The sequence below is a fragment of the Nocardioides rubriscoriae genome (assembly GCF_008087085.1).
In the GTDB taxonomy this organism is placed as follows: domain Bacteria; phylum Actinomycetota; class Actinomycetes; order Propionibacteriales; family Nocardioidaceae; genus Nocardioides; species Nocardioides rubriscoriae.
In genome coordinates this window covers 1-54577 of record NZ_VIYJ01000017.1, presented here as the reverse complement: position 1 = coordinate 54577, position 54577 = coordinate 1, and the positions used below count along the sequence as shown (strand labels likewise).

The following is a 54577-nucleotide window of genomic DNA, read 5'->3' as shown; positions in this document are numbered from 1 at the left end:
ATCTGCGACAAGGTCGCCGCGATCCAGCAGATCCGCGACCTGCTGGAGTGTGTGTGGCCCGCCGCGCTCCAGAGTGCTGCGCAGCCGTTGAAGTCCCAGACCTGGCTTGCTGCGCTGACGGTGGTGATGTGCCGCGATGGCGGCGACCTGGCCCGGACTCGACGACTCGGCGCCAGGCGGTTCGAAACCGCAGTGCGACGCGAGATCACCAGGCGGGGCTGGGCAAAGCCCTGCCTGCGGATCGTGCGGGCCATGTTCGGCGCACTGACTGACGAGGCCGGTGTGATCGCGCACCGTACCGGTGTGTTCGAGCGGATCGGGTGGCTCATCGAGGACTTCGACACCGCGGTAGCCAAGCTCGCAGTCGTCGAGACCCGGATGGTCGCCACGCTCGACGAACTGCAGCTGACCGACCTGGTCTGCTCCATCGAGGGCCTGTCACCGGTCGGTGCTGCAGCGATCCTCGCCGAGACCGGCGACCTGTCCCGGTTCGCCAGCGCCCGCGCGGTGGTCAAGCACGCAGGACTTGCACCCAGGGAACGAATGTCGGGGACCTTCACCGGCCGCGCACGCCTGGGCGGTGCCGGCCGGCCAGGGCTGCGGGTCGCAGCCTGGCGTGCGGTGTGGGGTGCGCTGCACAACAACGGTGTCTACGCCGAGCGGTACCGACACCTCACCACCCGCGAGGACAACCGGCTCAAGCCCACCCAGGCCCAGACCGTCGTTGCCGCAGCGATCCTGCGCCAGCTCCACGCCGTGGTCACCACCCGCACCGCCTGGGACCCAGACATCGCCCGCTACGGCCTCCTCGCCGCCACCCGCGCGACCGGCGCCACCACCGCGGCCGCCTGACCACCACCTCGTCGCGTCAGGCGCGACGCCCACAAGCAGGGCCGGGGACCAGCCTTCTGCGGCATCGAGAATCAACAGCTCGTCGACCATCACAGGCCTCCCGGCCCGTCGTCACCACAACCCGATCACACGCTGTCGAGCCACCAAGCTCCATTACCGCTATGCAGGGAAACGACGACAACGCTTGACGCAGAACGCCTTACGCTGATGGTCGGGCGCTCAAGTTGCATACTGCTGACGTGCTGACGACGGCTCGGATGCGGATTCGCCCCTTCAGCTGCGATGAGGTGTCCGATGCAACCGACGCCATAGGGCTGCTCGCCGACACCGACGAGCAAAACCGCGAGTGGATTTCCCGCCTCGGCGTTGAGCACCAACGCGTGCACGGGTACGCCTACTGGCAGTGTCGCGATAAGGAGACGGGCCAACTGTTGGGGTTTTGTGGCTGGCGGGAACACGACCTAGGCGCATCGCTCGGCTACGCCTTCGCCGAACCCACTCGGGGCAATGGATACGCGACGGAGGCGGCCTGCGCTGTCGTGCCGTGGGGCGTCGCGAACATCGGCGTGAAACGCCTGTACGCGAGCGTCAGACCACCGAACCCGGCGTCGTGCAAGGTGTTGGAACACGCTGGCATGACCCTCATCCGGGAGTACGAAGACGCGAATGGCCCGCGCTTGATTTACGCACTTCCGGGTCGCTCACCGCTGCCGTAGACCCGCCATGGCTCCGCCCGGACATCGGCATGGTCGCGCGGATGCAAGCCATGATGCGGTCATGCCCTTCGTGACTGGTGGTGTTCTCGGTGAGTGGGGGCCGCCCAAGCAGGCGGTCCAAGTTGTGCAGCGAGAGATACGCGCCTTCAACGGACGCCAGTCTGAGGACGACTTCTGCGTTGACCTGGCGTTCCTGACTTGGCACAACCACCGAGAGCCGGATGAGCCCGTTGGCGTCACACCTGGACCCGTGGGTCCTACGCAACGTCGCTTCGTCGTTTGGCACTCGGTGCCCCAAGGGCTCGCTACTCCAGGGGAAGTTCGAGCATGGCTCGTGGACGCGCTTGTGGAAACCGAGCGACTCGTCCGTGAGTACCTGCCGACCAAGTCGACGTCGTACCCCTCGGAGCAGTTGGCCGACGAGGTGGCGACGCTCAGGAAGCACCTAACTGCCGACGAGTGACCGCCCGACTTTCGGCATGTGCGGGCGCATCGGCCTCGCCCCCGAGCAGCGGGCGCGGGGACGCGACCCACGCTCGAGGAGAGCGACCAGGCCGATCACGCCACCAGCGTCCACACCCCCGGGCGCGTCTCGACGCAGCGCGGCTGACGGGTCGGTGGTGCGCACGAGTCGTAGGTGTGGCCCGTGGGTGTGGTGATCTCGACGGTGTGACGCGGGCCGGGTCGAGGGCGCGCGGTCCAGCCGTGGGCCTGCTTGGCGTGGTTGTGGGCCTCGCAGAGGCCTTGGCCGTTGTGGGCGCAGGTGGCGCCGCCCAGCGCTGCGTCGCAGACGTGGTCGGCGTGGCGGACGGGGGCGTCGCACCAGGGGAACCGGCAGGTGCGGTCGCGCAGGCGGAGGAACAGCTGGAGGCCCGCGGGGAAGAAGCGGGCCACGGAGTCCATGGAGACGAGGGCGCCGGTCGCCGGCTCGGCGTAGAGGCGGCGCAGCCACTCGGCGTGAGCAGCGAGCTCACGAGCCAGGTCGGCGGGCACGGGACCGTAGCCGTCGACGTGGGCCGCCTCGTCACTCTGCCCGGTCAGCACGCTGTCGGGCACCACCAGGTTGACGGTGACGCCCACCCCACCCGCTACGCCGCCCACCCCGTCGCCGGCGGGCTCGCCCTCAGCGGGGTCTGTGCGGCCGGTGATGCGGGCGACGAGCAGGTCGGCCATCAGCTGGCCGCGACTGCGGCCGTCGCCGGCGGCGATCGCGGCGCCGGCCGCGGCACGCAGCGCTGCGTAGACGCCGACGCCGTCCTTGACCGGCAACAGGGCGGACAGCCGGGTCATCACCTCGGGCGCGGGGCGCACCGAGACGTGGCGGTCGGACTCGGCCCGCGCGCGGCGCTCGACGAAGGACTCGAGGTCGAGACGGTAGGCGAGCTTCTTGGCCTCGGCGACGATCTCGCCGTCGCCCAGCGCGGCGAGCGCGTCGGGGTCGCCGGCGAGCAGCAGGTCGACCGCCTGCCGGTGCTCGAGCGACAGGCAGGCGGTCTCGCGGACGAGCAGGGTGGCGCGCCACTCGGAGACGTGGCCTGAGCGGAACGCCGCCGCGGTGTGGGGCATCTCGTCACGCAGCACCTTGGCGAGCCCCAGGTGCTGGGTGCCGAGGTGGACCGACTCGCGCCGCGCCAGGGCGACCTGCGCAGCCACCCCTCGACCGCGGCGCGCGGCGGCGACCCCGCGCTCGGCGTCGGCCATGCGCACCGACGCGTCGAGGTCGGCGGCGATGCGGCCCTGAGCCGCGGCGGCGACGTTCTTGAGGCGCTCGAGCGCGTCGATCAGCTCGATGCGGCCCCGGTCGTCGAGGTCGAGCGGCGACGCGGAGAGGCGCGTGGCCAGCGCCACCACCTGCTCAGCGTCGGTCCCGATCATGTGTTCTATTATAGACGGGGGCACCGACAAGCCGCTTCCATCGACTCGCCGCTCCGCGACCGCTCTGCCCGACTTCCGAGGCCCGACCCACGGGTGAGCAGCACCGCGCCGGCCGGGTCTAAGGTGTGACGGGCACCACACCTCCACCTCTCGGGAGCACCACGTGAAGACTGTTCGCCGTCCCCTCGCCGCGCTGTGCGGCACCGTCGCGCTCACCGCGTCCCTGACCCTGGCCCCCGGCGGGCCCGCGGCCGTCGCCGACCGCAGCGACCCGGTCGCGCCCGCCACAGCGGTGCCCGACGACCAGCCGCTGCCCGGCTACACGATCAGCAACCCGCCCCTCGCGCCGCTGCAGGTCGGCGGGGGCACCACCCGCGTCTTCCAGGGCGTCACCCAGCACGCGGCGTACGACGTGGAGGTGCCGCCGCGCTGGAACGGCGAGCTGGTCATGTGGGCCCACGGCTACCGCGGCACCGGCAAGGTCCTCACGGTCGACGCCCCGGGCTACGGCCTGCGCCAGCGCTTCCTCGACGAGGGCTACGCCTGGGCGGCGTCGAGCTACGCCACCAACGACTACAACGTCGCCACCGGCGTCACCACCACCCGCGGGCTCGTCGACGAGGCGGCCGACCTGCTGGGCCGCCGGCCGAGCCGCACCTACCTGGCCGGCGTCTCCATGGGAGGCCACGTCATCGGCCGGTCGCTGGAGCAGTACCCCTCGACGTACGCAGGCGCCCTGCCGATGTGCGGGGTGCTGGGCGACCAGGAGCTCTTCGACTACTTCCTGAGCTACAACCTGCTCGCCCAGGACCTCGCCGACCGCGAGACCTACCCGCCGCCCGCCGACTACCTGACCGACGACGTCCCCGTCATCCAGCAGCGCCTGGGCCTCACGGGCCTGAAGCCGGGCGGGCCCGACACGACCAACGAGGTCGGCGCCCAGCTGCGCGACCTCACGACCGACCTCACCGGTGGCGAGCGCCCCGGCGCCGACCAGGCCTTCTCGGTCTGGAAGGACTTCCTGTTCACCCTCTACACCCCGGACAACGGCGGGCCGCTGCGCGAGAACGCCGGGCGCCTGGCCCAGAACCTCGACACCGTCTACTCCCCCGCGACCCCCGTCGACGTCAACGCGTCGGTGCGGCGCGTGGCCCCCACCGACAAGCGCTCGCGGCGCACCCACAGCCTCACCGAGGTCCCGCGCATCGAGGGGCGCCCGCAGGTGCCGACCCTGACCCTGCACGGGCTCGGCGACCTGTTCGTCCCGTTCTCGATGGAGCAGGCCTACGCCCGCGAGGTGGGCCGCCACCACCGCTCGGGGCTGCTGGTGCAGCGCGCGATCCGGGCCGCCGGCCACTGCGAGTTCACCCCGACCGAGGTCGGTCGCGCCTGGGACGACCTGACCGCCTGGGTCGAGTCGCGCCGCACGCACGGCCACGGAGCCGTGGCGCGCCCGGCGGGTGACGACGTGCTCGACCCGGCGGTCGTCGCCTCGCCCACGTACGGCTGCACGTTCACCGACCCGACCGGCTACCAGCAGCCCCAGAGCTTCCCGACGCGCCGGCTCTACGCCCCCTGCCCGTCCTGACGCCGGGCGGCGGCGTCGCGGAAGGCGTCGCCGTCCAGCAGGGGCACCACGGGGCTGACGTCGGCCCCCGCGGCGATGCGCACGTCGTCGCCGAAGCCCTTGTCGACGAGCTCCGCCCCACTGGCACAGGCGACCAGCTCCTCATCGAGCCGTGCCCGCACGGCGTCGTGCGCCGCCGCGGCTGACCGCGCCTCCGGCGGCCAGGCCGACATGTCGACAAAGCGACCCAGGTGCGAGAGCACTGCTCCGGCTCCCCAGAGGTCCTCGACCGCGGGCCGCAGCGAGCCGTCGGGCCACCGCTCCCCTGCCGGTACGACGGCCACGAGAGCACCGTTCTCGACCTGCGGTCGGAGCCACTCGGCCACCGCGGCGGCGTTGCGCAGCGACGCTCCGACCACCGCACATCCGAGTCCCGCCAGGGCGAACGCGATCGCCGAGCCGTTGGGCGACGGCAGCACCAGCCGCTCGACGCCGTCGACCGCCGCCATCGCGGCGGGGGACAGCGACACCCCGGCCTGGCCGCGCCGGGCCTCGAGCCGCCCGACCGCGAGCACCGCGTCGCGCTCGGCGGCGTACGCCGCGGCGCCGGAGTCCTTCCAGCGGTAGGGCCACACGGTGATCCCCCGGTCGAGCGCCACCGTCAGCGTCGTGGTGAACGACAGCACGTCGACGACGACCGCGACGTCGCAGCCGGCGGCCACGGCGGCCGCACCGGTGGGACCCCACTCGAGCCGGACGGCGTGGGCCGCCTGGCGGTGGGCGGGGTCGAGCGGGTCACGTGGGTCAGTCGCGGACACGCACCACCGACTTGCCGAGGGTGCGCCGCTCGTCCATGTCGACCAGTGCCTGACCGAACTCCTCGAGCTCGTAGACCTTGCCGACCGGAGGCTTGACGTGACCGGCCTCGATCATCGGCACGAGCCGCGCCCACTGCTCGTGCATGTAGCCCGGGCGCAGCATGGCGTAGGCCCCCCAGCCGACCCCGCGGACGTCGACGTTGTTGAGCAGCAGGCGGTTGACCTTGACCTCGGGGATGCCCGCGCCGGAGGCGAAGCCCAGCACCAGCAGGCGCCCCTGGGTCGCCAACGAGCGCAACGAGTCGGTGAACGCCGGCCCGCCGACGATGTCGGCGACGACGTCGACGCCCTGCCCGCCGGTGAGCTCCTTGACGGCGTCCTTGAACCCGTCGAGCAGCACGACCTCGTCGGCCCCGGCCCCGGTGGCCATGGCCTTCTTGGCCTCGGTGCTGACGACGCCGATCACCCGGGCGCCCATGCCCTTGGCGACCTGGATGGTCGCGGTGCCGAGCCCGCCGGCGGCGCCGTGCACGAGCACGGTCTCGCCGGGCTTGAGCCCGCCGCGCTCGAAGAGGGCGAACTCGGCGGTGAGGTAGTTCATCGGCAGCGCCGCACCCTCGTCGTACGACGTGGAGTCGGGCAGGGCGAAGACCCACCCGGCCGGGATCGCCACCCGCTCCTGCGCCCCGCCCCAGCCACCACAGGCCGCGACGCGCCGGCCGGCTGAGAAGCCCGAGCCCTCGGGGGCCGAGACGACCGTGCCGGCGACGTCGACGCCCAGGGAGAAGGGCATCTCGGGCTTCATCTGGTACTCGCCGCGGCTCAGCAGCAGGTCGGGGAAGCTCACCCCGACCCGGTGCACCTCGATCAGGACGTCGTCGGGTCCGGGCGTCGGCTCGGCGACCTCGGTGACGACGACGTCGAGCGGACCGGTGGGCGTGAGGACCTGGGCTGCGCGCATGGGGGACAAACTAGGCGGTCCGGTATCACCGCGGGTCTCCCGCCTCTCCTCCTGTCACGAGCCCGGCACCCCGTCGGGCCTGACACCAAGGAGACACCCATGTGGGACCCCGACAACTTCCCCGGCGCCGACAGCGTGCCGTGGCAGCTCCTGATCCGCGCACGCTTCACCCATGAGATCGACGCCGTCCTCGCGTCGGTGGTCGTCTCGCGCGTCGGCGCGGTGACCTCGGTCGACGTGGCGCGCAGGCTCGTCGACGTCGCCCGGGTCAAGGCCGGCGGCGAGAAGGCCGAGCCGGGCGTCGTGCTGGCGGCCGTGCGCGGGCTGCTCGAGTTCGACGAGTGGTGCGGCACCGGCTGGCCGCGGCGCTGGCCGCCGCGCCCCAAGGGCCACGACTTCGACGACCTCATGGACCCGGTAGCGGTGCTGGTGATGGAGCGGGCCGCCGAGCTCGTGTCGGTCGCCGGCAGCCCCGACCTGCAGGGCGGCCTCGGCGCCGCTCTCGGCGAGCTCGGCGGCTTCGGGCGCTGAGCCCGCGGCGCGACCGAGCCGAGGCGCCGCTGGTGACGAACACCCCCACGTGCGCCTCTCCGACCGCCTCAGCGCCGTGACGATGCACGCCACGGCGCGGTTCACCGTCCGCTACGGCGACGACCTGCGCTTCGCCGGCCGGGACCTCCCCCGACCGGCGAAGCGCCGCTTCCCCACCCGCCACGGGCGTGTGACGGCCTACGAGTACGGCGAGCCCGGGGCTCCGGCGCTGGTGCACTTCCACGGCGGGGCCTGGCTGATGCGCTACCCGCAGATGGACGACTGGTGGTGCCGCTACGTCGCCGCGACCGCCGGGGTGCGCGTGCTCAACGTCGACTTCCGCACCGGCCCCTACGTCGCCTACCCCGTCGCCCAGCACCAGTGCCACGACGTCGCGGCGGCCGTCGCGGGCGAGGCCGGTGGTACGCCGGTGGCGGTCGGTGGGTTCTCCAGCGGCGGCGGGCTCGCCGCGTCCGTCGCGCTGCAGGCGCGCGACCTCGGCTCGTTCGTCCCGCGGCTGCAGGTGCTCGGCGTACCGGCCCTCGACCTGGCCAGCGACCTGCCCGCCGGTCCCGGCATGATCTCACCGTCGCTGCGGGCGCTGGTGCGCCGCGTCTACTTCCCCGACCCGGCCACGCGGGCGGAGCCCTACGCCTCACCCGTGCTGGCGCCCGACCTCTCGGGCCTCGCGCCGGCCATCGTGCTGACCGCCGAGCGCGACACGCTGCGCCGCGACGGCGACCGCTACGCCGAGCGGCTGCGCGAGGCCGGCGTCGACGTCGTCCACGACGTCACCCCGCGCACCGACCACTACTTCCTCACCGAGGACCCCGGGCGCGCGCGCACGACGATGGCGATGGTCGCCGACCACGTGCGCGCGGCGCTCAGCCCGGCGCCTTGAGCTGCGACAGCTCGAAGTGCATGGGGTCGGTGTAGTTCCAGTCGCCGCCCCAGGCGAAGCCCCAGCGCTTGAAGACCGCGACCACGCCGCGGTCCATCTCGCCGACGGTGCCGCGCTGGTTGCCGGGCACGTTGAGGTCGAGGGCCAGGCCGAAGGAGTGGTTGGACAGGGTGCTCGAGCCGGCGATGTAGCGGGGGTAGTAGCACCCGGCGTACTCGCCGGGGTGGATCTTGTCGGCCAGGCCGAGGCGCACGATCTCGCCGAGCGCGGCCTTGAGCTGGGGCATCAGGTAGCGGTTGCAGGTGATGGTGCCGAGGATCGGCACCGCCTCGGTGACGATGTGGGTGCGCACCCAGGCCGGGTCGGGCGCGATCCGGCCGCCGCCGATGGGGGTGAAGTTGAAGACGCCGACGGCGTCGGCGAAGTCGCCGACCAGGACGGCTGAGTCGAAGGCGCCCGGGTCGAGGCCGTAGCGGGCCACGGCGTCGAGGTTCTGCACGACGGCCTCGTCGCCGACGATCGCGGCGAGCGGCTTGCGTAGCGACTCGGGCGCCGTGCGGCCGGTGCTGATCAGCAGCGCGTTGTCGGGCACCATGCCGAGGGCCTCGCCGCGCTTGCGGTTGACGACCAGGTCGATCTTCTCGGCCTGGGGCGCCCAGGCACCGATGTGGACGACGGCCCCGGGGGCCTCGCCCAGGCGCAACGACCCGTCGTCGCCGACCGGGAGGTCCTGGCGCAGCGTCGAGGACACCGCGGCCTCGCCGGCGGCCACGCGGTCCCACTGCTCCTGCAGGTCGGCGCTCTCGGCGGTGGTGAAGGAGCGGTAGTCACCCGGGTCGACCGCGGCGACGTTGTAGACCTTGTTCTCGAGCGGCACGTTGGCCAGCGAGATGGTCGTGGCGACCTGCACCCCGTCGAGGGCCTCGATCCGCGCCACCAGCTCGGGGCTGAGCGTCTGCTTGCCCGCCACGAGGATGTCGGCCGGTCCGACCGCGCCCGTGCGGCGCCCGGGCCGTTCCACGGCGTACGCCGGGTCGAGGGTGACCGGGGCCGGCGGCGCACCGTCGGCACCAGGAGCGTCCGACGGCGGCGGCGACGCGGCTGCGGGGTCGGTCGCGGCCGGTGCACCGGGGGCGTCTGCGGCGTCGCTGGAGCACCCCGTCAGCAGCAGCACCGTCGCCACCGCGACGGCCGTCGACGCGCGCGACCACCTCATGGACCCTCCTTCGCCTCGAGCGTAGTCGGAGCCGGCAACGCACGGGCCCGGTTCGCCCAGGGTCGGGCCCGGCTCAGCGCAGGACGCGTTGGGCGATCCAGGCGATGTCGTCGGCGGTGGCGTCGGGCGGCCCGCTGGGCTGCATGACGTGGCTGAGCACCAACCGCACGACCATGTCGATCGCGGCGTGCAGCCGGGGCGCGTCGAGGCCCAGCCGGTAGGGCGCGATCCGTTCGGCGATGACGTCCTTGGCGACCACGAGCAGCGACTCGGCGTGGGTGGTCAGCAGCGGCAGCAGCTCGGTGTCGGCCCCGTGGGTCGCCGAGACCACGGCGTGCAGCAGGGGGTTGCCGGTGGCGTGCTCGAGCACGGTGCGCGACGCCACCCGGATCGCCTGGACCAGGTCGTCGGGGTGCTCGTCGAAGGCCAGCGACACCACGCCGAGGAAGCGGTCGAGCTCGCGCAGGATCATGGCCTCGGCGAGACCCGGCTTGGTGCCGATCTCGTTGTAGACCGTCTGACGGCTCACCCCGACCTCGTCGGCGAGCTTGGCCATCGTGACCTGCGACCAGCCGACCTCGCTGGTCAGGCGTACGGCGGCGTCGACGACACGCTCACGTGTCGTCGGCGGCGCCGCTACGTCGGTCATGGCCACCAGCGTAGGCGTGCCCCTTACCCCTCGAGGGTGAGGGCGAGCACCGGGCAGGCCTGGGTGGCGGCGTGCACGTGCGCGCGGTCGGCCTCGGGCACGTCCTGCTGCAGCACGTGCATCTCGTCGTCGCCGTCGGCGGACTCGCGCAGCTCGAAGTAGTCCGAGGCCATCGCCTCGCACATGCCGAGGCCCTCGCACTTGTCGTAGTCGACGTGGATCCGGGCGCCCATCTCAGGCGTCCTGCTTCGCGGTGGGGTCCAGGGCGACGAAGTCGACCTTCTCGCGCACCCCGCAGTCGGGGCAGCACCAGTCGTCGGGGATGTCCTTCCAGGCCGTGCCGGCCGCGAAGCCCTCGAGCTCGTTGCCGACCTCGACCTCGTAGGTGTAGCCGCACCCGGGGCACCGGGCCGCCAGCACCTCCTCGGTCGCGGCCGCAGCAGCGGTCGCCGCGGCGGCGTCCTCACGGGCGATCCGCTCGGCCTCGAGGACCTCGGTGGGGCGGGGGTAGCGGGCGAGGTAGGTGTCGAGCTTGCCCGGCTGCACGTTGGCCAGGGTGACGTCGCCGCCGAAGTGGTCGACGACGCGCTGGTCCATGGCCTTGCGGAACAGCGGCGGCACCAGGGCCAGGACGATCATGCCGGCGTAGCCGGTGGGGAGCACCGGGCTCTCCTCGAAGTCGCGCAGGGTCTGGTAGCGACGCGTGGGGTTGGCGTGGTGGTCGCTGTGGCGCTGCAGGTGGTAAAGCAGCACGTTGGTGGCGATGTTGTTGGAGTTCCAGGAGTGCGACGGGTCGACGCGCTCGTAGCGCTGCTTCGTGCCGGAGCCGACCTTCTGGCGCAGCATGCCGTAGTGCTCCATGAAGTTGACGACCTCGAGCAGCGAGAAGCCGATCACGGCCTGGATGACCAGGAAGGGCAGGATCTCGACGCCGAGCCAGGCGACCAGGCCGCCGAAGAGCACCGCCGACATCAGCCAGGCGTTGAGGACGTCGTTGCCGAGGTGGAAGGGGTGGGTCTGCTTGCGGGCGTAGCGCTTCTTCTCCAGGTGCCAGGCGCTCTTGAGCGAGCCGGCCACGGTGCGCGGCCAGAAGGCGTAGAAGGTCTCACCCAGGCGGGACGACGCGGGGTCCTCGGGGGTGGCCACGCGCACGTGGTGGCCGCGGTTGTGCTCGATGTAGAAGTGGCCGTAGAAGCTCTGGGCCAGGGCGATCTTCGACAGCCAGCGCTCGTTGGCCTCGCGCTTGTGGCCGAGCTCGTGGGCGGTGTTGATGCCGATGCCGCCGATGGTGCCGATGGTGACGGCCAGGCCGATCTTGTCGACCAGGCTCAGCTCACCGAGCCCGAACGGCGCCCCCTGCGCGATCACGTAGAACGCCGCCACGAAGCCGACGTACTGGATGGGCAGGAAGAGGTAGGTGATCCAGCGGTAGTACTTGTCCTTCTCCAGCGCCTCGATCGCGTCCTCGGGCGGGTTGGAGCGGTCGAGGCCGGCGAACAGGTCGATGGCCGGCACGACGCCGAGGACCACGATCGGGCCGATCCAGAACCACACCCCCCAGCCGGTCAGGGCCCACAGGCCACCGGCGGCGAAGGCCAGCGACGGGACCACGAGCCCGATCAGCCAGAGGTAGCGCTTGGAGTCCTTCCAGGTCTCGCTCGACCCGGCGGGCACCGTGCTGTTGCGGATGGTGTCGGTCATGAAAGGCCTCCTGCGTCCTTGCGGGTTTACAGAACCGTAGGGGATGTAAAGCGCTTTGACAAGAGGGTCATTTTTGTAAAGTGGCGGCGTTCTCCGCCCCGCGCCGTCCCGGCCGGTGGTTCAGCGCCGTGCTGTGGCGCGGACCCCGCACAATGAGCCCCATGTCCGACCCGGCCCCCGACCCGGCCCCCGACCCGGCACCGGTGTCGTACGTCGACGACGACCACGACGACGAGGTCGCGGAGCGCCACGTCGTGCTGAGGGTCCTGCGGCGCGCACGGGTGCTGATCGTCCTGCTGCCGCTCGTGGTCGGTCTGCTGGTCGTGGCCGCCGTCGGCGCGTCCAAGCTCTGGGCCGACCTGCCCGACGACGCGGCGCCCGCGCCCGACGTCACCTGCTGGGACGGCGTCGTCGCGCCGCTGGCCGACTGCACGCAGCCCAGCGGCAAGGCGGGGCTGCGCTGGGTCTTCCCGAGCTTCCGGCCCGACGACGCCCGCTGCACCGCCGTCGAGCGCCGCGAGCGCGACCAGGCCCGCCCGGTCGAGTTCCGGTGCGACCTGCGGCTGGACCAGCGTCCGGTCACCGTGACCTACACCGTGCGGACGTCGGTGACCGCGGGCCTGGCGTTCCTGCGCCGCACGTACGGCGCCGACCCGGTCGCCGACGGGGAGCAGCTCGTGTTCAGCTCCGAGAAGCCGCAGGCCGACGGCACCTACCGCGTGACCGTGGCCTACGCCGAGCAGCCCTACTCGGTCACGGTCCAGGCGCCGGAGCCCGGCCTGCGCGACACCGCCCTCGACGAGCTCGTCGAGCTGCGCCCCGCGGCCCGGCTCCTGACCCGCGGCTGAGACCCGCCTGCGGGACCTAGACGCCGCGGATCGCCGCAGCCACGGCCTTCGGCACGTCGGGGTCGAACACGCTGGGGATGATGAAGCTGGGGTTGAGCTCGTCGTCGCGCACGACCAGGGCGATGGCCTCGGCGGCCCGCAGCAGCATGTCGACGGTGATCTCGTGGGCGCGGGCGTCGAGCAGGCCGCGGAAGACCCCGGGGAAGGCGAGCACGTTGTTGATCTGGTTGGGGTAGTCGGAGCGCCCGGACGCCACGACCGCGGCGTAGCGGCCGGCCTCGGCCGGGTCGACCTCGGGGTCGGGGTTGGCCAGGGCGAAGACGACCGCCTTGTCGGCCATGTCGCGGATCCACTCGGGGTCGAGGATGTTGGGCGCGCTGACGCCGATGAAGACGTCGGCGCCGCCGCCTGCGCCCAGGGCGTCGTGGAGGTCACCGGTGACCCGACGCGGGTTGGTGGCACGTGCGAGCTCCTCCTGCGCGGGCGAGAGCCCGGCGAGGTCGGGCACCAGGCAGCCGACCCGGTCGTAGACGACCACGTCGGTGACCCCGGCGGCGAGCAGGAGCGTCACGATCGCCGTACCGGCGGCGCCCGCCCCGGCCACGACCACCCGGGCTGCGGGCAGGGACTTGCCGACCACGCGCATCGCGTTGGTCAGGGCGGCGAGCACGACGATGGCGGTGCCGTGCTGGTCGTCGTGGAAGACCGGGATGTCGAGGCTCGCGCGCAGGCGTCGCTCGATCTCGAAGCACCGCGGGGCCGCGATGTCCTCGAGGTTGATGCCGCCGAAGCCGGGGGCGATCATCTCGACGGCCTTGACGATCTCGTCGGTGTCCTGGGTGGCCAGGCAGATCGGCCACGCGTCGATGTCGGCGAACCGCTTGAACAGCGCGGCCTTGCCCTCCATCACCGGCAGCGCCGCGCCGGGGCCGATGTTGCCGAGCCCGAGCACGGCGGAGCCGTCGGTGACGACCGCGACGGAGTTGCCCTTGACCGTCAGGCGCCAGACGTCGTCGGGGTTCTCGGCGATCGCCATGCTCACCCGGCCCACGCCCGGGGTGTAGGCCATCGACAGGTCGTCGCGGTTGCGCAGCGGCACCTTCGAGGCGACCTCGATCTTGCCGCCGATGTGGAGCAGGAACGTGCGGTCGCTGACCTTGTGGACCTCGACGCCCTCGACCTCGTCGGCCGCCTGCTCCAACAGCTTGGCGTGGTCGGCGTCGCCGGCCGAGCAGGTGACGTCGAGCACGAGCCGGGTGTGGCTCGACTCGGCGACGTCGAGCGCCGTGACGATGCCCCCGGCCGCGGCGATCGCCGTCGCGACCGCGCCCACCACGCTGTGGTCGGGCGCGGTGTGCAGGCGCATGGTGATCGAGTACGACGAGGTGGTGGCGGTCCGGGACACCCGCCCACCATCGACCCCCTGCTCGGTCACGGGCAAGTAGTGGTCGTAGTGGTCGCGGCCGGGCCGTCCGGCGCGCCGATCCCGCCCAGCGCCAGGTCGACGACCGCCTCGAGGACGTCGTCGTCGATCGGCCGGGCGTGCAGCAGCGAGGTGTGCACCACGGCCCCGCACACCATCACGGTGGCGGCCTCCAGCGCGGCGCCGCTGAGGTGGGGCTCCAGGATCGTGCGCATCACCCGCTCGCCGTCGACGACGAAGCGCTCGCGGACGTCGGCCAGCTCGGGCACGGCGGTGGCCAGCTCGACGACCATCGTCATCGCCCGGTCGAGCCGGTGGTCGACCATCGCGGCCCGGAAGGAGCGCAGCTCGCCGAGCAGGTCGGCGCGCAGGTCGCCGGTCGGCACGTGGTGCGGCATCGCACCGAAGTGCACGAAGGCGTCGCGCACGAGGTCGAACCGGGTCGGCCAGTGGGCGTAGAGCGTGGCCTTGGAGTAGCCCGCCACCGCCGCCACGTGCGGGTGGGTCAGCGCGTCCCACCCTTCGTCGACGAACACGCGGATCGCCGCCCCGAGGACGTCGTTGCGGGTGCGTACGACGCGTGGGTTCAGGTCGCCGGGCGCGGGCATGACCTCTCCTTCGGGGTGGTGGGCAGAAATGATCTATCAGTACATTTCTGAACTCGTAGTTCAGAACTGGCCGTCAGCTCCATCGTACGGCCGCCACCCACACGACCCGGAGGACGACCTCATGACCACCCACCAGCCCGCGGCCGGGCCCCGCGCCGGCGACCCGACCGACGATCCGACCGACGATCCGACCGACGACCGGGGGCCGGCCCGCTGGGCGGCGCTGCCGGTCCTGGCCGCCGCGCAGTTCATCGTCATCCTCGACGCCTCGATCGTGAACATCGCGATCCCGACGATCGAGGCCGACCTCGGCTTCGACCCCACCGACCTGCAGTGGATCATCAACGCCTACGTCCTGGCGTTCGGCGGCCTGCTGCTGCTCGGAGGACGGCTGACCGACCTGGTCGACGGCCGCCGGGTCTTCCTCGCCGGGCTCGCGCTGTTCGCGGGTGCCTCGGCCGCCTGTGCCCTGGCCACCGAGCCCGCGGTCCTGCTCGGCGCCCGGGTGGTGCAGGGCGTGGGGGCCGCGATGCTGTCACCGGCGGGTCTGTCGCTGCTGACCTCGGGCTTCCGCGGTCGACGTCGTGCCGTCGCCCTGGGCGCGTGGGGTGCGGTCAGCGGCGTCGCCGGGGCGGCGGGCGTCCTGCTCGGCGGCCTGCTCACCGACGGCCCCGGCTGGCCCTGGATCTTCTGGATCAACGTGCCGGTCTGCGTCGTCGTCGCGGCCGCCACCCTGCGCCTGGTGGCCCCGGCGGGCGGGCAGCGGGCCACGACCCTCGACCTGCCCGGCTCGGTGCTGATCACCGCGACCGTCACCGCGCTGGTCTTCGGCGTGGTCAGCAGCGAGGAGCACGGCTGGACCTCGGGCCTGGTGCTCGGCTCCTTCGCGGCCTCGGTCGTCCTGCTCGCCGCGTTCGTCGTGGTCGAGGGCCGGACCCGCGACCCCCTGGTCCCGCTCGACGTCTTCGGGCTGCGCAACCTCAGCGTGGGCAACGCGACCAACATCCTCTTCGGCGGCGTGCAGCTGTCGACGTTCTTCGTGCTGACGCTCTACCTGCAGCAGGTGCGCGGCGAGACGGCCCAGGACTCCGGCCTGGCCTACCTCCCGCTGGCCGCTGCGGCCTTCCTCGGCAGCGGGCTGGCGTCGGCGCTGCTGCCGCGCCTGGGGGCGCGGGTGCCCTTGGTCGGCGGGATGGTGATGCTGGCGGCCGGGCTGTGGTGGTTCTCGCAGCTGCAGGCCGACGACTCGTACGCCGCGGGCTTCCTGCCGCCGAGCCTGCTGTGGGGCACCGGGCTGGGGATCGCCGCCGTCGCCGTGCTCGCCGCGGCGACCGAGGACCTCGGTGGCGAGGGCGAGTCGGGCCTGGCCTCGGGGCTGTTCAACACCACCCAGCAGGTCGGCGCGGCCGTGGGTCTCGCGGTGCTCAGCACGCTGGCCTTCGACCGGGTCGACGCGCTCGCACGCACCGGCACCGACCCGTCGCAGGCGCTGCTCGAGGGCCTGCACCGCGCCCTCGAGGTCAGTGCCGTGCTGGCGGCGGCCGGTGCGGTCCTCGCGCTCGTCGGCCTGCGCCGGCGACGTGTCGTCGCCGGCGCTCCTCGCACCTCGACCACCGCAGCGACCTAGACGCCCAGGTGCGTCAGGAGGTTCTTGGAGAAGCGGTCGCCCATCTGGTGGATGACCCCGCGCATCGTCGTACGGACCGCGCCGCCGGAGACCTTGGGCAGCGGGAGGTCGACGCAGATCTCCATGCTGGTCTCGAGCAGCACGCCGTCGGGGTGGTCGGCCAGGGCGTACCAGCCGTGGACGCCCGCCCGCTCCTTGGCACCGGCCGGCGGGTCGTGGGTGAACTCGATCCGCGTGCCCTCCTCGAGCGTCATCCGCTCGGTGAAGGTCGCGGAGAAGCCCTTGCCGAGCACCTGGAGCCCCGACATGTGCCAGATCCAGTGGTCGCCGCCGTCGGTGGTGATCCGGGAGATGAACGGCGTGAACGCCGCCACCAGGTCGGGCTGCGTCAACGCCTCCCAGACGCGGGCGCGCTCGACCGGGACGACGGCCTCTGCGGTGGTGGACGAGGTGAAGGTGCTCACGCGGTGATCAGGCCGGATCAGGCCTGGAGGGCCTTCTCGATGTCGCCGGAGATCTTCTCGGGCTTGGTCGTCGGCGCGTAGCGGTCGATGACCTGGCCGTCCTTGCCCACGAGGTACTTGGTGAAGTTCCACTTGATCTTGCCGCCGAGCAGGCCGCCCTTCTCCTTGCGCAGCCACTGGTAGAGCGGGTGGGCGCCGTCGCCGTTGACCTCGATCTTGCTCATCATCGGGAAGGTGACGCCGTAGTTCTTCTGGCAGAACGCACCGATGGCGGCCTCGTCGCCGGGCTCCTGGTGGCCGAACTGGTCGCACGGGAAGCCGAGGATGACGAAGCCCTGCTCGCCGTAGGTCTCCCAGAGCTTCTGGAGGCCTTCGTACTGGGGGGTGAAGCCGCACTGCGAGGCGGTGTTGACGACGAGCACCACCTTGCCGGCGTAGGCCGAGAGGTCGACGGGCTGCCCGTCGAGGGTGGTCGCGCTGAAGTCCTGGAGAGAGGTCATGGCGATGATTCTGGCAGGCGGCACCTCACCTGTGCGGGTTGCTCGTAGCCCACGGGGTTGTCGAACCCGTCGAGCTCGACGCGCACCTGCCGGTCACCGAGGTCGAGCACCACCGCACCGGGCTCGATCACGACCACCTCGCCGGTGACGACGTACTCCGTGGGGGAGAGCCGCTGCAGGCTGTAGGCCGGGCGGGCCCGGCGCACGTCCTCGAGGGCGACCAGCCGCAGCGGTCCGGCGGTGCGCAGCCACAGCAGCACCAGGGCGAGCAGCAGCACCACGTCGGCGAAGACCGTGAGCACCACCAGGACGCCGGCCCCCTGCTCGCCGGACACGCGGTAGTTCTGGGGGGAGCCGGGGACGACCCGGACCTCGATGGTGCCGGCGCTCTCGGCGACGTCGAAGCCGTCCGCGTCGAGTGCGGCGGTCCAGGTCCGCTGGTCGGGGTCGACCCGCGGGTCGAAGCGGAAGTCGACCAGCCCGCCGTCACCCGAGCCGCGGCTGGCGGTCACGGTCGCGGTCGTCTCGACCCCGTTGCGGTCGAGCTGGTGCCCGACCCACGCGCCGTGCACGAAGGGCACGTTGACCAGGGCGAGCAGGAGCAGGACGACCAGGACGCCCTTGTTGCTCAGCCGGCCCACGGCCGCCACCCCACGTCGTACGCGATCTCGCCCAGCGGTCGACGGGTGCGCTCGCGCTGCTCGCGCTCGCGGTCACGCTCGGGCACGGTCGCGGCGTCGCCGCGGGCCCCGATCGCGATGGTCGCCAGCAGCTGCACGTGGTCGGGCACGCCGAGCGCGACGGCCGCTCCCTGCGTGTCGAAGCCGCCGAGCTGGTGGGCGTGCAGCCCCATCGCGCGGGCCTGCAGGGTCACGTGGGCGGCGGCCTGGCCGAGGTCGTAGCGCGCGGTGTCGGCGTCCTTGACGTCGACGACCTCGCAGCCGGCGACCAGCAGCAGCGAGGCGCGTGGCACCCAGCCGGCGTTGCCGCGGCTGAGGTGGGGGACGAACGCGGAGTGCGCGGCGCTGCCGCGCGGAGCCACGACGAAGCGCCACGGCTGGCTGTTGCCGGCGCTCGGCGCCCACCGGGCCGCCGCGAGCAGGGTCTCGACCTCGGCGGTCGCCAGCACGTGGGTGTCGTCGAAGACGCTGGGGCTCCACCGCGACCGCAGCGGCTCGGCGAGGCCCTCGGCGCCGGGCATGGGTGCATGGCTCACGGCGCCATCCTGCCCGTCGTACGGCGAGGTCGGGGTCACCACCCGTCAGGACACTGGCGTCCGGCGGCGGCGCCGGTTAGGCTAGCCTCTACTGGTGTAGGCAAGCCTCACCTTCCGCCGTTCCCCCGGGAGACCCGCAGATGTCCGTCATGTCCTTCACCCTCGGCCAGCGTCGCCCGACGCCGCGCGCCGTCCAGGTGACGACGGGCTCGGCCGCACCCGCGATCCCCGCCACGGCGACCGGCACGCTCGCCGAGCTGGACTGCGGGGCTCGCGCCCGGGTCACCGGTGTGTCCGGCGGGGCCGACCCGGCCACGGCGCGCCGGTTGGTCGACCTCGGGTTCGCCCCCGGCGCCGAGGTCGAGATGGTGCGCAGGGCGCCGATGGCCGACCCGGTCGTGTTCCGGGTCGCGGGCTACGACATCGCGCTGCGCCGCATGCAGGCCCGCTGCATCCAGGTCTCGACCACCTCGTGACCTGCGGGCCCCACGGGCCCGGGTCTGGTTCGGGCAGCGACGCCGGCACCACGGCGACCCTCGACCACACCCACCTCGCGCTGGTCGGCAGCCCCAACTCGGGCAAGACCACGCTCTTCAACGCCCTGACCGGGCTGCGCGCCAAGACCGGCAACTACCCCGGTGTCACGGTCTCCCGCTACGAGGGACGCGTCGAGGTCGACGGGCAGCAGGTGCTGCTCGAGGACCTCCCCGGCACCTACAGCCTCGACGCGATCAGCCCGGACGAGCAGATCGTCAGCGACGTCCTCGACCCCGGCGACCCCACGACCGTGACCCCCGAGGGCCTGCTGGTGACCCTCGACGCGACCACGCTGCGCCGCTCGCTGCGCATGCTGGCCCAGGTGCTCCACACGTCGGTGCCGACGTGCGTGGTGCTGACCTTCACCGACGAGCTCTACCGACGCCAGGGCGCCCTCGACGTCGAGGCCCTGCGTCGTGCCCTCGGCGTGCCCGTCGTCGCGGTCGTCGGCGGCCGCCGACAGCAGCTCGGCGGGCTGCGTGCGCTGATGGTGCGTCCCGACGAGTGGTCGACGCCCGTCGTGCTGCCGCCCACGGACCCGACCGGGGTGACCGGCTGGATCGACTCGGTGCTGACCTCGTCGGGCTACCGGCTCCCCGTCACCGACGCGCGGACCCAGCGCATCGACGCCGTGCTGCTCCACCCGGTGTGGGGCAGCATCGTCTTCGCGCTCACGATGTTCGCCTTCTTCCAGGTGATCTTCGCCGTCGCGGCGCCGCTGCAGGGCTACATCGAGACCTTCTTCGCGTTCCTCGGCGACCAGGTCGATGCGCACGTGTCGATCGACTGGCTGGCGAGCTTCTTGTCCGACGGGATCCTCGGCGGGGTCGGCGGGGTGCTGGTCTTCCTGCCCCAGATCGCCCTGCTCTTCGTGCTCATCTCGCTCATGGAGGGCGTGGGCTACATGGCCCGCGCCGCCTTCCTGATGGACCGGGTGATGGCCGGGGCCGGGCTCGAGGGCCGCGCCTTCGTCGCGCTGCTGTCGTCGCTGGCCTGCGCGATCCCCGGCATCATGGCCACCCGCACCCTGCCCTCGCCGCGCGACCGGATCGCGACCATGATGGGCGCGCCGCTGATGACCTGCTCGGCGCGGCTGCCCGTCTACGTGCTGCTGATCGGGCTGCTCGTCGACCGCGACGCCCGGTTCGGCCCCGTCGGCGCGCAGGGTGTCGTGATGTTCGCCCTCTACCTGGTCGGCGCGCTGTCGGCGATGGCGTCGGCCTGGCTCTTCTCCCGCATCGGGCGCGGCACCGGACCGCTGCTGCCGTTCTACATGGAGATGCCGCCCTACCGCGTGCCGTCGCTGCGCTCGGTCGGCCTGGCCGTCTACGACGCCTGCCGCGGGTTCCTGCGCAAGGTCGCCAAGATCATCCTCGGCACCACCATCGTGCTGTGGTTGCTGCTCAACCTGCCCCACCCCTCGGACGCGCAGCTGCGCGCCGACGGCGTCGAGCCCAGCGACCGGGCCGCGGTGTCGACGTACGTCATCGACCACAGCGCGGGCGCGGCGGTCGGACGGTTCGTCGAGCCGGTCTTCGAGCCGCTCGGCTTCGACTGGCGCATCAACGTCAGCGTGCTGGCCTCGCTGTCGGCGCGCGAGGTGTTCGTGGCCACGCTCGGACAGGTGGCAGCCGCCGAGAACCCCGACCAGCCGGCCGACGCGCTCGAGCAGATGACCGTGGCCGACGGCCCGCGCGCCGGCGAGCCGCTCTTCACGGCACCGGTCCTGGCCGCGCTGCTGGTCTTCTTCCTCTACGCCCTGCAGTGCATGTCGACCGTCGGCGTGCTGCGCCGCGAGTCCGGTTCGTGGAAGTGGCCGGCGATCGCCTTCGGCTACCTCTTCGTCGTCGCCTGGTCGATGGCGGCGCTCACCCGCCTAGTGGTGGGTGCGTTCGTGTGAGCGTGGCCATCCACCCTGAGCCGGTCGCCGGCGACCCGACCGCGGTGCGCTGGGTGATGCCGGCCGGCACGCTGCCCTTCGTGGGCGCGCCCGCGGCCCTGCCCCCGGAGCTGCAGACCCTGGTCGACGACGGCACCGTGACCCGTGTCGAGGTCGAGCCCGACGCCGTGCGCGTCGCGATCGCGGCGGGCCGGTCGTGGCGCGTCGTGGGCGGCCGGGTCCGCTCGGCGCTGGTCGCGGCCCTCGGCGACGCCTCGGCCTGGCGCGGCCCCGGCGGTGCCGACCGCGACGACGTGCTGCGGATGGCCGTCGAGCAGGTGATCGCCGGTGACGTGGGCGACTACGTACGCGGCCACGGCGGGCGGATCAGCCTGCTCGACGTACGCGGCGGACGGGTCGAGGTGGCGCTGGGCGGCGCCTGCGCCCACTGCCCGAGCAGCGACCTGACCTTGACGCAACGCTTCGAGGTCGCCGTGCGCGCCCGGTGCCCCGACGTCACCGAGGTCGTCACCCGCGACGAGCCCGGCGCGTCCGGCGAGACGGGGCGGCGCCGGCTGCTCCCGCTGCGGCCCGTCCGCAGGTCTGCCGCCGGCTAGGGCCAGACCGTCCCGGTCGCCGCTGCCACGTAGTCGACGAACGCGCGCCGCGCGGCGAGGTCGGGTCGCCGCTGCACGGGGTACGTCGTGGGGCGCGGCGCCCGGTCGTGCCAGAAGTGGTGGGTGCCGGTGGAGTCGGGGCGGTTCGCGACGAGCCAGACGGCCGTGTCGGCGCCGCAGGCGGCGTCACGGAACAGGCGCCCCATCACCTTCTCGAAGCCCGGCAGGCTGTCGGAGACCCCCGGCGTCGCGGCCCAGCCCGGGTGGCAGCTCTCGATGCGGACCTCGCCGCCGCGCAGCCGGTCGTTCCAGGCGTCGACGATCTCGACCTGCATCCGCTTGGTGCGGGCGTAGCCGCGCACCCCGTCGTAGGTGCCGTCGCGGTACTCGATCTCGTCGGGGGTGCTGCGCAGGCCGGCGCTGTACATGCCGCCCGACGACATCCACACCACGCTGCCGGCGCCGCCGGGGCGGTCGGCGGCGGCACCCAGCAGCGGCAGCAGCCGCTCGGTCATGAGGTGGGGTCCGAGCACGTGGACCGCCAGCGTCATCTCGTGGCCCTGCGGCGACTCGGTGCGCTCGGCGGGCAGGGTCCCGGCGTTGTGGACCAGGCCGCGCAGGCTGTCGACGCGACCGGAGAAGTCGTCGCACCAGGCCCGGACGGCGTCGAGGTCACCGACGTCGCAGACCTCCTCGACCAGCGTCGCCGACGGCAGCGCCCGGCGTACGTCGGCCACGACGGTGGCGACCTTGGCGGGGTTGCGGCCCAGCACGTGCACGGTCGCGCCGAGGGCGGCGAACAGGGTGACCATCGCCTCGCCGATGCCGGAGGTGGCGCCGGTGACGACCACGCGCTGGCCGTCGAGGCACCCGGGCTGGGGGTCGGCCGGCCACCAGTGGCGCCGCAGGGAGGGACCGATCTTGGTGTAGCCGAGGACCAGCGAGCGGTCGAGGAAGCCGTCGGCGAGGGCGGTGAGAGCGCTCATGGCTGCAGGGTACGGAGAGCGACGAGGACGTCGGAGGAGCGGGGACCCTCGAGAGGCCACATGGGGTGAACCGCCCCCCGCTCTCCCCCCACGGTCGAGCGGGGGGCGGCGCCTCAGGCTAGCCGAGCGCACCGGCCGGGGACGACACCCCGAACCCCAACGTTTGCGCAAGAACGACGGGGAGGAAGCGTCGGTCAGCGGCGCCCGGCCGCGGCGAGCACGCGGGACAGGTCGTCGATCTCCGCGTGGAACGCGGCGAGGATCCGGTCGGGGTCCGCGATGACGGCGGTGTCGGTCTTGAAGCCGACCCGCACCGTGCCGGCGTAGGTGAAGATGCACGTCCCGAGCGTCTGGTGGGCCGACCCGGGCACCCAGCCCAGCAGGCTGGTGATCCGGGTCCCCGCGAGGAAGCGTGGCTCTCTCGGGCCGGGGACGTTGGTGGTGACACCGCACGCCTTGCCGCCGAAGAAGGCCACGAGGGCGCTGCTGAGCCGCCGCCCGAGGCGGCCGATCGTCTGGATCAGCGCGAACGTCATGACCGGTTCGGGGGACCCCTTGATCCGATCCATCCGACGCTTGGTCTCGGCGAGGCGCTCGGCCGCGGAGCTGAGCCCGGAGGGCAGCACCAGCAGGACGAGCGCGAAGCGGTTGCCGAGCTCGCGGGGAAGAGGCAGGTGCATCGGACGCAGGTTGACCGGGACCACCGTCGGGATGTCGACCGCGCGCGCACCCCGCTCGACCTGGTAGCGCTGGAGGGCACCGGCCAGCGCCGAGACCAGGACGTCGTTGACGGTCGCCTGCGAGGTGGCGGCGATGTCCTTGATCAGCTGCAGGTCGATCGGGTCGGACCAGACCGCTCGCTTGTGCGGGCCCGCCGAACCGACCAGCGCCGACCTCGGGTTGCGGGTCAGGACCAGCTTGCCGAGCACACCCGCTCCGCTGAGCACGCCCCGGATCACTGCGAGGGTCGACGCCCGGACCCGAGCCGGTCGCAGCGCCCCCGTCACCTCCGGCGCGGCGCGACGGGCCACGGCGACGAGGTCACCGACACCGTGGTGTCGCGCACCGGTGCCGTGCCCTCCGCTCACGTCGGCATCAGGCGTCACGTCCGTCAGCGACAGCAGGACCTGCGTGAGCGCGATGCCGTCGGCCAGGGCGTGGTGCAGTCGCACGTAGATCGCCGAGCCCTCGTCGAGCCCGTCGATGAGGTGGATGTCCCACAGGGGGCGGTCGCGCGGCAGCGGCGTCGAGAGGAAGCCACCGACGTAGGCCTGCAGCGAGGCAGCGTCCCCCGGCGCCGGGAGCCTCACCTCGCGCACGTGCTCGGTGAAGTCGAAGCCGGGGACGTCGCGCCAGCGCGCCTTCGACCGGCGGCGGGACCCGACGACGGGGCGACGCGAGAAGACGGGGTAGGCGTCGATCAGCCGTCGCTGCACCACGCGGTCGAACCTCGCCCGGTCGAGCGGCCCGTCGAGGAACAGGACGCACTCGATGACCATCAGGTTGTGAGCCCGGTCCATGTTGAGCCAGATGGCGTCGACCGGGTTGACGCGGTGGTCCCTCACCTCATGAGTCTGTCATCACACTCCAACCCGGCGCGGCCGGGAAGTCAGGCGCGCGGGTCGGACCCGGGTGTCGTGTGCGAGCGGCGATCCGGCTACCAGCCCAGACGTACCGGTGGGTAGCCACCGCCCGCGGCGTGGGTCACCGCACGCTCGAGCGCGGCGCGGGTGCTCGCCATCCGGCGTGGACCGACCAGCTCGGCCCACTCGCGCTCGATCCGGTCCTGGATGTCGACCGAGACCTGGACCGCCTCGTGGCCTCGAGCCGTGAGCACCAGGGGCTTGCGCCGGGCGTCCGCGCCGCCGGCCTCGTCGATCGCCAGGTAGTCCTCGTCGATCAACGCCTGGACGAGCTTGGCCGCGCCCTGCTTGGTCATCCCGAGCAGCGGGGCCATCTCGGAGACGGTGTCGCGACCGTTGAGGACGGCGTTGAGCGCGTAGCCGTGGGCCGGGCGCAGCGTGCCGTGACCTCGCTCGTGCAGCTCGGTGTGGAGCTCCTCGAGGGCCACCGTGACGGCCATCGAGAGCAGGCGGACCAGCGGCACGTCGGACACTCCTTCACGGTAACGACGAGGACGGGCGACGGACAACCGAGATGACGGTCGGGGTGGGCGCTCCACGCCCGGACGTGGAGCCCCGGTCACCCGGCCAGCGACCTCGACCGCTCCCTCACCGCGAGCAGGGCGCCCGCGGCGACGGCGACGACCGCCAGCAGGCCGGCCACCACGGCGAACCCGGTGCCGGTGTCCGGGTGGTGCGTGGCGGCCGAGCCGCTGGTGCTGAGGCTCACGATCGCCGCGACTCCGACCGCCCCGCCGAGCTGCTGCATGGTCGACGTCAGCCCGGAGACGACGCCGGCCTCCTGCGGTGCGGCGCCCATGATGCAGGTGACGGTGACCGGGACGAACACGAGGCCGAACCCGACGCCCTCGACCGCGAGGGCCGGCAGCATCAGGCTGGTGTAGCCCTGCCCGGCGTCGAGGGCCGACATCGCCGCGGCCGCGCCCGCGGCCAGCGCGGCCCCGGTCCCGATGAGCCGCCAGGGACCAATACGGGCCAGGATCCGGGCCGCGACCTGCGAGGTGACGACCATCGCCGCACTGAAGGGGATGAAGCCGAGTCCGGCCTGCAGCGGCCGGAACCCGAGGTCGAGCTGCATGAACTGCGTGGCGAGGAACAGGGTCGACAGCATGCCCGCGCCCAGGAACAGGGTGGACGCCCACGCCACCTGCTTGTCCCGGATCCGCAGCTGCTCCCGCGGCAGCAGCGGCGTCGTGCTGCGGGTCTCGACGACCGCGAAGACGACCGCGAGGAGGACGGCCGCCACGACCCAGCCGAGGCTGCCTCCGTCGTCCCAGCCGACCACCGGGGTGCGCGAGACGCCGTAGACGAGCGACGCGACGGCGGTGGTGGCCAGGATCGTCGACGCGACCGGCAGGCTCCCGCGCCGGGTCGGCGGCTCGGGGAGCGCCCGCGGCGCCAGGGCGAGGATCGCCACGGCGAAGGGGACGGCCAGGAGGAAGACCCAGCGCCACGAGACCCACTCGGTGAGGACCCCGCCGACGACGAGGCCGGTGGCCGCACCGATGCCCGACATGGCGGCGTAGACGCCCATCGCCCGGGCCCGGGCGGCGGGCTCGGGGAAGGTGGCCGGGATCAGGGCGAGCGCCGTGGGGGACGCGATGGCGGCTCCGATCCCCTGGGTGATGCGGGCGCCGAGCAGCACCTCCTCGGCGCCGGCCAGGCCGGCGACGAGGCTGGCGACGGCGAAGACGGCGATGCCGACCATCAGCATGCGACGGCGTCCGAGGACGTCGCCCAGGCGGCCGCCGAGGAGCAGCAGGCCACCGAAGGAGAGGGCGTAGCCGGTGACCGTCCACTCGACCTGCGCGAGGCTCAGCCCGAGGTCGGACTGGATGGTCGGCAGGGCGATGCTGACGATGGTGACGTCGAGGACCATGAGGAGCTGGACGGTCGTGATGACGAGCAGGGCCAGGCCGGGCCGGCTCGTGCCGGGCGCCATCGGCGACGCCTGACCGAGCCGGCCGACAGGCGTCGGGGTCCGGGCGGGGGAGGACATCTCGGCTCCTCAGCTCGCCCAGGGGACGCGGACCGGGTCGGCGTCCCCCGCCCGTGCGGTGCTGCCCGGCTGCGCGGCGGTCAGGGTGACGACACCCTGAGGGCCGGCGACCAGCTGCCGCTCGGCGTCTCGAGGGAGCAGGACGCAGTCACCCGCGCCCGCCTCCACCGTGGCGCCGTCGACCGTTGCGCGCAGGGATCCCTCGAGGACGACCACGACGTGGTCGGTGTCGATGACGTGGACCGGTCCTGAGGTGTCGGGCTTCATCTCGGTGCGCCACACGCTGACGTCGGCGGTGCTGTCGGCAGAGGGGCTGGCGTAGGTGCGCATGGCGGCGGCCGGCGTCTCGGTGACGCGAGCTCCGGCCAGGGTGGTCAACAGGTTCATGGGACTTCCTTCGATGTAGACAACTTGGTTGTCTTAATATGGCATATGGCCAACTTGGTTGTCTATGCGGACCCGGCTCCCATCCCAGGGCGCGATGACGGTGGGGGCGGCCCGCGAGGCCGGGTTCGTCGCCGCCGTCGCACGCTGCTCCCAGGACGACGGTGCCCCGCCGCTGTGGCCGTGGCACCGCCTCCTCGAGGCCCTCGGACTCGACGTCGACGACGTGCTCGCGCCACAGGACGCCGGGCCCTACGCGCCCGACGACGGCCCCCTGGCCGCCTTCGCCGTGCAGGAGGCGCTGCTGCGGACGGTCCGGGACCGGGCCGCCCGGCATCCGGTGCTCCTGGTCGTCGAGGACCTGCACTGGGCCGACACCCGGACCCTGCGGGCGCTGGGCCACCTCGTCGCGGGGGTCGAGCCGGGCGACCGGGTCGCGGTCCTGCTGACCCGCCGCACGCACCCCGAGCCGGCCGGGGCCCTGCTCGACCTCGGCGCCACCCTGGCCCGTCAGGGGGCCCGCGTCCTCGAGCTCACCGGCCTGGGGGTCGAGCACGCCCGCACCCTCGTCGCCGCCGTCGCCGGGACCACGTCGGTGCCGGCCCCGGTCGACACCTGGTGCGCCCACACCGGCGGCAACCCGTTCTTCCTCGTCGAGCTCACCCGCCTCGGGCTGTCCGGCGGTGGGTGGCACGACGTGGTGCCCGAGTCGGTCAGGACCGTGGTCGCCGGACGTCTCGAGGAGCTGCCCGAGGAGACGCGCGAGGTCCTCGTCGTCGCGGCGGCGCTGGGGGGCGAGCACTCACCCCTGCTCCTGGCGACCGTCGCCGACCGGACGCCGGCGGAGGTCTTCGAGCTGCTCTGGCCGGCGCAGCGCACCGGAGCGGTCGACGTCCGACCCGACGGGCGGGTCGCTTTCGCGCACGCGCTGACCCGCGACGCCGTGGTGGCCGCCGCGCCCACCGGCCAGCTCACGCGCGTGCACGCCCGGATCGCGCGGGCCCTGGAGTCGTCGCCGTGGGTCGGGCTGCGCGAGGCGGAGCGGACCTTCGAGCTCGCACGGCACTGGCGGGCCGCCGGCCCGGCGCACGCAGCGTCGGCCTGGCGGGCGGCCGTGTCCGCCGCCGCGCAGGCCCGTCGGGTCTGGGCCAACGTCGAGGCGACCGACCTCTACACCTCGGCACTCGCGAGCCACGCGCTCGACCCGGCCGCGACCCGCGCAGAGCGCTACGACCTGCTGCTCGGCTTCGCCGAGGTCGCGGCGCGGGCCGCTCGGTGGCGCGCCGTCGTCGAGGCCGTCGCCGAGGCCGTCCGGCTCGCGAGCGCCGACGGCGACCCCGACCGTGTCGCGCTCGCGGTGGCCGGGCTCACGCGCTACAACATCTGGTTGCCGCAGTCCTATGACGAGGTCTCCGAGGACCTCGTCGACGACCTGCGCGAGGCGCTCGCCGTGGCGGGTCCGCGCGACTCGCCCACCCGGTGCCGGCTGATGCTCGCCCTCGCCGTCCAGCTCTACTACGCGCCCGGCTACGAGCCCGAGGTCGAGGCGCTGGTCGAGGAGGGTCTCGCGCTGGGTCGACGTCTGGGCGACGCCGAGCTGAGGGGGTGGGCGGCCCGCACCGGCTGGCTCGCGTTGTGGCGCCCCCGCTACCTCGCGCGTCGCCTCGAGCTGGCCCGCGAGGAGGTCGAGGCGGCCCGTGAGTGCCGTGACGAGGCGGCCGAGGCCGTGGGCCGCGCGGCCCTGGCCGGAGCGGCCGTCGAGGCGGCCGACCTGGCGGTCTGGGAGGCCGAGTCCGAGGCGGCCGAGGCCATCGCCCGGCGTCGTCGCCTGCCCTACGTCGAGTTCGCCCTCGGCTTCGTCCGGCTCAGCCTGACCCTGATGGCGGGGCGGCTCGCCGAGGCCGAGGCCATCGAGGAGCGGTTGCGCGGGATGCGCAGCGAGGTGACCACCCCGGCCGACGAGTCGCTCGACTTCGCCCTGTCCTTCACGGCCGCCACCTGGCGCCCCGAGCTCACCCCCGCGGTCGCCGAGGCGTACCGCGAGGTCATGCGGGCCGCCCCGGACCCGTTCCTCGCCGTCGGAGCCGTGTTCCAGTCGACCCGGGCCGGTCAGCTCACCGAGGCCCGGGCCGAGATCGCGCGTCGCCCGGTCCCGCCGGTCCCCGACCTGTGGCACGCCACCATGGAGGCCGCGGAGCGCGCCGACATCGCCGCCTGCCTGGGCGACCCGGCGCTCGCACGGCAGGCCGTCGACGTGCTGCGGCAGGCCAGCAGCCGGATGGTGGTCGCCGGCGTCTCGGTCGGCTTCGGCCCGGTCGACGGCTACCTCGCGCTCGCCCTCGCGCTGCTCGGCGACGTCGACCAGGCCCGCGCCGCCGCGGCGCGCGCCGAGGCGCTGGCCACCACCTGGCGGCTCCCGGCCTACCTCGGGTGGCTGGCCGAGCGCCGCTCGTCGCTGGGGTTCTGAGCCGGTCAGACCTGCGGGTCGGCGTAGCGGAACGTGGCGAGCTCGCGCCGGGCGAAGCGGCGACGCACCACCCGGTGCAGCACGGCGTACGCCGGCCCGGCGAGCCCGACCATCCGGTCGCGGGCCGGCTCGGGCAGGCGCCACAGGGCCCAGGCCACGATGAAGGGCGCCTCCTTCGGCGGGTAGTGCTTCTGGACGCCCTTCTCGGCCGCCTCGAACTCCTCGGTGGTCCACAGCCGCTGGAGCATCGGCAGCACGACGGTCTCCTCGTGGTGCAGGTGCTCGAGCAGCAGCTCGCGCAGGCCCGTCACCCGGATGTCGAGGGCGTTGCGGTGCGCGTCGCACGGGTGCTCCAGGACACGCACGAAGGCCTCCCGGCAGGCGTCGAGCTCGGGGTCGATCCCCGCGTGCTCCTCGGTCATGGCGGCCACCTCGTCCTGGTCCCCGGCACTGCCCCGCTCGGCCGCGGCCGCGGCCAGCAGCGGCCAGTACGCGTCGTCCTCGGCCTCGTGGTGGTGGTGCAGGACCTCGGCGAAGCGGCTCCACCGCGCCGCGAGGGCCCGCCACGTCCCTGCGTCGCCCAGCGGGGTCTGCCGCACGGCGCTGGAGAATGCCGCGAGGTCGCGCCGGAAGGCGAAGTGCATGACGTACATGCCGGTCTGGTCGTGCGGACCCTCGGCCACGTGGGTCTGGCCGGGCAGGTCGAGCTGGGGCGGGTGGGTTCGCGCGGCGGGATCGGGTCGCATGGGTGCTCCTGGGGTCGGTCGGCCGCCGGGTCGCGGGCCGTCTGACGCCCACCGTCACGCGGGGCCCTTGGCTGCCACTTGGGCCCGACCCCGCTCGGCAGGGACGGTCGGCCCACCCGTTCCCAAGCCGGCCCCAAGAGCCTCCCGGCACGGTCGTGCACCGACACCAGATCCCGGCCGGGACACCTCCCGGCCCGCTGACCACAGGAGACCCGCATGAGCCCCACCACCTCGTCCGACATCCTCGTCCTCGGAGGCACCGGCCTCATGGGGCGCGAGGTGCTCGCCGCCCTGCGCCGTCGCGGCGCGCCGGCTCGCGTGCTCGTCCGTGACCCCGCACGACTCGCGAGCACCGACGGCCTCGACGTCAGGGTCGGGGACCTGCGCGACCCGGCCGCGCTCCGCGACGCCCTGGAGGGCATCCGCGTCGTGTTCCACATCTCCCCGCACGAGACCGACGAGGTCGCGCTCACCGCGTCGGTCGTCGAGGCCTGCGAGGCGACGGGCGCGAGGCTGGTGTTCGCGGGGGTGGCGGTCGCCGCCGCCAACCCCGTCGTGGCCTGGCTGATGCGCCGGTACTTCGCGCACGTGCTCCCCCGCTACCGCGGCAAGATCTCGATCGCGCGGATGGTCCAGTCCTCCCGCACCCGGCCCGTGGTCCTGGCACCGACGAACTTCATGCAGAACGACGAGGTGCTCCTCGACGTCATCCGCGCGGGTGACTTCGTCCACCCGATGCACCCCAAGGGCCTCAACCGCGTGGACCTCCGGGACCTCGGCGACATCGCGGCCACCGCGCTGCTGGACCCCGACTTCCCCGCGGGCAGCTACCCCGTGGTCGGCCCGCGCTCGCTGACCGGCGAGGAGTGCGCCCGGACCTGGGCCGACGTGCTCGGGGTGCCGGTCCGCTACGCCGGGGACGACGACACGGCGCTCGAGACCGCCCTGCGCGCCCACCTGGAGGGTCACCGGCTCGACGACTGGCTGGCGTCCTTCCGGCTGCTGCGGCGCTTCGCGGTGCCGACGTCGGCCAAGGAGCTCGCCGTGACCGAACGGCTGCTCGGCCGACCGGCCACGTCCTTCGCGGCCTTCGCCGAGCGGGTCGCGACCGAGCACGGCGTACGCGCGGGCGCCTCCGGCTGACGCCCGGCCACCGGATGCGTGAGGAGCCCCTCGCTCGACGTGCGGAGGTCGCTGCGCTGCGCGGGTGCGGACTGGCCGAGAACGACCGAGGGCCCGGCCTCAGCCGGACCCTCGGTCTCGAGTGGCCGGTTCATAGTTGCGGCTCATGGACAGTTCTTGTCTATGACCTCCTGTGATCCGACTCGTTGATCTCCTGCGCTTCATTTCCGCAGGTCAGCGGCTTGTGATGGGCGGCTGGCAGGCCCACACCTGTCGTCTGTCGTGCGTTGGCTGTCGTGTCGAAGTGACGACTGAACTGAATAGGAGTGCTTTGGTTTCGGCAACTTGGACTTGGTCGAAGTTTGGGCCGCACTATCTCCTGCGATTCGCATGGACCGTTGTACGCGAAGAACCGCCTCCATAGGAGGCGGTTCTGGTGGCTGGTCCGGTTGACCTGGGTTGGGAGGCGGCGCCAAGGCTTGGGGGCGGGACCTAGTTTCGGTCGGCAGTCAGGTAGTTCATTGCCACAGTGAAAGCCTCGTTCAGTCCCTGGAGGAAGTGTTCCGAGTCGGGCCCCTCGGCCTGTGGAACGAATGGTCCGGCGAGTCGGTCTGCCTGAGCGATGATGTGTTTCGCCAGGTCGTGCCGTTCGTTGATTTCGAGCTGTCTTCCGATGACCATGGCGACCCCCCAGATTCGTCCCCGCTCAAGGTCCATCCGCTGGCTACGGTCGTTCTTGGGCAGCGCCTCGGGCCACGGGGCCATGACTTCAGCGATGTAGTCGGTGGTCAGTGACGTCCAGTCAGTGTCCGCCTGCGCGAACTGGGTCAGTTCGTGAATGTTCATGAGTCGTGATCCTTGGAGTTGGGGGCTTGGTGATTAGTTTGGGGCCGGTTGTGGACAGGTCACCTCTTGAACACTTGGACGGCTAGTCGCCGAGCGTGACACCAGATAACGGGCTCGGTCGCCTTTGTATGTAGGAAGGCAGGGTTGGCGTATGGGAGCAGTCCGGTTCGTAGCGGTCGCCTAGAGTTGGGCGGCTCAGGTGTCTCAGGTGTCTCAGGTGTCTCAGGTGGTCTCGGGTGGTCTCGGGTGGTCTGGGGTGTCGGGTCGCCGTGGGTTCCTTCATGAAGGTTCCGACGAGTGGTCCTGACTGGTATCGGCAGCCGAGTACCTCATCGGGGGTCTGGTTCGAACTATCGCGGTTACTTTGGCCGCCCGCGTGCCCCGTGGATGGCTTCGGTAGACACGCGCACCGTGAGGCGGCCGCCTGGTTCGCTGTGTCGACCAGGCGCGTTCCGACAGCCCCACGTAGTTCTCGGCCCACGGCGAGGCGGGGAGAATAGGTCGGTCGGCACGGCCGGGTTGCGGGTTCGGATTGGCAGCAACCGGGTGTCACGCTGCGGTTCCCGCATGGTTAGCAGGGCAACTTGCCGGGAAGTCGCCGAGTTGTCACTCATAGCCCGACCGGGTCGCGGTGGGCGCGGACGGTTCGGCGGCGGTCCGGAATCAGCTCGGTGAGGAGCGCAAGGAGGGCATCGTGGACGCCCTCCAGGACTTGGTTCAGGTCGTCGGCGTTCATTTTGTCGAAGGGTCGGGTCACTCGCGTGAGCTCCTGTAGGCGGTGTTCGTAGAGGACGGCGTCGTCGTGGTCTTCGACGAGGTCGCGCATCACTGCGACGTAGGCCTCGCCGCGCTGCGCCGGATGTGTGTGGGCGTGGGGGTTGCGGGTGCGAGCCCGGTTGCGCGGGTCGACGCAGTACGAGTCGTCGTCATGCGGGTCCTTGCGGTTTTTGTGGCCGTGGCGGGCTACTTGCTGTTTGGTCATGAGCGGTCCTCGGGTGGTGGATGGATTTGGGGTAGGGGGTTGGTGGCGGGGATTCGTTGTCGTCAACGTTCGGTGGGCTTGTGAGCGATGACCTTGGCGCGACGTGCTCGGACGGCTTTGGCTGGAGGTTCGGGGATGCGGCCTCCGTTGCGGAGGACACGGTTGTCCCAGCCTTCGAGGCTGCGGCGGTTGGCGGCGATCACTCCAATGGCAGTGAGGAACGACCAGAGACCGGCGCGGCGAGCAGGGACGGCGCCGAGGGTCATGTGGGGGCCGACGCGGCTCTTGAGGACCGAGTTCCAGCGCTCGTTAGCGGCGCGGGGGCCGGTGTACCAGTCGGTCCAGGCGAACGTGCCGGGCATGTGTTGCTGCCAGGTCGCGAAGCCGTCGAGGGGGATCTTGACCCTCATCTGGCCGGAGGCGTTGGTGCAGACGGCGGGTCGTTGACTGTCTGGGAGGTCCTCGGGTGACCCGATAAGCGGGTGGAGGTGCGCGAACTCGGGCTGATAGAACTCGGCGAACAGGTGGCAGCGGCCCACGAGGCGGGCCATGGGGCAGTCGACAGTGACGCGAGCGACCTCGGCCAGTGGTTTGAGAGGGTCCTTGACCTGACCGCCTCTGGGCCGGTCGGGACCGATGACCGGCCGTCCGTCGGTTGGCATGGAAGCGGTCATGAGGCGGGCGTCGATCACGGCGTGCTCGCGGATCGCTTGTTCGTCGTCTTCTCTGGGGGTCATGCGGATGTGATCGATGCTGCGGAGCCAGTCGATACCGGCACCCGGGCTGACCGGGCGCCCGTGAAAGAGGACGACTCCCTGGGTCAGGGTGCTGTCATGATTCTTACTGCGACCGATCTGATGGAACAGGTTGCGGTCCTTGGCCGGTTTGACGACACGTCCGTAGTCGAGTTCGAGGAGCGTCCGCAGGAGACCGACAGAGTCGTGATACCCACCGTCACCGATGAACACCTGAGTCTCGTTGGATCGCACTGGTGGGCGCAGCCCATTGGCCGCGGCATGGCGTAGGCAGTTGACGATCGCGGGACCATAACCACCGGTGGCGTGGTTGAGGTCGAACGCGAGGGCGACGGTGGGGATGTCACGAATGTCGTCTGGGCCGGCGACAGCGGTGAGCGCGGTGAGGCCCACCAGCGCTGGCGCACCTTTGTAGCGGCGGTTGTAGGCCATCTTCGTGGACATGAAGTTGCCCGGTGCCGTCTTGACGGCGATGTCTCGTGCCAATGATGTGGCGATGTGGGTCTCATCGCCTGCGATATGACCTTTGAAGTCGGCGAGGATGCCGTCGAGGACGCTGTCGTGGCCGTGGCGTTTGCGATTCTCGACCCGAAGCCCGGCGGCGACCATCTGGTTGAGGAATTCCATCTTGCGTTGGCGGATTCTCACGATCCGGGGTGTCTTGCGGGCCTTGGCGATGTCGGCGACGGTCGGGCGGTTCTGTGCGGCGTGGTTTGCCAGCACCGGGGTGTCGTCGACGGGTGCGAGCGACCGGTGGATGAACGCCTGCAGGTTTTGGTACGCGGCCCGGTAGGCGTTAGAGGTTTTCTGCTTGTCGCCTAAGGGCGTGAGGCTCTGCGGGCCGTGCAGCGCGGCGGCCGATCGGATCCTGGCCACGCGGTCTGTTGCGCGGTAGTCCGAGAGACCGATCATGGCCATCTGGTCGTCGGTGTAGTCGAACAGCAAGGCGTCGAGGGCTGCCTTCATGGTCGGCTCCTGACCTGAGAGGAACAGCTCGTAGAACGTCGCACCAATGGCGGCCATGTGGAGGCGGTCCGTGGGGAGCTTGTCGTCTTCGGTGGCCGACGGGTCGTTGATTGGTTCGCTGATTGGTTCGCTGATTGGTTCGCTAGTGGGCAGCCCGCCCGGGTCCGGCAACGTGTCTGGTTGCGAGCCGACCTGTGCCGGCTGACCGGGTGCACCCACGGACTCGGTCGGCGCGTCACCGTCATCTGTCAGACCCGCCAGGACCCTCAGGGAGCGGTCAATCCGGATGTCCTGCATCAGCTCGAACCCCTCGCGGAGATAGACCGAGGTGGCGTTTCTGGTGGAGTGGGTGAGGGGGCCGGTCAGCGGCATGACTACTTCCTTGTCTGGTGTTTGATCGGGTCTAGCGAGGCTGGTGCCGGGCATTCCACGCAGAGCGGAACAAAGGCATGAGGGCCGGCGGGCCTTGCCCGTCGGGGCGCGACTACCCACTTGGCGAACCAAGCCCAGCCGCTCGATGACGGTGGCGGTGCCTGACGGGTGTCGATGTGGGTCCCGCTTCGGTCGGTCCCGTGACCTCACCCGCTCTCGTTCAGGCCCCGACCACTGGTGAGCGTCCGGGGTCCGCAGCGACCCGGACCGATGCTCGCGGGCCACATCCGGGCGGACTGGCCTACCCTGCTTGGCTCGTGAGCGGGGCCTGCCTTCGGATGAAGCCGGCCGTGGGGTTCAGCCGGTCGGTCCTGGCTGAACGAGCATGAACCGGTCAATCAGGCCGACCGCTGCGCTTGAGGTCAACGTGGGCATGTGGGGCAGCAGATCGGTCGGGCGCTTCGTACCGGGCCTGATGCCCGCGATCTCACAGACGGCGTGGAAGGGGCATCCCCCGGTAAGTAGGTCGATGAGGAAGCGGTACCTGGCCCGCTCCATGGTGAACCCATCGAAGACCGGATAGTCGTGTTTCAGCTGCTCAGTGAAGCTGGACACCGCGTCAGTGCGCTTGGCGTAATCAGGCCGGAACAGCCACGCGTCAGGGGGCAACGCCGCCGCACGTTCACGAAGGTGGTTACCTAGGGCGCCGTAGACGGGGACGTCGCGCACCCATCCCTGTCGGGCGACCTGCACCAACGCGCCCTGCGGGCGTGAGACGACGCTGTCAGCACGCAGGTAGTTGATCTCGCCGCGTATCGTGCCGGCACCGAACCCGACCGCAAGCATGGTCATGGCGTCGACGCCACGCCCATGACGACGCGGCACGTTGACGTAGTCGTCCTCCATGCCCGCAGCGGCGGCCCAGAGCCTTGTCCGTTGCTGATGCGTGTACGGGGTGCTGGCGTTTCGTTGGAACGCCGCTTTGCGGTTGCGGCCCGGGCTTCCACCAAGAATCCGAAGAGCCGACACATACGTGGCCTTGGTGCTGTCCCCGAAACCGTTGGCTGGATCCTGCACAAACCGTTCGATCACGTCGTTCGACAGATCGCGCGCCGAGATGTACCTGCCGTCAGGGCTGTTGGCCAGGCACCACACCGCATGACGCATACCTCGATAGAACAGATAACGGTCGCGCTCCTTCGCCTTGAACTTCAGTTCAACCACCAGCGCCGTCACCTCAGCGCGAACTGCGCCGACCTGCTCGGGAGAACCCACCGGGCGGCGTCCGTCAAGGAACCGGTACCGCTCGTCGTCGCCAACGAGCGGTTCGCGCATGATCCAGACCGAGGAAATCGCGCTATTTCCCGCGCCGGCCTCGACATCGTCGTCCGAAGGATGACCTGCCACATCAGAAACTGACCGCCTACCCCTGCGGATGGGTTCAACGGTCCGAGAACCGACCGCCAGGCTCGTGCTCTCAGAGGCGACCCCACGTCCCAGCCCACCGACACCGGATGAGGCAGGTTTCGCATCCTTCGCGCCAAGTGACTCCACCTCCGGCTCGGTCGCGCTGAACCGCGACCAGTCACCACCCGACGAGGGTGCGGGCGGAGGACCATCAGCCTGGCCGACAGCCGTTAAGTCTACGACCTCGCCCCATGCCAATGGCGCACGGTCCGATTCAGGCCGGTAGGCGGAGGTGAGGTTCTCACGACGCTGGCGCATCTGTTCCGGAGTCAACCGATTCAGCCGCCTCTTCGGAGGCTTGGATGCAACGGCCGCCCCGAGATCCCCGATGCCGGTTTCGGCGGCGGCTTGTCCTGCCGACTGCGGCGGCGATGTGTCCTCTCGACCCTCGTGGCACTCCCCTCGTGCGTTCATGCCGACGACACGCTCGTGGCTCGGCGGTGGCCTCGGCCATCGACGCCGACCGGCTGCGCCCTGAACCGTCCGGAATCCGAGGGGCTCGGGGGCTGGAGCTTGTCGGCGGGGGCAGGCATGCTTGTGCCTGCAAGGGTTGTACACATCGAATCGTCCTTCGTGCAGATGGGGTTCGGTGGTTCTCCGGTCCTGTGAAGACCGGGGGTGCAACCTCGGAGCGACTTCGCTTCGAGGGGAGTGGCCGCACGCCAATGCGGTGCACTCCTCTTTGCAGCGCCATCAGGCGCTGTGTGTAACTAATAACGCACACCTGTTGGTCCTGGGGCAACCCCCAAGCCATAACAACGCAGGTGTCATTCGCCATCTCCGACCAGGCGGCTGCCAGATCAGTACCTGGTGGCCTGCCGTCTCGCCGGTGTAGCAAGAACCGTGCTGGTCGACGTCCACACGCACCAACGACCTGCGACAACACAGGTGCCAGTTAGGCCCCCCGGGCTCCCGCGAGCTCTCGCATCGTGTGCCCTACGCAGCGCGACGAGGCCTCGACATCAGAACCGAACAACCTGCACGTCAACTGTCGCGAGTTGCGAACGACCCGTCACGAAACGTGTCAGTCCGACCCGGACGCCGTCCAAGCGCGAACCCGGTCGGCCTGCATCCTCCGTCCAAACCGGACGGTAACCGTGAAACCACAACCTACGACAAAACATGTTCAGGTTCCGACAAGCACCGGGTTCACTTCGCCGCGTCGACCGACGGCGGATCGAGGCATTCAACAAACGACGCTTCTAACTAGTCTCGTGACCTCGCAGCCGGCATGCCGCAACAGAGGCACCAGCGGCTACCGATCCCACGGTCAGGTATCAGCCACACGACCGTCTGCAACAGATACATTCAGGCAAGTGACGGCGCGTTTGAAACTCGACCCGACGAACCCAAAGCGGCGATACCCGCCCGTCGGGCCCCACAAAAATCTGCGGGTGCTCCCACCCGAGGACCGACCCGACATCAGCTACGACGTCGTCGAACTACTTAGTTACGCCCGCCCGGACATGTACGTCAATGGCGAATTCATCGATCGATGCCGCTTCAGTACAGACCGCTACGTCCGCTGGTGCGTCGCCTGCAACAGCGTCCTAAAACAGAAGGGACGCACAGAGCTCTGCGACACCCACCACCTGAAGTACAAAGCCCTCAAGCGACAACGCGAGCGCTGGTCTAACAAGAACTCCGTAGCAGTGAGCAGGCGAAGCCTCGTCACCCTGTTCGAGATGGCCAGAGAACTCGACCGACGAATCGGGGCACTGTCACGCGCCTACAACTACGGTACAGAAGACCTGGCCACACATTTAGACCGAGCAATGCTCGCCACCAAGGAACTCCTGCATCACATCAACCGCAAGATCGACGACCCGACCATCCCTGGCCTCGACAACCAACCTCTCTGAGGTCCCCCGGTTCCCAAAGACCGCTGAGGCTGGGTGGCGAACCACCCCGGCTGTAGCGGAAGCTCCCAATCTTTGATTAATGAGAGTTATGGCTGCACCCAAAACTTACCCCGACGAGCTGCATAAGGTAGCGACCCGGAAGGCGGTCGAGCTCGGGCGGACACGGGGCACCCGCGGCCGGTGCGGTCCTGGTGTCGAGACCTCGTAGATCGTCAATTGCTAGGATCAAGCTCGTGCGCCACGCTCACGACGCTGAGTCGTACTGCAAGCAGGTGTAGGACCTTACGTCTGATCTCTGCCCAATAGCCCTACAGTTCCATCTGCTCAGGCACCAGAATCTAGAAACACAGACATCGAAGAACCCGGGACATACCGGAGCCTCCACCAGACCCGGGGCAATTCAGCGGTCTAGATGAAACTGGTTTATGCTGGTCTGGTGTGTCTGGTGATGCGCCCGCCCCCCTTTCAGCTTGAGCGCTCCACAAGTCGCCGCGCAGTCCGAGGAACCACCCGGAATCGACCGACCACCTCTAACGCAGTCGCGTCTCAGCAAATGGCACCTGGGGCTTGGGGGGCTGAGACACTGTCGGCGATGCTTTCATACCCGCGTGCCAATTGATGATGAAGCGTCGCCGGACCCATCTGAGTTAGCCGTGGACGGAATCGAGTTCAGCGTCGTCTACGACACGAGACGACCGGGCACATAACACTACACCCACGGACACCGCCAGCCTACGGTTATGGGTTTTGGAAGCCACGACTCATTTCACGACCGGGTCTCATTGTCTCGTCACGTTAGCTCGATCCGCGACTTCTTATCACAGGTTGAACCGATGACAGGCCTCATCGAAGACTAAGACGACTTACATTCCATTAGGCCAGGTGTCGGCACAACCGACTTAGGTTGCCAGAGCCCGTAACAGTCCAAAAAATGCCGGAGTCTGAACAACCTCTGGCGAATCAGTCTCGCCAACAAAGTCGACATCAATCTCGCTCCACCGCTTTCGAAACACTTCGGGCCTCACCGCACTGTCGCAGGCGCGCAAGGCGGTAGCGCGCATGCCTCGGCCGCCCCCGGTTCAACGATCGTCCGGCCCGGTGGCAACCCTGACCCATAATCCAGCGACCTGCATTCGCAGGGCAATTGTCGCTTCGGCGAGTTTTTGCTACCGCTATAAAAAAGCCGCCACCCGTGCGCCCGGGCTGGCTGGACGGCGGAGCCGCGGGGCTCGGGATTTAGCATCTTCGAGATTAAGGGGGATCGCGTTATAGTCGACCAGCACCGCCGTGGTTCCTTTCAGCTTGCGATCGACCTCCGCGGCGGCGAAAAACGCTGAAGCCGTCCGCAGGATCGTCAGCCGCCGCAGCTCACGCACCGGTTCCGCGATCCGCTGCGCCTCACCCGAGGGCCACCCCTGGGCCGGTGACCGTATCCATCTCGGCCTGACCGTCCCAGTTGCGTAGCGTCTGTGGGTTGATGCCTAACTGCGCATCCACCCAATTCAACGCACCCGACCCTGGTCGCTAGATCACGCGGCAGATCGACCGCCATCCAAGTAGCACGCTCTCGAAACTCTTCCTAGGTGCTGCCATGGCACTCATCCTTCCGTGGGTTAAGAGCCTCATCAGGCCCGGCACGCGACGTGTCCTACCCGCTTAGGTCGAACCGAATCGGGCCGCGAGTCGGTACTCGATGCCACCACCATGCGTCCGAACGGGGCTGTTCCGCTGCCAGGAAGGCATGGAGGAGCGCGTGATGGTCCCTTTCGGTGTGATCAACGAATCGCTGATCTAAAGCTGCAACCTCAGCGAAGGCCGCAGCGAACGGCGACCCATGAAGCGCCTTCAGCCCGCGCTCAACCGCGTCTCGTAGGTGAAGCGCCGCGATGAAGTCGTAAATGCCCCAGACCGTTTGATCGTTCTGCTTTGCGTCGAGTTCGGCGATGATTCGTCTTATGTGAGAATCCCAACCAGCGACCAGTTCGCCCATCGAGAGGGAGACGTCCGGGTTGAGTGCGACAACTGCAGCTCGCCATTCGTCGGATCGAGCCACGTTAATCAACTCCCGGGTAAAAAGCGGTGCTTCGCCACGGACGGTCCTCGTTGATGTACACCCGAAGACCGCGATAGTTAATCATCTGCGCGATGCTACCGTCCCCCTGCTTAACCGCCTCTGGCGTCCCTCGTGTCAACGCCTCTTGGATCTGCGCAAACCCCGGTCGCCCTGGCAGTTCGCCTCCACCGATGTGCTGATAGATTGCCTGTGCGACCTCGTCGATATCAGACTCAGCAAACCCGCCTGCCGGGGTATAACCGCAACTGTTGTGCACGAGGACCGGCGTGTTGCCAGCGTAATACGTGTGGATATGCGTGATTTGGAGGTTGTAGGCCGTCAAGTCGGAGACATATCGCCTCAGGCGCGCGATCGCGATTAGGCGCCCGCCAGCTGTCATTATCTTATCACCAACGCGAAGCTTGCTTGCGACGGTGAATTGGCTGGTTGTGTCGTCCCAGATCGGGTGTCCACCAGTCGAGTCCAAGACGGACCCATCCGTAAGGGAAATCTGGACCATCTGATGCTGACCCGAGTGCCTGATCAATTGCACGACCGGCTCGGCCTTGGTCTCCCCAGTCTCCGGATCGGTCGCCATGACCCTATCGCCAACCTTAACCTGCGAGATCGGCTTAGCTGAGCCGTCAGCCATGGCCACCGGCGTATCAGCGGTAAAAGAGTTCAGGCAGTTCTTGGCTGCGTTAGCGACGAGGGACTCGGTTTCTGCGGCGGGGATTCTTACCCCGAGGTCAGACATGCCTATGGCATAGGCAGCCAGCAAAGCAACTTCATCGATGCTCAACTCGTGGTTTGGGACTGGGATGACCGGCAGATTCATTGAATAGCGCTGCAGTTGGAGCAAACAGATCGAGTCGTTGCAGTTCTGATCCTGAACGCGGTCGTAAACGCAGTCCGCGGTTTCGCATGCGCCTGGAGGCGCGACTCCAGCAAAAAATATCTCTCTTTGCTGATCGTCGGTCAAAGGCGGGAGTGAGGCACTGCCCTCATTGGATCGGCCCGCGCCTACCTGGACGACAGGTGTATAATTCTGGGCACAATAACTGTCGCTTCCATGGCCACACACGAGCCCCGTTGGATCAGAATTAGCGATGGGGTTGTTCCGAGCATAGGCGTAGGGATTGCTACTGAGTGGGTCGGTTGTCACCAAGACCGGATCAGGCGTCGTGAATAAACTGAACGTACTCGTGATGTTGCGGTGGTCGAGGCGGAGGTCGCCGGTGGGGTCGTGGGGTTTGTTGAGGTAGCCGCGGTTGCCGGGTGCGGTGATGGGGTTGGGGGTGGGTGGGGTGTTGAGGGTGGGGGTGGGTTGTCCGTGGGGGGTGTAGTTGGTGCGTGTGGTGGTGCCGGTTGGGTCGCGGGTGAGGCGGATGGATTGTTGGTTGTCGGCGAGGTGCCAGCTCCAGCCGTCTGAGGTTCTGGTCGCTACCGGCCCGGTGGGTGCGTTGAGGTAGCGGGTGGTGCGGGGGCCGGTGAGGCCATCGGGGGTGCAGGTCGCGGTGCAGGTCTGTTCGGTGCCGTCGCTGCGGTAGATGGTGGTGGTGAGGCCACCTGCGGTGTCGGTGGAGCGTTGTGCGATGCGGATGCCGTCGGGGCTGTAGGCGGCTTCGGTGCGTGCGAGGAGTTGGGTGGGGTTCGTGAGGCTGGCGTCGGCTGTTGTGATGAGGGTGGGGTTGCCGGAGTGGTCGTACTGGTAGGTGCTGGTACGGCTGGCCGCCCCTGTGGTGGGTGTGCCAGCGGGTAGGGCGGTGGGGTTGTCGGCAAGTGTGAGGGGAACGGGGAGGGCTTGGGTGATGCGGCCCTGGTTGTCGTAGCTGAGCCCGGCCAGCGGCGGGAGTCCGGTTCCGACAGGGTTGGTGATGGCGGGGGTTCCAGTCAGGGTGATGCTGGTGGCTTGGTGGGGGCCGGTGGCGCCGACGGTGTCGGTTCCGATGAGACCACCGGTGGCACCGGTGCCGGTGATGGTTTCGTTGTAGGTGTAGGTCGCGGTGGGTCCACCGGTCTGGGTGACGGTGGTGAGGCGGTCGTCGGTGTAGCCGTAGGTCAGCTGGTATGGCGCTCCGGTGAGTTGGGTGGAGTCGGTGGTGTCACCAGTCGCGGCGCACGAGCCGCTGATGGTTTGGGCGGTGCGGGCGGTCTTGAGGCGTTGCAGTCCGTCGTAGGCGTAGCACCAGGCCCCGTTGACGGTGGTGGCACCGGTGGTCGTGCCGGCTAGCCCGGGGCGTCCGGCCGAGCCGAGGATCTTGGTGGGGTTGCCGACGAGGTCGTAGGTGTAGCCGAGGGTGAGCCCCAGGTAGGCGCTGGACGGCAGTGTCCCGCCGGTGGTGCCGGTGGCGTTGGCACTGAGGGGGTTGATCTGGCCTGAGCTGAGTGCGGAGATCCGTCCGGTGGCGGCTTCGAAGGAGTACTGGCGGTTCAGGGTGGTCTCAGTACCGATGCTCGAGGTAAGGGTGTTGAGCTCGCCGATGTTGTTGTAGGTGGCCTTGGCGATGGTGATGAGGGTCCCTGATGCAGGGCCGGTGACCTCGCCGATGACGCTGGGTGAGGCGACGGTGCTCATGGTGTCGAGCAGGCCACCGGTCTTGTAGGTGGTGGTGACCTTCATCGCGCCTTGTTGGCCACCTTCGGGGTAGGTGGTGGTGCGGGTCTGGTTGGCCTGGTTGTAGGTCTGGGTGTCGGTGTAGGTGAGCCGGTTCTTCAGGTCGGTGACGGGCCCGGACTGGGTGGCGCCCGCGGGGATGGTGACGCCGGCGAGCCAGGCGGGGTAAGCGTCCCCGGAACCCAGGGGGTTGCCGCGTTCGTCGTAGGCGGTGACGTAGGTCGACCAATACGCGTCGGTGGTCGCGGTAAGCACCGTGGCGTCGGGGACGGGGGTGGACTGTCCGGGGACCCTGACGGTGGGGACCTCGGGGAGGCTGGCGGTGGTGGTGTCGAGGTCGGGGTGGGCGGGGTCGGTGATCCCGATGATGCGTTGGTCGACCTGGCTGAGGCGTAGGCGGCCGTTGGTGCGGTCGTCGTAGTACCAGCGGGTCTGGTCGAACGGCTGGGAGGTGTTGGTGTTGTCGACTCGGACGGTGGGGCGGTCCAGGGTGTCGTAGGTGGTGGTGAAGGAGCTGTCGACGTCGCGGGCCGTGACCTGCCATGGCCGAACCCCGGTGCCGCCTTCGGGGTTGAGTCCGGCGGCCCGGGTCTCGGTGGTCGGGTTGTCGTCGGGGTCGTAGCGGGTCAGGGTGGCACCGGTGTCGGGGTCGTCGGAGAACAGTTGGCGCCCGGTGAGGTCATAGCCCCACCGCCACGTCCGCAGGGTGTTGTCGACGGTCTTGGTCAGGGTGGTGAGCTGGTCGGCGGCGTCGTGGGTGTAGGTGACGGCGTCGAGGGCGCCGTTGGTGTTGGCGGGGTTGGTTTCGCGGGCCTCGTAGAGCGCGACGCTGGTGGGTCGGCCTTGGACGTCGGTGCGGGTCACGGTGTCGCCGCCGACGGCGGGGGTCATCACGGTGCGGTCGCCGGGGTAGGCGGTGCGGGTCGTGGCCCGCAGGGTGGTGTTGGTGTACTCGCCGATGCTGGTGGGGCGTTGGGCGGCGTCGTAGCTGGTGATGGTGTAACGGGCGACGTCGGCGGGTCGGGGGTTGACCACGGTGGGGTTGGTCAGGTTCCCGGTCGCGGGGACCACGGGCATCTGGTACCGGGCCAGGCCTTGGTTGTCGTACCCGGTGACCGTGACCACGCGAGCGGTGGTCGGGTTCTCCGGCTGGGCGACCTGGGACTCGACGGCGCGGCCCCATCCGTCGTAGAACACCGCGGTGACGTCGGTGGTGCCGTCGTCCTCGCGCAGCATGGTGGTCTTGACCCGGGTGGGGCTCTGGGTGCTCAGCGCGTACTCCACGCGCATGTTCGGGGTGCTGGTCGGGTTGCCCGGGTAGGTCACGGTCGTCAGGCGCCCGAGCGGGTCGTAGGTGACCTGGGTGGTGTTGTCGTTCGCGTCGGTGACCGAGACCGGTTGCTGGCGTCGCGGTTCGGTGACGGTGGTGTTGATGTTGCCTTGGGCGTCGGTGACCACGGTGCGGGTCACGATGTTGCCGGTCAGGTTCGTCGGGCCCGAGGGGGTCTGGTAATCGATGCTGGTCTTGTTGCCGCGGGCGTTGAAGACCGCGGTGGTCCGCCCATAGGTGTCGTACTGGGTTCGGGTGACCAGGGCCGTGTCGTCGGGGCCAGCGGTGGTTGCGGTGGTGACGGTGGCGGTCCGGGTGACCTGGGTCGGCAGCCCCCGGGTGATGGTGCCCTGGGTCTGGTTGGGACCGGTGGCGTCGTAGACGGTGCGAGTGCGGCGCACCAGGTTGGCTCCGGTCAGGGCCGCGGTGGTGCCGCAGCTCGCGGCGTGCAGGGTCGTCGCGGTGAGCACCCGCAGGTACGGGGCCGACGGCGGAGGACCCGAACCCGGGGCGGGGTCAGGCGCAGGTACGGCCTTGGCCCAGGTGTTGGTGGTGCAGCGGTCATCACTGGCGGTGGCGGGGTCACCGAGGTCGCTGACCGACTTCACGGTGCCGGCCAGGATGTCGGGTTCGGTGGTGGGGTCTTCGCTGCGCTGGACCTCGTAGATCATTTTGCGGGTCCGGTCGGCGGCACCGGCGACGGCGGTGGTGGTGATGCTCGCGGCCTCGTACCGGGTGCGGGCCAGGCGTTTGCCTTCCTGGGCGGTGGTGAAGGCCGCCCAGTCGTGGAAGGTCCGTTCGATCAGCGCACCGGTACCGGTCAGCGTGGACTCCTCGGCGGTGACGCCGCCGAAGAACTTGTTGTCCGAGGGTTGGGTCTGACCCTGGAACTGCTGCAGGTTCAGCCGGGTCTCATCAGCGGTGTAGAGGGCTCCGGCGATGGTCTTGCGGGTGCCGGTCATGCCGCGGTACACGCTCACCGTCCGCAACGCGGTGTCGCCGGTGGCGGGGCCGTTGTTGGTGGCGTTGATGTTGCGGGTGTGGATCGAGACCTTCTCGTATCCGCGCCAGTCCGACCAGGTCGTCTTGTCCTTGGTGTCGTCGGCGGTGTTGCTGTAGGCGTTGCGGTTGTCGACGTAACGCCAGGCCGGGGCCCCGGTGTACTCGTAGTCGTAGTAACGCAGCGAGCCCAGCACCGTCGCAGTGGTCGTGGGGGTGTTGAACCGGTACCCCAGGCTGTCGTCAGCGACCGCGACCACGATGACGACGTACTTGTGGAACCACTCCCAGCGTTGGGGTCCGCCGGCTGGTGGGGTCCACAGCTCAGCCCAGCATTCCCGCGTCGAGCTGTCACGGCTTCTGCCCGTGACGTACGACGGGCTACAGGTGGTGGCACTCGAGGCGTGGCCGTAGCCGACGTCGATCCGCCCGCCGGTCTCGTTGCGGATAGAGGCCAGGCGCAGCTTGTTGTACTCCCGGCCACCGGCCTCGGTGACGTTGACGCGGCTGGGTCGGGCGGTGCCGTCGAAGGTGATCGGTGGGTCCGACAGGATCACGGCCCCGTCGACCCCGGTGTGGGTGACCTTGCTCAGCCACAGGTCCGCGGTGTCCGGGCCGGAACCGTCGGGATCGGGCAGGGTGTGCTCCAGGGTCCACCGGTCGACGGTGGAGACCACCGCACCAGCGTTGGTCTGCAGGTTGGTGGAGGTGACGATCTGCTTGTACATGCGGGTGGTGAAGAACGACGGGGAGTACACCCCGCACACCTCGGCCGCGTTGCCGCTGCAGATCAGGTCGGTCGGCACGTCGGGCCACAACAGCTTGCTCGCGTCGTTGCCGGGGGTGCCGCAACCGCCGGTCGGGGTCGGACCCATCTCGCTGGTGCAGCGACCGACCTGGGTGAACCCGACGAACTGGTGGGCCTGGCCGGTGGAGTCGAACCCGTACTCGATGCGCACCAACGCACCACCACGGTCATACGAGGTGCGGTTCAGCGTCGAGCCGTACCGGTTGTAGTAGTTCTGCTCGGCGTCGTAGAAGTACCGGGTCTGGTTACCGGAGGCGTCCTGGACCCGGTCCAGGTTCCACCGCCACGCCTGCTGGCACCACGCCTCAGAGGCCGTGGCGTTGTAGCACGGCTCACCGATGTTGTTGCCGTACACCGGGGCCGTCCACACCGAGTCGGTGCTCGTGGCCCCGGCCCGCCCGAAACCGAACCAGTACACGGTGCCGTCGGGGGTGCTGACCTTGAACGCCTCGTTGTTGTTGTCCGCGTTGTCCGCCTCGGCCGCCGACGGTGACGCGCTCACGCTCAGCTCGACACGCCAACCCGGGTCATCGCGCAACCGGTACCTCAACGACGGAACCGCCGTGCCCTGCTGGGCGCCACCGACCTGCACCAACGGTGAAGCCACCCCGTTGAGGACCAGGGTGTACTCATTGACCAGACCCTGGCCATCGGTCTTCCAACACAGGTCGCCGATGTTGCGTCCATCATCGACACACGGGGTGTAAGACCGGGTCACATAGCCCGAGCTGACGTCGGACCAACCGATCCCGACCGCCGACGCCTGACCGTTCTCGGCCATCGTCATCCCGTCGACACTGGCCGAGGAATAGTCCAACCCCACCTCAGGGGCCTGACCCACCGACGGAGTCGGAGCCGACACCGGCACCCGGTAGGTGAAGTCACCAGCACCGTTTCCGGCCTGCCACTCCGAAGCCGGCGACAACGGCGACGCCGCATACGTCCCCGCACCCGCCGAGACCGAATACACCGTTCCCACCGGCGGCGGCGTCGCCGCCGCGCTCACCCCGGTAGGCACCGAAGCCGGCACTGAACTACCCGCACCGAACGACAACCCACCCAAGTCCGGTGTCAGCGACTCCGAGGCATTGTCTTGCCACGGCACCGCGGTCGTCGTGAACGTCAACGTGTCTGCGGCCGTGTTGTTGACCGCATCGACCTTCACCGACTCTGCACACCCAACAGCCTCAGGAGTCACCGCGAAACACGCCGGGTGAGCGACCACGATCAACCGTTGTGCCCAGTCACCGCCAAAGGACTCCAGAAAATCGGTGTACGCGAACCGGACACCCACACCCACCGCATCCACACCACCTCCGGGACCCGAGTCAGCATCTGAGCCAGGACCCGCAGCGGGAGACGGAGCGCTAGACGGAGACGGAGTCGCTGAGGGGTCAGTGCTGGGCGGCACAACCTCAGCAGAATCCGAAGCCGCGTCACCCTGCAGCACCTGCAGCAACGCCACGCCCAGCGCACCGTCCTCAGGCTGCGTCAGGGACACCTCCACCAACGACCCCGATTCGGCCGGCGCCGGCTGCTGCGCCGGGGAATCAGACGACCCGGGCACGGGGTCTACGGGGTCAGCGGGGTCTGCGGGGTCTGCGGGGTCGACTGCGCGGACTTCCACCGGCAGACCCGGCACGTCAGCCCACGTGGCACTCAGGTCAGTCGAAGCCGATCCCTCAACGGGATCGGACGCAACACTCGGGAGCGGATCAACCCGGTCCGCCACATCACCGACAGCCCCCGACCCTGCAATGGGGTGCGCCGGCACCACCGGAACATCCTGCGAATCGACCACCACCACCGGACCCACACCGGGGTCGACCTCAGCCTCGCTCACAGCGGGAACACCCACCGCCAGCACACCCGAAGCCACCACCGCGGCACACATCGAGGACACAAACCGAGACAAACGCACGACGTCACCACTCCCCGTCGCCCGATCTGGCCGACCCCGCAGGGAGACAAACACGACCCACAGGTGGAATGCCACATGCCAACCGAAAGATGACCCAAATTAACTACGCATCTGACCCTGATGGGCCCCTCAGACGCGACACCTCCTTTGCCCGATCAGGAGCCGATGGCGATGCCCAATTCCGTGAACAAACGACGTCGTCGTTCCATCTGCGCTGAACAGGGACGCTTCAGCAACGTCGGTAAGAAGCTCAGGGCCGGGGTGCCCCGATGTATCGCGGCGGACTCCGTTCGACAGGTCTCTGCTGGACGAGCCCAATGACGCCAGTGCCCCGGGCCCACGCTTCTACGCAGGGCGATGCACAGGCGCCCTCGCGCAGGTAGGAAGGTCCTAGCGACGCCCAACGAACCGCAGGCCGCTTCATAATCGGACCATGGCTTCATAGAGCTTCATAGTTCGGGTTGACCGCGGCCAAGTTGAGAACCGATGCCGGCACGATCCAGCGAGTCGCTAAGCAGCTGGGGTACGGGTGTAGGCGTCTCGTTCGGGCAGGTCGATGGCGGATCTCCGCATCGGTCAGGCTCAGCGGCTGAACAGTGGGACGGAGGTGGCGCGAATTTCGTCAATGCCGGCACCGGCGCGGGGGTCGTCGGAAACGATGTCGACGTTGTGGCCGAAGAGCGCTTCTAGGGCCTCGGTCAGGTCGATGAGGTTGAAGAGGTTGAACGCGGGTGGGAACTTCGCAACGAGGTCAAGGTCGCTGCCCGGTTGCGAGGTGCCTTCGGCGACGGACCCGAAGATCGCCACGTCAGTGGCACCGACCGCGTCGAACAGTGCTTGAGCCTGGGCGCGAAGGTTGTCGGTGAGGACATCTGCCGGGTTCACCAAGGGTTCCGTCTGTAGCGCAGCCACCGCCTGCGCCATCCCAGGTCGAGCGAGCAGTTCCTTGAGCCGGTCGTCGCCGTGAACGAACCCACGACCCTTAGCAGCCGACCCAGTGGGCGGGCCCTCAGGGGCGGTATCAGTAGTTTCCTCGTGTCCGGGTGGTTCCTGTTCGGGGCCCGGGGACGTCATAGCTTCAGTTACACACCGACCCCCGACAGGTCCGCCTAACGGGGGTCTTCTGCACGGATAGGTAACATCGAATCTTCGTCGAGACGTCCCGGCCTGCCCCCTTGATCCGCACCAGAAGACCTCCAGATGCCCTCCGTGCCATCCGGGAGCCGGGGCAGGTGGTCGGACCTCTCGTCGATGATGTCGGGCCGAGAGGGCCCCAGCGGTCCCAGGGTGGAGACGTGGTCACTGTTGAGGAGCTCGAGGCGCTGCTGGCGGGTGGAGCTGAGTTGCGCCGCCTGGAGCTGACGGGCGCCTGGCTGGTGCTGTGCAACACGTTCTTCGTGGCCAAGGTCGCCAGGTCGGTGATGGCGATGGGCAACCTGCGCGACGGCTGCCTCCTAGTGGTCAGAATCGACGACGACCAAATAGCGGCCATGTAGCCAGGTCTCAGCGACGACGAGTTCGCCAAGTGGTCCGACTTCGACCTGGTCGCTTGCGCCCAGAACGGCCACAGCGACCCGCCCGCAATCCCTGCGCTACGCCGGTTCACCTTGTCCAACCGCCTCCGGGTCGCGGTCTTCGACGTGAACGAGTTCGAGCACTACGTATACATCTGCAGGAAGGATGCACAAGGGGTACTCCAGGGCGCGCAGACCTACGTGCGGCCGCGAGGCAAGCCGAATCGGTGGCCGTACCGTCGTCAGCCGCCGCCCGAACTGCACAACCTCGCCGTCTCCAGGGACATCCGCGAATTCGTGCGGATGACGGATAAGGCACTCCAGTTCGCTCTAGAGGACGGGTGGCCATCCGCCTGCGACGAGCCACCGAGATCCTGCGGACGGCGTCAGCGTCTTCCGCCGCAACAACGCTCGACTGCAGGCTGCGGCGAGCACCGCGAAAGGTTCGGGGTCAAGTCGGCCTCCCGCAGTCCCGCGCAGCAGCCCGAGCGCTCACCAATATGGGGCTCGGTTACGGGCCAAACGGTTCCTAGCGACGCGGACCAAGGACGCGCAGCAACGTGAATCTCATGAGCCACATCAGCAGTTCGGGAGGACGAGCACGACTCATTGAGTGGTGTTCGCCCGTGAGCGCAAACTCCGACTCCTCCAGGATCTGCGTTTCGGTCCTGAGGAGTCGTGCGCCCAGCCGGGAGTCGGCGCAGGCAACGTCCTTCAACATAACGTCAAGGAACTGCAAAGCGCGCTCAGGGCGTAGCTAGAAGCACACCTAGTCCTGACCCAACAGTTGTCGGTCCACCTCGACTGATAGCTCGGCGGACTGTGACCGACGCTGCCGAGGATCGACGATCAGAACCCGTCCCTGGTCGGCCCTGTCGCGGGTCTCGGCGACGTTGGCTTGAGCTGGTTTGTGAACGAGCTCCGTTGTGCTTGCTCGTTGTGGGCGTCAATCACCCGAGCGAGGTGGTGTGGCGCGGCTTGACCGGAACGTCCGGGTGGCGCCACTTGGTCTGAAGTGTCGATAGCGGGCGGTCGTAAGGTGGCGGCACCGCTCATAGGCCCCGTACGCGTTGGACCGGTGCGCTCAGGTCGGGGCGGCATCCGGGGGTAAGCGGACCCGGCGCGGGCCATCTGCACGAGCCATCTGGTGATGCTCAGGCTCGTTGAGCGAGATCGTGCGACGACACGACCTGAGCCTGCAAAGGGGTGAAGGCCCCCTTCCGCTTCTTTGGCCAAGCCGAGAACCTCGAAGGGACTCGCGATGTCCGTATCCCGAGCCTAAGCGTTCCAAGATTCGTGCGACATGTTGGTCCACTCAGGGGTCGGGTCGGCCGGTCCGCGGCAAGTCGGTGGCCCTGCTGGCACACGACCTGACAGACGACTCGACCCGGGCAGCCGTGCCGCTGGCACCTGGCCGCCTTGGAAGTCCCTGGTGTGACACCACGACCAGGGCGAGGTCACAAAGGACGCTACTCCCACCATTTCTGCGAATTGTGGTTGTACAGCCGGATCGAGCACCGCTTCTTCGAGCCGTGCGGACCCAACTGAGCGGGGGGACCCGGCGCACGCCGCAGAATCGCGACGGTATCGCTGAACTCTTCGGGTGGGCGTGTAGAACTGAATTACTCGTCGAACCGGCCTGGCACGTTGGCCTTCCGAAGGATGTCCCCCACGTGGGAGGTCACACCGACTGGCCGGGTTACAAGTACACCCGCGCCTTCGCGGCCGGCTCGGGCAACGAGTCGCCTTAGGTCGTCGAGTCCGTCGGCTGGGTCGTACGGCAACCAGATGGTTGCTTCACCGTGCGATAGGGAGTTTTGTCCCGGTGCGCCCGCGTGATGGAGTTGAACTATCCACACCCGTTGTCCGTCCCAGACCCACTCGACGCGGACGCGGCCAAGGGCGTCCTCGAGGCGTTCGATTTCGTCGGTTACGGCTTTGGTGATGTCGGCGGGAATTGGTTGTGCGCTTTGTCGTCCGAGCATGAAGTCATCGCCAAAGCCTGGCACGCCCTCGAGTAGGGAACCGGTGAGGCCGGTGTTTGGTGCGGATGCGCCGGACCAGACGGCGTCGACGCTTTCTTGCGACAGCACCGACGCGATGAGACGACCTGGGTCTTCCTTTGCAAGCAGTTCGAACGGGTCACGCCAACCGCGGTCGGTGGTGAAGAGTCCGGGCTGTGCTTCAGTGGGTGCGGTACGGATCCACCATTCGTTTGTGCCGGTCGGTGTGCCGAACTCGAATGGCGCGACCCTGCGGTTGATGACTTTGGTGTGAGGGACTGCTGCACCGCAGAGGTGGGCGATGATGAGACCGAATGTCTTGTCGCCGATGTGACGGCTGAAGTCGTTTGGCCAGCGCGGTGGGTGGGCTGGGAGGGCTGATTGGTCGGGTCCGGCTTCCCAGGTAAGTGTTGACGAGCGCATGGGTCCTACCCGGTGAGGATGGCAACTGAATTCCACGCGTTGCCCGGGGGCGGCGGGCACCGTCGTGGCCGCCCCGTAGACGATCTTTAGGATCTTGTTGGCCATGTCGATGGAGGTCCGGCAGGCGCCTGTTCGTTCGACGCTTCGCGGCGTCGCGTCGGGCGCGAACTCCACTACGCTGTTAAGGCTTACCCCCGAGACACCGCCGTCGTGTTGGTCGACAGTTTCGTTCACAATTGCGAAGTAGCCGTCCTCGATGACTTGCTTGACTAATTGTTCGATATCGTTGGGGTCGGTAAGACCGTAGTGGAATGGGTTGCCTTGGGGTGAGTCGAGTCGGAAGGTCCGCACGTTTACGGACGAGTTGGCGCTAAGGTTGAGCAAGTCGTTGATGAGGTCGCTGAACGGTTGGCGACGTCGATCGCGGGTGCCAGGGAGATTCGAGTAGCGAAGCCAGCCTGTGTGCGCTGCGAAACTCGCGAAATAGGCGGTATTGGAGGTTCGGGCGGTTGCGGCTAGCTGCCGGTCTTTGGGCCGATGCTGGGCGAAGGTCTTGGTCCAGGTCTCGGCCTCTGCGAGGGGGGTTATCGCGTTGGACTGGAGGCGTGTCGCGTGGGTCTGACTGAGGAGGTCCGCGGCTGCGGTTTCGGTGAGGACGCTTCCGGTCGTGGTGAATGTGGGGGTCGTTGAGAGCAACGCTGAGGCGTACTCGAGCACACATTCGGGGTCTGTCGCCCATCCGTCCGCGAACATCACGGCGTCTGCGCGACGTGCGAGCACTTCGAGCCAAGGACGCAGCGACGCGCCATGTTGGCGGGTGTCGGAGAGCGCGGGTCCGACTAAAGCACTGTGCGGGAAGGCGTCAGTCAGCGCGGTCGGGAGCTCGATGTCCCCGCCATCAGCGGCCCGATCGGTCCTGTGGTCGATGCGAGGTCGACTGAGGTAGACGAGGTTGGCGCCGGGGTGGAGGGACTCGAGGCACTCGAGGAGTGGATTTGCGACGGACGGGTCAGTCCACGCGAGGACTACCTCCGTCGCCAACTCTGACCTCTCAGTGCGTGACTCAGTCACGATGCCGCTCCTCCCATCTGGTCCAGTTTGCCATGCTGCTCGGGGGATCGCGCAATGATCGGTCGAGTCCCCCCGCCAAAAGGATCGGCAGGTTAGGGGTCCAGTGGGTGGGCGTCCGGTTGGCGTCGGCAGGTGACCGAGTCAGCCGGGGTCTTGAGCGGAGTGGTCGAGGGCTTGGCCGGGCAGCCGAGCGGGACACGGCTCCCTCGCGTGGGTGTGGCTAGTGGTGAGGTGGCTGCCGCGCGTCCGACGTCCTTCCGGGCGGCGCGCCCCGAGGCCGACGAACGGTCGAACCTCCTCGGTGGGCCGTGCTTGATGCTGTTGCCTCGGGTGGCGTCGGGGCGATGGGTCAGTTCGGATGCGGCTGGCACAGATGATCCAATGGGGCCTGTGCCTCCTTATGACTTAAAGAACCGACTGGTCATTGGCGTAGCCTCCAGCGCGCTCTTCGACTTGACTGATTCGGACGCCTACTTCTTGGAGACGAACGAGGAGGCGTACCGGGTATATCAGATGGACCGCGTTGACGATCCATTGCATCAGGGCGCCGCTTTCCCCTTCGTCCAGCGGTTGTTGGGACTGAACGACCTGCGCCCGGAGAACCCCCCGGTCGAGGTCATCATCCTTTCGAAGAATGACCCAGTAACCGGCTTGCGGGTGATGAATTCAGTTCGGCATCACGACTTGCCGATCACACGAGCGGTCTTTAGCCGGGGGCGGCAGACGCACCAGTACATGCCGGCGCTTGGCATGTCCTTGTTCCTAAGCGAAAGTGCGAAGGATGTTCAGGCGGCGATCGAGGCGGGGCATCCGGCTGGGCGGGTGTTGTCTCGTGCAGCCGCGGACGACCCACAAGATCCTGAGCTGCGGGTGGCGTTCGACTTTGACGGGGTCCTTGGTGACGACTCTGCTGAGACGGTCTATAAGACTGCAGGCGGGCTTGGACCGTATAAGGAGCACGAACTCGCTAACCGAGATGTTCCGATCCCTGAGGGGCCGCTTAAAAACCTGTTGGCCGACCTGAACCTAATTCAGGATCTAGAAACGGCAAGGACCAAGCAAGATCCTTCCTACGAACCGAGACTTCGGATTGCGCTCGTAACCGCACGAGACGCCCCGGCGCACGAGCGGGCAGTGACTTCCCTTCGCGACTGGGGCGTGACCGTCGATGAAGCGTTCTTCTTGGGCGGCGTCGAAAAGTTGGCTGTTCTTAGCGTTTTAAAGCCGCACATCTTCTTCGACGATCAAACTATTCATTTAGACGGAGCGGAAAACCTGTACGCAGGAGTGCACGTTCCGTATGGGATCGCCAACGCAGCCACGCCTTCACCAGACGCGTGACCAGGTCCGCGGGCTGCTTGGCCGACGTTTCGGCGGTGGCTTGTCTGTCGCAGCATGAGGTCGTTCCGCGACGGTAGGGAGGCGGGCCAGCTGCGGCGGAGCGGCCCGGTCACTCCGCGGTCTTGAAGGCAAGGCTCCTTTGAGACCCGTCGCTGCTGCGGAGGAGGTGTTCGACGACCTGTTTGCTGTCGTCAGACCGCAGGACGGCCCCAACAAAGTTCTCTGCAACAGCGAGTTGTCGTAACAGCTGAATCGCCCTGGGTTCTGGGCTCTTCACAGTTGAAGGTGTAGGTGCCGGTCAGGAGTTCGCGGCGCGTCGGTGACCGGAGATGGGTCGAGGTCTTCCGAGGATGGAAGTTCCTACACAGCCATCGGGAAGACCTCGACATGGACG

General features: G+C 69.4%; 44 protein-coding genes. 16 read left to right on the top strand and 28 right to left on the bottom strand.

Annotated features, from left to right (window positions below; translation table 11 throughout):
• The 3 genes from FZC61_RS22300 to FZC61_RS22290 form a co-directional block, all read left to right on the top strand.
• Positions 1 to 852, top strand: an 852-nt coding sequence (locus tag FZC61_RS22300) for a transposase (protein ID WP_211357400.1), incomplete at its 5' end; no start/stop codon positions are given.
• 239 nt (positions 853 to 1091) lie between these two features.
• The gene (locus tag FZC61_RS22295) at positions 1092 to 1568 is read left to right on the top strand and encodes a GNAT family N-acetyltransferase (RefSeq protein ID WP_148616468.1); all 477 of its coding nucleotides are present in this window, start codon (positions 1092 to 1094) and stop codon (positions 1566 to 1568) included.
• A gap of 61 nt (positions 1569 to 1629) precedes the next feature.
• Positions 1630 to 2031 (top strand): hypothetical protein, encoded by a 402-nt coding sequence (locus FZC61_RS22290; RefSeq protein ID WP_148616467.1) that lies wholly within the window; start codon positions 1630 to 1632, stop codon positions 2029 to 2031.
• Between the two features lie 95 nt (positions 2032 to 2126).
• On the opposite strand, the gene FZC61_RS22285 is transcribed toward FZC61_RS22290, so the two are convergent.
• Positions 2127 to 3443, bottom strand: coding sequence for a DUF222 domain-containing protein (locus tag FZC61_RS22285; RefSeq protein ID WP_148616466.1), 1317 nt, complete (start codon positions 3441 to 3443; stop codon positions 2127 to 2129).
• Positions 3444 to 3606: 163 nt separating this feature from the next.
• Here FZC61_RS22285 and FZC61_RS22280 point away from each other — a divergent pair, with 163 nt between their 5' ends.
• Complete coding sequence (locus tag FZC61_RS22280) at positions 3607 to 5031, top strand: hypothetical protein (RefSeq protein WP_211357399.1); 1425 nt, start codon at positions 3607 to 3609, stop codon at positions 5029 to 5031.
• On the opposite strand, the gene FZC61_RS22275 is transcribed toward FZC61_RS22280, so the two are convergent.
• Both FZC61_RS22275 and FZC61_RS22270 read right to left on the bottom strand, forming a co-directional pair.
• Positions 5010 to 5828, bottom strand: coding sequence for a 2-phosphosulfolactate phosphatase (locus tag FZC61_RS22275; protein ID WP_148616465.1), 819 nt, complete (start codon positions 5826 to 5828; stop codon positions 5010 to 5012). The genes FZC61_RS22280 and FZC61_RS22275 overlap by 22 nt on opposite strands.
• A complete protein-coding gene (locus tag FZC61_RS22270) occupies positions 5815 to 6789 on the bottom strand; it encodes an NADPH:quinone oxidoreductase family protein (RefSeq protein ID WP_148616464.1) in 975 nt (324 codons plus the stop codon). Before FZC61_RS22270 ends, FZC61_RS22275 begins: the two co-directional genes overlap by 14 nt.
• Before the next feature lie 99 nt (positions 6790 to 6888).
• On the opposite strand from FZC61_RS22270, the gene FZC61_RS22265 reads away from it, so the two are divergent.
• Together FZC61_RS22265 and FZC61_RS22260 are read left to right on the top strand one after the other, a co-directional pair.
• Positions 6889 to 7320, top strand: a complete 432-nt coding sequence (locus FZC61_RS22265) for a hypothetical protein (protein WP_148616463.1) — start codon at positions 6889 to 6891, stop codon at positions 7318 to 7320.
• A 49-nt stretch (positions 7321 to 7369) separates the two neighbouring features.
• Complete coding sequence (locus FZC61_RS22260) at positions 7370 to 8221, top strand: alpha/beta hydrolase (RefSeq protein WP_211357398.1); 852 nt, start codon at positions 7370 to 7372, stop codon at positions 8219 to 8221.
• Here FZC61_RS22260 and FZC61_RS22255 read toward each other — a convergent pair.
• The 4 genes from FZC61_RS22255 to FZC61_RS22240 form a co-directional block, all read right to left on the bottom strand.
• On the bottom strand, positions 8205 to 9437 hold the full coding sequence (locus FZC61_RS22255; RefSeq protein ID WP_148616462.1) for a M15 family metallopeptidase: 1233 nt from the start codon (positions 9435 to 9437) through the stop codon (positions 8205 to 8207). The genes FZC61_RS22260 and FZC61_RS22255 overlap by 17 nt on opposite strands.
• A 73-nt stretch (positions 9438 to 9510) precedes the next feature.
• Entirely contained in the window at positions 9511 to 10086 is a 576-nt protein-coding gene (locus FZC61_RS22250; protein WP_148616461.1) for a TetR/AcrR family transcriptional regulator, read from the bottom strand.
• A gap of 23 nt (positions 10087 to 10109) precedes the next feature.
• Positions 10110 to 10319, bottom strand: a complete 210-nt coding sequence (locus tag FZC61_RS22245) for a ferredoxin (RefSeq protein ID WP_148616460.1) — start codon at positions 10317 to 10319, stop codon at positions 10110 to 10112.
• A 1-nt stretch (position 10320) separates the two neighbouring features.
• The gene (locus FZC61_RS22240; RefSeq protein WP_148616459.1) at positions 10321 to 11787 is read right to left on the bottom strand and encodes a fatty acid desaturase; all 1467 of its coding nucleotides are present in this window, start codon (positions 11785 to 11787) and stop codon (positions 10321 to 10323) included.
• A 161-nt stretch (positions 11788 to 11948) separates the two neighbouring features.
• On the opposite strand from FZC61_RS22240, the gene FZC61_RS22235 reads away from it, so the two are divergent.
• Positions 11949 to 12635 (top strand): hypothetical protein, encoded by a 687-nt coding sequence (locus tag FZC61_RS22235; protein WP_148616458.1) that lies wholly within the window; start codon positions 11949 to 11951, stop codon positions 12633 to 12635.
• A 16-nt stretch (positions 12636 to 12651) separates the two neighbouring features.
• Here the strand turns inward: FZC61_RS22235 and FZC61_RS22230 are convergent, their stop codons facing one another.
• Entirely contained in the window at positions 12652 to 14001 is a 1350-nt protein-coding gene (locus tag FZC61_RS22230) for an NAD-dependent malic enzyme (RefSeq protein ID WP_148616472.1), read from the bottom strand.
• Positions 14002 to 14066: 65 nt separating this feature from the next.
• Positions 14067 to 14666: a TetR/AcrR family transcriptional regulator gene (locus FZC61_RS22225; protein WP_148616457.1), complete on the bottom strand. Its 600-nt coding sequence runs from the start codon at positions 14664 to 14666 to the stop codon at positions 14067 to 14069.
• Positions 14667 to 14787: 121 nt separating this feature from the next.
• Here FZC61_RS22225 and FZC61_RS22220 point away from each other — a divergent pair, with 121 nt between their 5' ends.
• Positions 14788 to 16293 carry an MFS transporter gene (locus FZC61_RS22220; protein ID WP_170286233.1) on the top strand — a complete coding sequence of 502 codons (1506 nt, stop codon included), beginning with the start codon at positions 14788 to 14790 and terminating at the stop codon, positions 16291 to 16293.
• Here the strand turns inward: FZC61_RS22220 and FZC61_RS22215 are convergent.
• The 4 genes from FZC61_RS22215 to FZC61_RS22200 are packed head-to-tail and all read right to left on the bottom strand — an operon-like array spanning position 16290 to position 18473.
• Positions 16290 to 16757 carry an SRPBCC family protein gene (locus tag FZC61_RS22215; RefSeq protein WP_170286232.1) on the bottom strand — a complete coding sequence of 156 codons (468 nt, stop codon included), beginning with the start codon at positions 16755 to 16757 and terminating at the stop codon, positions 16290 to 16292. The two genes, FZC61_RS22220 and FZC61_RS22215, sit on opposite strands and share 4 nt — an antisense overlap.
• A gap of 17 nt (positions 16758 to 16774) precedes the next feature.
• Complete coding sequence (locus FZC61_RS22210) at positions 16775 to 17257, bottom strand: glutathione peroxidase (RefSeq protein ID WP_148616454.1); 483 nt, start codon at positions 17255 to 17257, stop codon at positions 16775 to 16777.
• Complete coding sequence (locus FZC61_RS22205; protein ID WP_148616453.1) at positions 17254 to 17898, bottom strand: hypothetical protein; 645 nt, start codon at positions 17896 to 17898, stop codon at positions 17254 to 17256. Before FZC61_RS22205 ends, FZC61_RS22210 begins: the two co-directional genes overlap by 4 nt.
• Positions 17886 to 18473 (bottom strand): nitroreductase family protein, encoded by a 588-nt coding sequence (locus tag FZC61_RS22200; protein ID WP_246142851.1) that lies wholly within the window; start codon positions 18471 to 18473, stop codon positions 17886 to 17888. Before FZC61_RS22200 ends, FZC61_RS22205 begins: the two co-directional genes overlap by 13 nt.
• Positions 18474 to 18622: 149 nt before the next feature.
• Here FZC61_RS22200 and FZC61_RS22195 point away from each other — a divergent pair, with 149 nt between their 5' ends.
• From FZC61_RS22195 to FZC61_RS22185, 3 genes are all read left to right on the top strand, one after another.
• Complete coding sequence (locus FZC61_RS22195; RefSeq protein WP_148616452.1) at positions 18623 to 18949, top strand: FeoA family protein; 327 nt, start codon at positions 18623 to 18625, stop codon at positions 18947 to 18949.
• Between the two features lie 80 nt (positions 18950 to 19029).
• The gene (gene feoB, locus FZC61_RS22190; protein ID WP_211357401.1) at positions 19030 to 20910 is read left to right on the top strand and encodes a ferrous iron transporter B; all 1881 of its coding nucleotides are present in this window, start codon (positions 19030 to 19032) and stop codon (positions 20908 to 20910) included.
• Between the two features lie 2 nt (positions 20911 to 20912).
• Positions 20913 to 21506 carry a NifU family protein gene (locus FZC61_RS22185; RefSeq protein WP_148616450.1) on the top strand — a complete coding sequence of 198 codons (594 nt, stop codon included), beginning with the start codon at positions 20913 to 20915 and terminating at the stop codon, positions 21504 to 21506.
• On the opposite strand, the gene FZC61_RS22180 is transcribed toward FZC61_RS22185, so the two are convergent.
• The 5 genes from FZC61_RS22180 to FZC61_RS22160 form a co-directional block, all read right to left on the bottom strand.
• A complete protein-coding gene (locus tag FZC61_RS22180) occupies positions 21503 to 22492 on the bottom strand; it encodes an SDR family NAD(P)-dependent oxidoreductase (protein WP_148616449.1) in 990 nt (329 codons plus the stop codon). The genes FZC61_RS22185 and FZC61_RS22180 overlap by 4 nt on opposite strands.
• Positions 22493 to 22686: 194 nt before the next feature.
• The gene (locus tag FZC61_RS22175; RefSeq protein WP_148616448.1) at positions 22687 to 24057 is read right to left on the bottom strand and encodes a wax ester/triacylglycerol synthase family O-acyltransferase; all 1371 of its coding nucleotides are present in this window, start codon (positions 24055 to 24057) and stop codon (positions 22687 to 22689) included.
• A 92-nt stretch (positions 24058 to 24149) separates the two neighbouring features.
• Positions 24150 to 24608: a MarR family winged helix-turn-helix transcriptional regulator gene (locus FZC61_RS23265; RefSeq protein ID WP_170286231.1), complete on the bottom strand. Its 459-nt coding sequence runs from the start codon at positions 24606 to 24608 to the stop codon at positions 24150 to 24152.
• A gap of 86 nt (positions 24609 to 24694) precedes the next feature.
• A complete protein-coding gene (locus tag FZC61_RS22165) occupies positions 24695 to 26134 on the bottom strand; it encodes an MFS transporter (RefSeq protein ID WP_148616447.1) in 1440 nt (479 codons plus the stop codon).
• A 9-nt stretch (positions 26135 to 26143) separates the two neighbouring features.
• Positions 26144 to 26521: a cupin domain-containing protein gene (locus tag FZC61_RS22160; RefSeq protein WP_148616446.1), complete on the bottom strand. Its 378-nt coding sequence runs from the start codon at positions 26519 to 26521 to the stop codon at positions 26144 to 26146.
• Positions 26522 to 26585: 64 nt separating this feature from the next.
• Between FZC61_RS22160 and FZC61_RS22155 the strand changes: the two genes are divergently transcribed.
• Positions 26586 to 28985, top strand: a complete 2400-nt coding sequence (locus FZC61_RS22155) for an AAA family ATPase (protein ID WP_148616445.1) — start codon at positions 26586 to 26588, stop codon at positions 28983 to 28985.
• A gap of 5 nt (positions 28986 to 28990) precedes the next feature.
• Here the strand turns inward: FZC61_RS22155 and FZC61_RS22150 are convergent, their stop codons facing one another.
• Complete coding sequence (locus FZC61_RS22150; protein WP_148616444.1) at positions 28991 to 29731, bottom strand: hemerythrin domain-containing protein; 741 nt, start codon at positions 29729 to 29731, stop codon at positions 28991 to 28993.
• A 216-nt stretch (positions 29732 to 29947) separates the two neighbouring features.
• On the opposite strand from FZC61_RS22150, the gene FZC61_RS22145 reads away from it, so the two are divergent.
• Positions 29948 to 30874, top strand: a complete 927-nt coding sequence (locus tag FZC61_RS22145) for an SDR family oxidoreductase (protein WP_148616443.1) — start codon at positions 29948 to 29950, stop codon at positions 30872 to 30874.
• Between the two features lie 471 nt (positions 30875 to 31345).
• On the opposite strand, the gene FZC61_RS22140 is transcribed toward FZC61_RS22145, so the two are convergent.
• From FZC61_RS22140 to FZC61_RS22125, 4 genes are all read right to left on the bottom strand, one after another.
• A complete protein-coding gene (locus tag FZC61_RS22140; protein WP_148616442.1) occupies positions 31346 to 31699 on the bottom strand; it encodes a hypothetical protein in 354 nt (117 codons plus the stop codon).
• Positions 31700 to 32309: 610 nt separating this feature from the next.
• The gene (locus FZC61_RS22135; RefSeq protein ID WP_148616441.1) at positions 32310 to 32681 is read right to left on the bottom strand and encodes a hypothetical protein; all 372 of its coding nucleotides are present in this window, start codon (positions 32679 to 32681) and stop codon (positions 32310 to 32312) included.
• 62 nt (positions 32682 to 32743) lie between these two features.
• Positions 32744 to 34774, bottom strand: coding sequence for a hypothetical protein (locus FZC61_RS22130; protein WP_148616440.1), 2031 nt, complete (start codon positions 34772 to 34774; stop codon positions 32744 to 32746).
• Positions 34775 to 35131: 357 nt separating this feature from the next.
• Entirely contained in the window at positions 35132 to 36181 is a 1050-nt protein-coding gene (locus tag FZC61_RS22125; protein ID WP_148616439.1) for a hypothetical protein, read from the bottom strand.
• A 1454-nt stretch (positions 36182 to 37635) separates the two neighbouring features.
• Here FZC61_RS22125 and FZC61_RS22120 point away from each other — a divergent pair.
• On the top strand, positions 37636 to 38103 hold the full coding sequence (locus FZC61_RS22120) for a hypothetical protein (protein ID WP_148616438.1): 468 nt from the start codon (positions 37636 to 37638) through the stop codon (positions 38101 to 38103).
• Between the two features lie 1172 nt (positions 38104 to 39275).
• On the opposite strand, the gene FZC61_RS22115 is transcribed toward FZC61_RS22120, so the two are convergent.
• From FZC61_RS22115 to FZC61_RS23260, 4 genes are all read right to left on the bottom strand, one after another.
• A complete protein-coding gene (locus tag FZC61_RS22115) occupies positions 39276 to 39479 on the bottom strand; it encodes a hypothetical protein (protein ID WP_148616437.1) in 204 nt (67 codons plus the stop codon).
• 272 nt (positions 39480 to 39751) lie between these two features.
• Positions 39752 to 40156, bottom strand: a complete 405-nt coding sequence (locus FZC61_RS22110; RefSeq protein ID WP_148616436.1) for a hypothetical protein — start codon at positions 40154 to 40156, stop codon at positions 39752 to 39754.
• Between the two features lies 1 nt (position 40157).
• A complete protein-coding gene (locus FZC61_RS24025; RefSeq protein WP_148616435.1) occupies positions 40158 to 47204 on the bottom strand; it encodes a polymorphic toxin-type HINT domain-containing protein in 7047 nt (2348 codons plus the stop codon).
• Positions 47205 to 48413: 1209 nt separating this feature from the next.
• Positions 48414 to 48716: a nucleotidyltransferase family protein gene (locus FZC61_RS23260; protein ID WP_170286230.1), complete on the bottom strand. Its 303-nt coding sequence runs from the start codon at positions 48714 to 48716 to the stop codon at positions 48414 to 48416.
• A 410-nt stretch (positions 48717 to 49126) separates the two neighbouring features.
• On the opposite strand from FZC61_RS23260, the gene FZC61_RS22095 reads away from it, so the two are divergent.
• Positions 49127 to 49327, top strand: coding sequence for a hypothetical protein (locus FZC61_RS22095; protein WP_148616433.1), 201 nt, complete (start codon positions 49127 to 49129; stop codon positions 49325 to 49327).
• Positions 49328 to 50967: 1640 nt separating this feature from the next.
• Here the strand turns inward: FZC61_RS22095 and FZC61_RS22090 are convergent.
• A complete protein-coding gene (locus FZC61_RS22090; protein WP_148616432.1) occupies positions 50968 to 52842 on the bottom strand; it encodes a hypothetical protein in 1875 nt (624 codons plus the stop codon).
• 390 nt (positions 52843 to 53232) lie between these two features.
• Between FZC61_RS22090 and FZC61_RS22085 the strand changes: the two genes are divergently transcribed.
• On the top strand, positions 53233 to 54183 hold the full coding sequence (locus FZC61_RS22085; protein ID WP_425465830.1) for a 5'-nucleotidase: 951 nt from the start codon (positions 53233 to 53235) through the stop codon (positions 54181 to 54183).
• Positions 54184 to 54577 lie beyond the last annotated feature (394 nt).

What these genes read in the sequence shown, in the direction of transcription:
- FZC61_RS22285 (WP_148616466.1), bottom strand. Translation starts at nt 3,443, where the DNA reads ATGATCGGGACCGACGCTGAGCAGGTGGTGGCGCTGGCCACGCGCCTC.
- FZC61_RS22160 (WP_148616446.1), bottom strand. Translation starts at nt 26,521, where the DNA reads ATGAACCTGTTGACCACCCTGGCCGGAGCTCGCGTCACCGAGACGCCG.
- FZC61_RS22230 (WP_148616472.1), bottom strand. Translation starts at nt 14,001, where the DNA reads ATGCGCCTGCACACCGCGCCCGACCACAGCGTGGTGGGCGCGGTCGCG.
- FZC61_RS22195 (WP_148616452.1), top strand. Translation starts at nt 18,623, where the DNA reads ATGTCCTTCACCCTCGGCCAGCGTCGCCCGACGCCGCGCGCCGTCCAG.
- FZC61_RS22165 (WP_148616447.1), bottom strand. Translation starts at nt 26,134, where the DNA reads ATGTCCTCCCCCGCCCGGACCCCGACGCCTGTCGGCCGGCTCGGTCAG.
- FZC61_RS22150 (WP_148616444.1), bottom strand. Translation starts at nt 29,731, where the DNA reads ATGCGACCCGATCCCGCCGCGCGAACCCACCCGCCCCAGCTCGACCTG.
- FZC61_RS22210 (WP_148616454.1), bottom strand. Translation starts at nt 17,257, where the DNA reads ATGACCTCTCTCCAGGACTTCAGCGCGACCACCCTCGACGGGCAGCCC.
- FZC61_RS22145 (WP_148616443.1), top strand. Translation starts at nt 29,948, where the DNA reads ATGAGCCCCACCACCTCGTCCGACATCCTCGTCCTCGGAGGCACCGGC.
- FZC61_RS22255 (WP_148616462.1), bottom strand. Translation starts at nt 9,437, where the DNA reads ATGAGGTGGTCGCGCGCGTCGACGGCCGTCGCGGTGGCGACGGTGCTG.
- FZC61_RS22265 (WP_148616463.1), top strand. Translation starts at nt 6,889, where the DNA reads ATGTGGGACCCCGACAACTTCCCCGGCGCCGACAGCGTGCCGTGGCAG.
- FZC61_RS22220 (WP_170286233.1), top strand. Translation starts at nt 14,788, where the DNA reads ATGACCACCCACCAGCCCGCGGCCGGGCCCCGCGCCGGCGACCCGACC.
- FZC61_RS22155 (WP_148616445.1), top strand. Translation starts at nt 26,586, where the DNA reads ATGCGGACCCGGCTCCCATCCCAGGGCGCGATGACGGTGGGGGCGGCC.
- FZC61_RS22225 (WP_148616457.1), bottom strand. Translation starts at nt 14,666, where the DNA reads ATGCCCGCGCCCGGCGACCTGAACCCACGCGTCGTACGCACCCGCAAC.
- FZC61_RS22245 (WP_148616460.1), bottom strand. Translation starts at nt 10,319, where the DNA reads ATGGGCGCCCGGATCCACGTCGACTACGACAAGTGCGAGGGCCTCGGC.
- FZC61_RS22270 (WP_148616464.1), bottom strand. Translation starts at nt 6,789, where the DNA reads ATGCGCGCAGCCCAGGTCCTCACGCCCACCGGTCCGCTCGACGTCGTC.
- FZC61_RS22140 (WP_148616442.1), bottom strand. Translation starts at nt 31,699, where the DNA reads ATGAACATTCACGAACTGACCCAGTTCGCGCAGGCGGACACTGACTGG.
- FZC61_RS22130 (WP_148616440.1), bottom strand. Translation starts at nt 34,774, where the DNA reads ATGCCGCTGACCGGCCCCCTCACCCACTCCACCAGAAACGCCACCTCG.
- FZC61_RS22290 (WP_148616467.1), top strand. Translation starts at nt 1,630, where the DNA reads ATGCCCTTCGTGACTGGTGGTGTTCTCGGTGAGTGGGGGCCGCCCAAG.
- FZC61_RS22240 (WP_148616459.1), bottom strand. Translation starts at nt 11,787, where the DNA reads ATGACCGACACCATCCGCAACAGCACGGTGCCCGCCGGGTCGAGCGAG.
- FZC61_RS22235 (WP_148616458.1), top strand. Translation starts at nt 11,949, where the DNA reads ATGTCCGACCCGGCCCCCGACCCGGCCCCCGACCCGGCACCGGTGTCG.
- FZC61_RS22250 (WP_148616461.1), bottom strand. Translation starts at nt 10,086, where the DNA reads ATGACCGACGTAGCGGCGCCGCCGACGACACGTGAGCGTGTCGTCGAC.
- FZC61_RS22135 (WP_148616441.1), bottom strand. Translation starts at nt 32,681, where the DNA reads ATGACCAAACAGCAAGTAGCCCGCCACGGCCACAAAAACCGCAAGGAC.
- FZC61_RS22180 (WP_148616449.1), bottom strand. Translation starts at nt 22,492, where the DNA reads ATGAGCGCTCTCACCGCCCTCGCCGACGGCTTCCTCGACCGCTCGCTG.